Source organism: Anaerolinea thermolimosa (assembly GCF_001050195.2).
GTDB classification, from domain to species: Bacteria; Chloroflexota; Anaerolineae; order Anaerolineales; family Anaerolineaceae; genus Anaerolinea; species Anaerolinea thermolimosa.
On the sequence record NZ_DF967965.1, the window covers coordinates 2085534 to 2143204 of the forward strand.

Here is a 57671-nt window from a genome sequence, read left to right on the forward strand (position 1 = left end):
CGCGTCCAGGATGCACTTTCCCGGCGCCAACGGTTGTTTGGAATTTTACTCATCGAATGGAACGATTACCCCCTCCTCACCACCTGTGGTGAAACCATTACTCACCGATCGGCTGGGTCAGATGTCATAAAAATTTTACGTTCTGTCCTCCGCGAGGAAGACCTGGTTGCCCGCATGGATCAAAATCGCTTTGCAATCTTGCTCGAAGAACTACAGGAGGAGGCCGATGCAGAAATGATCGCTGAAAGGATCCTCCAACGCATTGAAAATCCCATCTCCCTATCCGGGCCATCGATGAATCTCTCTGCCAGTATCGGGGTTGCTCTCCCCAATGGCCATCATCAACCCCCCGAGCTGTTGCTTCAGGAAGCTGGCATCGCACTTCTTCAGGCCCACCAGCTTGGAAGAAATCGTTTCCTCACCTTTACCCAATCCATGAGAGAAGTCCTTGTGCATCGCATTGAACTGGAATGTGACCTGCGGAACTCTCTGGAACGCCAGCAGCTGGTTTTACACTATCAACCGATCACTGAATTAATCTCCGGACGGTTAATCGGCTTTGAAGCCCTCCTCCGCTGGAATCATCCCACGCGCGGGCTGATCTGGCCTGCCGATTTTATTCGCCTTTCTGAGGAGACCGGACTCATCGTTCCACTTGGCACCTGGGCACTTCATGAGGCTTGCCGGCAAATGCGAATCTGGCAAGCGGAATACCCTCTTGACCCCCCTCTGACCATCAGTGTGAATATCAGCCCCCGACAACTGGAACAGTCGAATTTTAGCGAACAGGTAGCGCATATCTTGAACGAAACCGGCCTTCCCCCGGCCAGCCTGCGCCTGGAAATTACCGAGAGCACCCTTTTTAACAAGACACCAGCCGCCATGAATACCCTTGAAGCTCTGCGTAAACTGGGAGTGCAGTTATATATTGATGATTTTGGCACCGGATATTCGTCCCTGGGCTACCTTGATAGCCTGCCCATCGATGCGATCAAAATTGATCGCTCCTTCATCACCAATCTTGGACGAGTCAAAAGTAGTGCGGGCGTCATTCAGGCCATTATTCAAATTGCCCGTGAATTGAGCATCGAGGTGGTAGCTGAAGGGGTAGAAACATTTGAACAGCAGAGTGAATTAAAGCGTCTGCAGTGCAAATTCATGCAAGGCTTTCTGGTATCTCACCCTTTAGACCCCGCCAGCGTTGACCACTTTATCAAATCTGGAACAGGAAAGGGGTATTTTACCGGCCAGGAGTAGCTTTTTCCCCTCCGGAGAAGAATCGACCTCCAACCCAACCCCTGCACCTGAAATGCTGGAAAAATTGTAAAATAATTAGGTGCAACAAACTGGACAGATTGAATTCTATCGCGCCAGCCTCGCCGATTGCGACCAGGTCACCGGCCTTGCAGTTGTTATCGATGTGTTACGCGCCTTCACCACCGCAGGCTATCTATTCGAAGCCGGAGTAAGCAAGATCATCCTGGTTTCGGGTGTTGAGGAAGCTTTTGCCCTGCGGAATCGCCTGCCAGGGAGCCTCATCCTGGGTGAAATCGATGGCATTCCTGTTGAGGGCTTTGACCTTGGCAACAGTCCCTCCCAACTCCTCTACCACAATTTGTCTGGGAAAGTTATCATCCAGCGCACTACCGCCGGTACCCAGGGTGTCGTGAGAGCCGTACAGGCCCATCCCATTCTTACTGCCGCTCTTACCAATGCAAGCGCCACCTGCCGTTACATTCAATCCCTTTCTATCCGAAAGGTCACTTTCATCCAGACTGGATATTTCCCGGAAGAAGGCTGGGGCGACGAAGATGTAGCCTGTGCCGATTTGCTGGAAGCCCGGTTGCGCGGAAACGAAGTAGACCTTGATACCATCTCTGCCCGCGTGAGAGCTTCCCGCTCTGGCAGGCATTATGACGGCACCCGTTCTGCCTTTCCACCCAGCGACCTGGAGTATGCCCTGCAGTATGATCGCTTCTCCTTTGCCATGCTTGTGACCCAAAAGGACGGCCTGCACATCATGCAAGCCGTCCCGGTCTAATCCTTCAAGGTTATCGCTGCGGGGGGTTTAATCCGCCGGAGCAGGGGCTTTTTCGGCAAAGGGATCGAATGCCTCTTCCATCTGAGTGCGGAACTGGCGGGTATACAGGGCATAATACTTACCCCGCTTTCGCAGCAATTCTGTGTGAGTGCCCATCTCTTCGATCTTTCCTCCTTCGATAACAAGGATACGATCCGCCCGCTTAATGGTTGACAGACGATGGGCAATGATGAAGCTGGTCGATTCTCTCATCAACCTCTCCATTCCACGCTGAATGAGTGCCTCGGTCAAGGTGTCCACAGAGCTGGTGGCCTCATCCATAATAAAGATCTCCGGCTTGGCCAGGATCGCCCTGGTGAGACTGATTAATTGTTTCTGTCCTACCGAAAGGTTATTCCCACCTTCACCAACCGGTTCATCGTAGCCCTTATCGAAACGCATGATGAAATCGTGGGCACCAGCCAGTTTTGCCGCTTCTTCAATTTCAGCATCGGTGGCATCCAGACGCCCGTAGCGCAAATTCTCGCGAATCGTCCCCGAGAACAGGTGTGGGGTCTGTAACACCACACCGATGCGCGACTGGATCGCATGCAGCGAATAGCGGGTATAGTCAACCCCACCGATGCGAATGACCCCTTCCTTGGGTTCATAGAAACGGCATAAAAGGTTGACAATGGTTGATTTTCCTCCACCCGTTGGGCCAACCAGGGCGATTGTTTCTCCACGTTTTACCTTGAGGTTGAAATCGGTGAGAACAGGAACGTTTTCCTCATAATAGAAGGTGACGTGGTCAAATTCGATATCTCCCTTAATCGTACCAGGGTCAAAGGCCCCCTCGCGGTTGGCCACATCAGGCACGGCATCCACCAGAGAAAAAATGCGCTCCGCTGAGGCAATGGCATGTTGCATTTCGGCAAAGATGCGCGCCATATCCTGAATGGGCCACATCATAAAAGTCACATAAGAGACGAAAGCCTGAATGCCGCCAATAGTCAACAATCCCACCTGAGCCTGCAAACCACCGTACCAGGCAATGGCGCTGATAGCAAAGGCAGCGATCAGTTGCACCGTAGGGAGGAACAACGCGCTGAGCCATGCCGCACGGTAGGCCGCCTTGTACATATCGCCGGTCAGGACCCCAAACTCACGGGCGTTTTCATCCTCACGTACCAGTGCCTTGACTACCCGCACCCCGGTGATATTCTCATTGAACTGGCCAGTGATCTTCGAGTTAATTTTTCGTACATTGCGAAACTCTTTCAGGATCCGCTTGCGGAACTCAACCGCAACCACCACCAGCACCGGCACCATCACCAGGACGATCAATGCCAGCTTCCAGTTAATGAACAGCATGAAGATCAGAGAGCTGATCACGCTGGTCGCCGCCCAGGTAATATCTAACAATCCCCAGGTAATCAGGTCGGCTACCCGGTCAGAATCAGAGGTCACCCGCGACATGATCCAGCCGACAGGGGTGCGGCTGTAATAGGAAAGAGAGAGTTCCTGCAGATGGTTGAACATCATCTGCCGCAAGTCATAACGTACTCGTTCGCCTAAAACCCCAACCGAGTAGATAAACCCGAACACCCAGAATGATTGCATCACCGTCATCCCGGCATAAATGGCCAGCAAGCGGTAAAGCGCCGGCAGGTTTTTGGCCATAATCCCGTCGTCGATGATGTGCTTGGTCACAAAAGTGAACAGCGAGTCCATCCCGGCAGTGATGGCAATCATGATCAGAAACGCCACCACGATCTTCCAGTGCGGGCGGAGAAGCCCTAAAATACGCCGGAAGGTCGTACCGGTAAATTTAGTCTCGAATTCCTCTTCTTCAAAAATATCAGGAGGCATTCTCGATTTCCTTTTCCAACTCCGCTTCAATACGGGTTTGAATCTCGTAAATCTGACGGTAGATTCCTTCCTGCTCCACCAGCTCAGCGTGTGTACCACGCTGGACGATTCTTCCTTTATCCATGACCAGAATCAGGTCAGCATCCATGATGCTCTGGATGCGGTGAGCAATGATAAAGGTTGTCCGATTCTCCATGAGCCGTTGAAGCGCTTCGCGAATCTCCGCTTCAGTTTCAGTATCCACCGACGAGGTAGAATCATCGAGGATTAAAATGCGTGGGTTTTTTAGCAAGGTTCGGGCAATAGCCACACGTTGCTTTTGACCACCGGAGAGGGTCACCCCTTTTTCTCCCACCAGGGTATGATACCCGTTCGGGAAGGTTATGATGCTGTCATGGATAGCGGCAGCCTTGGCAGCGGCTTCGATCTCTTCCTGCGGCACATCTCGCCCTACTCCATAAGTGATATTCTCCGCGATTGTCCGCGAAAAGAGGAATGGTTCCTGTTCTACAATGCCGATCTGTTTTCGTAGATAACGGCGTGGGTAGCGGCGCAGATCAATTCCATCCAGCAAAATGCGGCCCTCAGTACAATCATAAAACCGCGGCAATAAATTGACCAGCGTGGTCTTCCCGGAACCTGTCGATCCGAGGAGGGCAACAACCTGGCCTGGCGAGCAGGAGAATGTGATATCTTCCAGCACTTTACCCCCATCTTCGTACTGGAAACCCACATGTTCAAAAACCAGTTCTCCGCGCAGGTTCCCATCGGGGATGACATCTCCTTCATCCAGCGGTTCACGATCTTGCCGAATGATCTCCAGTACCCGCCCAAAAGACACCAGGCCGGTGGAAGTCTGAACGATCAGCCGCCCAAGGTTACGCATGGGCCAGATGATCCAGACCACCAGTCCCATATATGCCAGGAACGTTCCAATGGTAATCTCATCGCGGATCACCATCATGGCACCCACATAATAGCCCACCAGAATTTGTGCACCGCAGAGAATATCTGACGCTGGCCAGAACAGAGAATGCATCCGCACCAGATGCTTGCCACGCTTGAATTTCTCCTGGTTGTCCCGTTCAAATTTTTCAATCTCGTATTGCTGGCGGGCAAAGGCTTTTACCACGCGCACCCCGGTGAGGTTTTCCTGTAAAGTGGTGGTCAGAACTGCATCCTGCTCTTGGAAAGCTTCATACGCTTTTGAGACCCGTCGAAAGAAAATAGCCGATGTGGCTACAACCAGAGGAACAACCACAATCGAGATCCATCCCAGGGTAGCATTTAATCGCAGGATGGCCACGAAGTTAATCACAAACAGCAGGATAATCCGCCCTACCCCAATCGCCTGATCCGCAAAAAAACGCCTCACCGCGTCCACATCCGAGGTACAGCGTTGAATTAATTCCCCGGTCTGTGTTTTACGATGGTACGAAAAGGGTAAATGTTGAATATGATCAAAAAGGTAATTGCGCAGTCGGCGGGTGATTCCTTCAGCCGTCTGGGCAGAAAGCCGCCCACTGAGAAAACTAAAACCTCCTTCAAAAGCAGCCAGAACAATGAAACCCAGAGCAACGACGGGAAGAGGTACCGGTTTAGGCCCGGGCGTGAAATAATTATCCACGAAGAACCTCAACAGGATGTAGGTGAGGGTCTTCGCAGTCGCAGAAACACCCAGGCTGAGGGTTGCCCCCAGATAATGCCAGCGGAAACCGCTCATCATCCGCCACAAACCGGTCAGCCGGTTGGGTGTGACCACATTCTTCAAGTCATAATTCAAGACTTTAGCAGAGACAGTCAATGAAACTCTCCTTTAATACTGAAAACAACTCTCAACCCAATTCCCCGATGAGGCGCGCAATTTTGGATTATACACCTTTTCGAAAACTTATTCTAGTATTTTAGCTCATTTTAATCTTCTGCCTTCCCGGTGTTGATGATCCTGCCCCGCCTTTTTCCATCATCCCGCACTATAAATAACCGATCTCCATCCAATGTACTCTGCCTTGCCAGTTCAATTCCTTTGGTCTAAAATAAAGACACACGCTAAGGAACAAACATCCAGCTTTTTGGATGAATACAGTATTCAGGAGTCTGGCATGATAAAACTCGTATTACTCAGACATGGACAAAGTACCTGGAACCTTGAAAACCGCTTCACCGGTTGGACCGATGTAGACCTCTCGGAGCAGGGCATCCAGGAAGCTCACGAAGCCGGAAAATTGCTCCGTGAAGAGGGGTACACATTCGACATGGCCATCACCTCGGTGTTAAAACGAGCCATCCGCACGCTCTGGATTGCTCTGGATGAACTCGACCAGATGTACATCCCCATCGAGAACGCCTGGCAACTCAACGAACGCCATTACGGTGCCCTTCAGGGGCTTAATAAAGCCGAAATGGCCGAGAAATATGGGAAAGAACAGGTGCTCCTGTGGCGCCGGAGTTACAATGTGCCCCCCCCGCCGCTCGATTATGACGATCCCCGTCATCCCCGGTTCGACCCCCGCTATGCGAAAGTAGACCCATCCCTTCTGCCAGCCTGCGAATCGCTGGAGCTGACTCTCAAACGAGTGCTCCCTTACTGGGAATCAAACATTGTGCCCCGGCTGAAACGTGGTGAAAAATTGCTGATCACGGCGCATGGTAACAGCCTGCGCGCTTTGGTAAAACACCTCGACCATATTTCTGATGAAGAGATTGTCGAGCTGAATATTCCCACCGGCATTCCACTGGTCTATGAACTGGATGAGAACCTGCACCCCATCACCCACTACTACCTGGGTGATCCGGAGAAAGCCAAAGCCGCCGCCGAAGCCGTCGCCAGGCAGATTGAAAAGAAGTAATTCTATTCAACCGCGAAGGGCTGGAAAAGACCCATTCCAGCCCTTTTTTGTTTTTAAGACCTCCTGCTGCCTGTCATTTCTACCAGGAATTCACGCACACGCGCCATACTTTCCTGCCAGCGCGGGAAGGTCTGAAAGCGTCTGCGAGCAGAAAGGCTCATCTGCAAAAGCCCAGGGGAATCATCCAGCAACTCCATAATTTTCCCGCTCAAAGCCTGCCAGTTTCCCGGTGGGATAAGAAAGCCCTCCACTCCATCCCGGATGATCTCCCTTGCTGCGCCACTCGTGGTCGCCAGGCAGGGTAACCCAAAAGACATTCCCTCCAGATAGACAATCCCAAAGCCTTCGTATTGCGAAGGCACAGCCAATACATCCGCTGTTTGTAACTCACTGCGAAGCGCCTCATCACTTAACTTGCCCAGAAAAGTTACGCGTTCGGCTATTCCCAGTTTCTGCGCCAGATGAACCATTTGCTGTGCGTAGTGCCCATCTACGTCCGTGCGCCCAACCACTCGCAATCTCCATCCCCCTTGCCTGAGCCCTCCCAGTGCCCGGAGAAGAACATGCAACCCCTTGCGGCGCATTAAATTTCCGATGAAAAGAAGGTTTAATCCCTCTCGTCTGGCCCACCGTGCCTCGATTTGCTGTTCATTCATCCCCGGGCCAAATCGATCCCCTGCCGGGGTAGCCACCACAGAAGGAATTGCCGGCCTTAGGAGGAGGGTTTCTACCGTTTGCCGGGTCGTAACACTGTTGAAGACAAACCCATCTACTCCCTCCAGATAGGCCTTCTCAACCCGGCTGGACAGCTCCTTCTGCACCGGTTGCTGCTCTTCACTGCTTAATAGATGATGTACTATCGTCACAATCGGGAAATGGCGCAATTTACGTATTTGGTGGTTGAGCTGAAAAAGGGAGGGATGGTTTAACTCATCTTCCAGTAAAATATCCAGCTCATGATGCGTTACCTCTCTAATCCATTTGCGATTAAAGTTCTGCGCCAGACGAAGGAAATAAGCTGATCTCCAGGGTTGCGAAAAGACAGACACCCTCTCGTCTGGCCCACCGTGCCTCGATTTGCTGTTCATTCATCCCCGGGCCAAATCGATCCCCTGCCGGGGTAGCCACCACAGAAGGAATTGCCGGCCTTAGGAGGAGGGTTTCTACCGTTTGCCGGGTCGTAACACTGTTGAAGACAAACCCATCTACTCCCTCCAGATAGGCCTTCTCAACCCGGCTGGACAGCTCCTTCTGCACCGGTTGCTGCTCTTCACTGCTTAATAGATGATGTACTATCGTCACAATCGGGAAATGGCGCAATTTACGTATTTGGTGGTTGAGCTGAAAAAGGGAGGGATGGTTTAACTCATCTTCCAGTAAAATATCCAGCTCATGATGCGTTACCTCTCTAATCCATTTGCGATTAAAGTTCTGCGCCAGACGAAGGAAATAAGCTGATCTCCAGGGTTGCGAAAAGACAGACACCCTGTCGCCCATCTCTCGCAGGTACGCTACCAACCGACGATCATAGAGATATCCGCCGGAGAGGGTTTCAAGAGTACCGTAAATAACCAGCCCAATCCGCAATCAACGCTCCACGGTATACCCGGCGCGGGCGTACTCATTCTCCCACAGGCGAACCGTCACTGCAGTGATGTTCTTCTCCTGAAAAGCGCGGTCAAAAGACTGACATAAAACACGGGCAAACGTTTCCAGTGAAGGATTGACCCCTGAAAACTCAGGCAGTTCATTCAGCACCCGATCGCGATAATAGCTTAACAGAGTCGCAAGGTGATCTTCAACGGCAATAATATCTACCAGATACTGGTGTTCATTGAGTTCTTTGCCCCACAACTCAACTTCTATACGGTAATGATGGGTGTGTTCCTGGTTTTCAGGCCCCCAGTCCCCGCCTATGAGATAATGCCGGGCCATAAAATCTCGCATAACCGCTACATGGTACACGTTTCACTCTTTTCTGCCGGTACGCCCGGCTATAACAGGATTAAGCATAGCGAAAAACCACCTGAAGCGTGTCTTCAGGATGTTCTGCCAGGCACCGATAAGCCTGCCCGGCCTGTTCCAGGCAAAACTGGTGGGTGATCCAGTGGGCCGGCTTCAGCTGGCGAAGCACCTCCCATGCCACTCCGAGCCGTCGTGACTTTGTCCAGCGCCCCAACAACTGTGGATCCAGCGAGCTCACCTGACTGCTGATCAACCGAATTCGACTGCGATGGAATCGCCCGCCGAGATTTAACGCAACGGGTTTCTTCCCATACCATGAACCAATCACCACCCGCCCGGCAAATCCCGTCAGCCCAATAGCCTGATCAAGCGCCGCCGGTACCCCCGATAACTCATACACCAGGTCAAATCCATCCGCCATTCCCAGTTGCCTGAGCATCTCACGGCTCTGCATCCACCCCTCACGATCTTCAGGGTGGAGTGCTTCTCTTGCCCCCAGACTGAGGGCCTGTTCTCGCCGTTTTTTATACCGGTCAAAACAGATCACTCCTGCCAGCGGGTGCTTCACAAGCAGTGAGGTCGTGAGCAATCCCACAATTCCCAGCCCAAAAACCGCTGCAAACTCTCCGATCATCGGCCTGCCGTCCATGAGAAAATTTACCGCGGTTTCCATGTTTGGCAAAAATACTGCATCTTCAGGTGAAAGATCAGTTGGTACGGGGATTAAATCGGTCAGATTGGCCACAAAGTGAGACTCATGCGGATGGAACGAGAACACCAACCGCCCATGCCAGGCAGGATCAACGCGCGAACCCGTCTCAACAATCCGACCAACACAGGAATATCCGTACTTAAGCGGGTACCGAAAGGAACCCGTCAGAGAAGCGATTGTCTCATCCACGGTTAACTCTTCAGGGAATTGCCCGCGGTAAACGAGCATCTCTGTTCCGATAACTCATACACCAGGTCAAATCCATCCGCCATTCCCAGTTGCCTGAGCATCTCACGGCTCTGCATCCACCCCTCACGATCTTCAGGGTGGAGTGCTTCTCTTGCCCCCAGACTGAGGGCCTGTTCTCGCCGTTTTTTATACCGGTCAAAACAGATCACTCCTGCCAGCGGGTGCTTCACAAGCAGTGAGGTCGTGAGCAATCCCACAATTCCCAGCCCAAAAACCGCTGCAAACTCTCCGATCATCGGCCTGCCGTCCATGAGAAAATTTACCGCGGTTTCCATGTTTGGCAAAAATACTGCATCTTCAGGTGAAAGATCAGTTGGTACGGGGATTAAATCGGTCAGATTGGCCACAAAGTGAGACTCATGCGGATGGAACGAGAACACCAACCGCCCATGCCAGGCAGGATCAACGCGCGAACCCGTCTCAACAATCCGACCAACACAGGAATATCCGTACTTAAGCGGGTACCGAAAGGAACCCGTCAGAGAAGCGATTGTCTCATCCACGGTTAACTCTTCAGGGAATTGCCCGCGGTAAACGAGCATCTCTGTTCCCGGGCTAATCGCCGAAAGCAGTGTCTCAACCAGAACCTGCTCCGGCTTTACCGGTTCGAGCAACTCTTCCCGCACCTCAATTTCTTCTGGCGCCGTGAAATACAGCGTCCTGCGCTTCATGGTTCCCCTCCCCAAGTAAACCCCAGATGACCATGTCTCTGCCAAGCTGCATCATCTGCGGATCAATGATCTCAGGCAATTGACCTTCCCGCAAAAAATTCCCCCGAACCTGAACACCACCTGCCCAGAAAGGAGCGATCGTAATCACCACCTGATCAACCAGCCGGGACAAGAGAAAACTGGCAATGACCTCAGCCCCCCCTTCTACCATCACGCTGGACATTCCATGCTTTTTAAGGGAACGTAAAATCTCACCAAGGCTCAATCGCCCGTCCTCTTCTTCACTTTTCACACGAAATATCCGCGCCCCCTTTTCAGCGAGAATTTGCTCCCTCTCAACCGGAACATCTTCTCTACAAAAAATCCATGGTTTGAGGTCTTCCCGTTGCATCAATGCACAATCTGAAGGTGTTCGTAAAGAGCCATCCAGAATCACCGGTTGGGGATGCGGCCCTCCGGCCAATCGTGCCGTCAACCGGGGGTTATCTGTAAGTAAGGTACCAATACCAATTAAGATACCCTGATGCACCGCACGGAGCTGGTGAGTTAAAAGCTTGCTCTCCGCTCCGCTGATCATGAGCCGCATATTCGCTTGTGTGGTCAGGCTTCCATCCAGGCTCTGGGCGTAACTGAGTGTTACAACCGGGCGCCCCAGCCTGTCACTTCGGTGATATATATCCTGAGTCAATCCATGCAATACATCCATTCAAATCCTTGAGATGAGAATCTGCATGAGCAATTGCTTATTCAGAAGGTGATTCATTCGATTGACTTTGGTGAGAAGATACGCGGCATTATCGGGATACACCGTAGCTTCGATGGGAATCCGCTGACGTACTTCAATCCCCAGCCGTTGCAACTCATGTATTTTATCGGGATTATTGGTCATTAACCGAACCGATCGAACCTCCAGATCTTTAAGAATGGCTGCTGCGGGAGAGTAATCTCGTGCATCCGCAACATGCCCCAGCGCCAGATTAGCATCTACAGTATCCAGACCATCATCCTGTAAATTATACGCGCGAAGCTTCTCTTTCAACCCGATTCCTCGCCCCTCCTGACGTAAATAAATTAACACTCCCTCCCCTTCCGATGCAATCCACTCCATGGCTCGCCGTAACTGTTCTCCGCAATCGCAGCGGCGTGAACCAAGTACATCACCGGTAAAACATTCAGAATGGATGCGCACCAGCACGTTCTCTTTCTCAGCCACATCTCCCATAATCATGGCCAGATGCTCTTTATCGTCCTGATTATTCTCATACACGCACAGTTGAAAGGCCCCCTCCGCTGTGGGAATACGAGCACAGGCTGCACGATGAATCTTATATCGGTTATTTATTTTCATGTTCACCCACCTTTCAGGATTTTTTCCGTTCCACCCACAACAGAATAATCAGTAAAAATTCGGCGGATTTTGCCGTAATTCCGGGAGCATCGAGGGTGCCATTAATGATCGCCCATAAAACAATCGTCAATGCACTGTAGGCAATCAGAATCCAGCGAATCCACTCCCGAAAAGGCACCAGGAATTTCAAAGGGATTAAGAAAAGGCCTGTTAACCCCACGTATCCCAGAGCATTGAGCAAGAAAAGAACATCCCCAAAGCGCAATCCAAGAAAGAAATGAATCACCGTGGTTACCATCGCTGCCAGAATGATGGCCACATGAATGGCTCGAAATGAATATGAATACCGTTCCATGTTCACACCTCCTTGATGTGACTGCTCCAGGTAAAAACCGATCCGCCCAGGATAAGTCCAGTGAGGCCCAGGGCCATATCTCTGCTGCGGATTAATAAACTGGCAGCCAGCGCACAGGTTGGATCAATCCCCACTGCCCGCATGGCCAGGAAAAGGCTCAATTCCAGGGTTCCTATCCCTGCAGGTGAAGGCAAAAGAAAGGCTATCCGAACTGCCGTTAGAACACCTGCCATCTGCAAAAGGGTAACTGGCACCCCCAGGTACCGCAACATGAAAAAGAACTCACCGCCCATGACCAGCCAGGCAAACGTCGAAATTCCAAGCCCAGTTAGAAAAACCTGTGGCCTCTGGAGAAAAACAGCTCCCAGGGATTCTTCAACTTCTTTAACCTTTCCCAGCGTATGCGCAAAGAACGGAGTCTTTCTTCTTTCAAGATCATCTCAAGAACCCTGGTGAGCGGTCGCTTTCCTCTGCTAAGCGCCATCAGATGAACAAAGACCATTCCAGCCAATCCAATCCATCCTCCAACCAGCCAGCCGGTACCTTCAGGGCTCAAAACTCCACCAGCAGACAGGCCAATCAAACCAGGTATCAGAAATACCCAATTGGTCAGCCCCTCTACTGCTTTATCTAAATACACACTGGCGACCGCAAGTGAAACTTTGACATTGTGGCGGGAGCTAAGCAGGTAAACCTGGTACGGCTCCCCTCCAAATTGCGGCCCCGGGGAGAAATAACTGACTCCAAAACCTGCCAGGCGATAAGCCAGCAAAGGGAGAAAAGAAAAGCGCACCCCCAGAGAGGATAGAAGAAATTGCCAGCGCCAGGTCCACAACCCCAATATCCAAAGATTGAGAGCCAACAGCACCCCAATCTTGCCAGAACTTAGACGCTTAAGGGCATCCCACACCGGATCGAGTGGAAAAGAGCGAAAAACAACCACCGCTAACAATACCAGCGTCAGCCAGAACACCACCCCCCAGACAGAAAAGGAGAAGAATCTTAGCCTTGCGGTCTGGTTTCGCCCGCGCGGTGGTAAATCATCCACTCGTCCGCTTTCCATAAAGAGTACCTTCCTGTTCCCGTTAACATCAGGGCCACGCCCAGCAGAAGTACCCCCCAGAACCACCCGTTCATGGCATTGCCTTTCAAAGCCAGTCCGCTCAACAGGATCAAACCCAACGCAGAGGTACGTCCCAGTACCCCGAGAACAACCAAAACCAACCCCAGTCCTGTCCCGCCAACCATCCACCAGAGCGGGACCGGAGACCTGATCTCCTGACAGAGGACAACCACCAGGTTTAAGGCCAGAGCCACCCGTAACAGATACGGGATCCACTTCCACACCATATTCAAGGTAGTCTGAATCCAGCCTTGAACACCCGTATTCCAATTCCATCTCAGCCCACAGACGGCCAGCCAGTCTCTGATAAAACTTCCCATGAGAGGGAACATCAACAACGTAGCCGCACCCTGTGTAACCGGTGGAGAATAAATCGGTAGCAGAACCACGGCAATAAAGCCCATTTGCATACCGGCCAGAGCACGGCGCGTCATAGAGGGTGGCATCGGATAATTCACCAGCCCAATACGGTTGCGAACCCACATACCCAACAAAAAGAGATATCTGGCCAGACCAACCAGCAAATACCATACTGGCACTACACCATATTGAACCAGTAGGCAACTGCCAACAAGCACTCCAATCCATCCCAGTGCATATCCAGGGTTTCACCGAGCAGACTGGTACGCCGGGTTGCCCTGGCCACCCATCCATCGAGATAATCAAGCAACGCCGCTCCAAAGTAGAGCAGGCCGGGAATCCACTCTGCAATCCCTGCCGGACGTGGAAGCCAGAGGAACCCGGCAAGCATGGCCAACCCTCCGGCCCGCACCAGCGTAATCCAATTGGCCAGCCCAAGCGTTGAATACAACCCTCCATCTCCAGAGGTATAGTTTTTCTCTAAATTCTTCCAGAGGTGAGCGAGAATGTAACCCATGAGTCCTCCGGCGACCACCCCCCACTGAAGAACATGCCTCTCGCTCACCCAGCCAGCTCTCAGAAGGGCAGATCCCCCGGCCAGAAAACCTCCAAAGGCCATTCCAACAAGAATCCACTCTCGCCTTAATCTATCCATCTGTTTCTTTCTTGTGTTGTCAGAATCCCTTACTTTTTATGATCATACAAGATAATTAAGGTTATTTTACTCTTGTTTATATCTTTTGATACAAAAAAAATTCCCCCCATGGATTGCAAAAATCCGCAGGCTGCCCGGGATTGGTACAGCCTGCGGATTCATGGCGTTCCAGGAATTGTTTAAATCATCAGGGAGTGTATCGCTTTAAGCCGATTTTCACCTTCTCCCCATCGAATTGATCTTCCACCACCACCATTTCAGCATCCGGCTCTCCCGTTGCCAGATCAACAGTGAGGGTCTCATTCATAATGTAATCCCGGAATTTTTCCACCGCGTCTGCAAGCAAGCCAGTGGCCACAAACCGCAGCCGAATGCGATCAGAAATTTCCAGTCCGGCCGTTTTTCGTAAATCCTGCACCCGGCGGACAAATTCACGCGCCAGCCCTTCAGCCCGGAGCTCTGGAGTGATGACCGCATCAATGGCAACTGTGAAGCCCTTATCAGAGGCAACCGCCAGCCCTTCCACCGGCATGGTCTGCACGATGATCTCAGCAGGGGCCAGCTCGATCTCCTGGCCATCAACGTTCAACTTCACTCCCTGCCCGGCCTGCACCAGGGCCGCTACCGAGGACGGGTCAAGAGCCGCCAGGGCCGCGCGCACCTTTGGGAAAAGAGCGCCAAAACGAGGTCCGAGAGTTTTATTATCCGGCAGTACCCTGAAATTCACTAACCGGCTGGCCTCTTCAACAAACTCAAAATCCTTAACATTCAATTCATCGGTGATTATTTCCACCAGATCCGGCGGTAGTGACCGGTTATTCCCTGCGAAAGCCATCGCTCTGGCCAGAGGTTGCCGAACCTTCAGGTTTGCTCCACTCCGTGCCGCCAGTCCCAAACTGGCCACCATCCGCGCCAGATTCATCTGCTCCAGGAACACTCCATCAATCGCCGTTTCATCAGTAACTGGCCATCGGGTATGATGCACACTCTCATACGCTCCCTCCCGAACATTCCGCACCAGATTCTGGTACATTGCCTCAGTAACGAAAGGTGTGAGAGGGGCAAGCAGGCGGGTTAACTTCACCAGAACGTGGTACAGTGTGGCATAGGCTGCCTGTTTATCATCATCCGATTGGCTCTTCCAGAATCGCCGTCTTGACCGCCGAATGTACCAGTTGGTGAGGTCATCGATGAAAACGCCAATCGATGTCGAAGCGGTATAAAAGTCAGAGTCGTCCAGGCTGGCAGTCACCCGCGCGGTAAGCTGGTTCAAACGCACCAGAATCCATCGGTCAAGAATATTCTCGCTCTGCGGCGTGGCACCTTCCGGAAAATCCCGATCGAAAGTCCCCTGGGGTAGCCATCCATCCAGTCGAGCGTAGGTCACGAAGAAGCTATACGCATTCCAGAGCGGGATAAGGAATTGCCGTCTCGCCTCATCACCCCGGTTGTACCCGAAGAGCAAATCATTCTCCGGTCGCTGAGTCACATAGAGCCAGCGCATCACATCCACCCCCATCCTGTCAGCGGCTTCATTAAACTCAATGGCATTCCCCCAGCTCTTATGCATGGGGCGACCATCTTCAGCCACCAGCGTGGCGAAACCAAAATTCTGCAGGAAGGGCGGACTCTGATCGATCACCGTGGCCATAGCCAGCAGACTGTAAAACCAGTTTCGGAACTGACCGGGGAATGATTCTGTGATCCATTGTGCCGGATACCACTTTCGCCAGTAGTCCGGATCGGAACGATATCTCAAAGTGCTAAACGGCACAATTCCCGCATCTAGCCAGGGATTGCCAACGTCCAGAACCCGTTCCATCTTCCCACCGCAGTGCGGGCATTGAATCTTGACCGCATCAATGAAGGGGCGATGCGGCGTGTGTCCTTCGAAAATCTCCCACCCCTCCACAGCGCGCGCCTGTAACTCTTTTTCGTCCCCGATAACCTCATAATGATCGCATTCCTTGCACACCCAGATGGGCAAAGCCAGACCCCAGTAGCGCTTCTTGCTGATCATCCAGTCGTGCATATTGCGCAACCAGTCCATCTCTCGGGCATAACCAAATTCAGGAATCCAGCGAATCTGGTCAACCACATCCATAATCTGATAACGCAGACTGCGTGCCTTTTCTTCCGGGGTCAATTCACTGCGGGGTTTATCATAGACCTCGCCCATACTGATGAACCACTCATCTACCAGCCGGAACACCAGCTCACTATGGCAACGCCAGCAAGTGGGGTAGCGATGTGTGTATGGGGCGACACGGTAAAGTAAGTCTTTTTCTTTTAGATTGGCAAAGATGGGGTCTGCTACCTCTGAGACATGCATCCCGCTTAACCATAAAAAGCCATCCACAAAGACCCCTTCTTCGTCCAGCGGAGCGATCATCGGCAGGCCATATTTGCGGCCAAGCTGAAAGTCCTCCGCTCCACACCCCGGCGCAATATGGACAATCCCCGTTCCTTCCGTCTCCCCCACCTCTTCCCAGAGGATCACCCGATGGGCCTGAGCCGCGCTCTGAGATACCCCCGCCGATACTTCTTTAATCTTTGAAAATCCTCCGGCGATCTGAGCCGCGGGTAAATCATCAAATGGCCCGGCATACTTCCAGCCTTCCAATTCTGTGCCCTTTAACTCTCCCAGTACCTGATAGTCTCCACGCAACATCGAAAGTGTACCTTTTGCCAGGTAGTAGACCCGATCGCCATTCCGCACTTTGACATAGGTAAGGTCTGGCCCTACCGCTGCTGCCACATTGCTGGTCAACGTCCACGGGGTAGTCGTCCAGACCAACAACGCTTCGGGCAAACCGGTTTGGGCATCCAGCCTGGGTTGGCCATTTTCATCGAGCAACGGGAAGCGCACGGTAACGCTATTGTGAGTTAATTCAGCATACCCATCGGTGACAATTTCATGCTGGCTGATCCCTGTAGCACAGCGCGGACACCAGGGCATCACATCCACACCACGGTAGACCCAGCCCTTTTCCCAGCAGCGCTTCAGGAAAGTCCAGATCATATAATTGTTTTCAGTGGAGAAAGTAAAATAACTTCCTCCCAGTTCAGGCATTCCCAACCGCCCGATGAGTTCTTCCACCGTTCCGGTTACCGGCCCCTCCACCCCTTCCAGGGTAATGATCTGCCGGGGGTTTTCGAGAAGCTTTTCTCCCAGCCAGCGCAGGGTATCCGGTTCATTCCAATCCATCCAGTATCCCAGGCGAATCGACTGCTCGGTCTGAACCGCTGCATACTTTAATACACGTGCCTTGCAAAGGCGCACAAACTCTTCGAGCCCAAAGGATTCGATGTCCTTTTTAGTCTTGAAGCCTTTTTCTTTCTCCACTTCCACTTCAACCCACAGGCCCTGACAGTCAAAGCCGTTCTGATAGCGCAATTCGTGCCCTTGCATCGTGCGAAAACGCTGCATGGCATCCTTATAGGTACGGCCCCATCCATGGTGCACCCCCATGGGATTGTTGGCTGTAATCGGCCCATCAATAAACGACCAGTGGGGTTCTCCTCTATGCAATGTGCGCAGAGTATCGAAAGCCCGGCTCTCCTTCCAGAATCGTAAGATTTCTCGCTCCTGGGCAGGAAAATCCACTCGGTTGGGTACTTCTTGAAAGCCCATGCTTTTGAACCTCCAGCTAAAGAATTTAAATAAAACATCTCGACCCCACAGGGACGAGATGGAACTCGCGGTACCACCCTGCTTCCCACCTGAATGGCGGGCGCTCTTTCGGGTACGTCCTCCTCGAAGATACCCGCGCCTGCGATAACGGCTGGCGAGACCGGCTCACCTACTGACAGCTTACCCTGCGTTCAGATTGCAGCTCCGGAAGGATTTTCCATTCATTGTGCCGCCCCGGCTCTCACCCTTCCCGGGTTCGCTGACAGCACTTCATGAATGTACTCGTTTCCATCATCGCTTTATTGGAAGGTATTATACTCACTCCTCAAGAAGGCGTCAACGTGCCCGTGTTATAATATTGCGCCACTCTACCGCCCGCGATAACTATGCTGATACTACCCGCCGCCCTTACCCTTACATTATTTTCTCTGTTTACCGCTTCCATCCTGGTTATCCGCACTCGGGTAGGGTTCCTGCTGGCGGTATATCTGATCGCCTGTGCAAATGTGGTTCTTTCATTTGAACTGCTCGGGTTATTTCACCAGCTCAACAACCCGACAGCTTTCCTGGGTGTCCAGACCCTTTTCCTGGCCATAACCATCCTTCTTTGGTGGAAAGAGAATCGACCACCTTTATTGGAACCATTTACGGATGATCTCAGGCATCTCAACTGGGGGAACCTTGGCTCAACTCTGCGGCGGCATCCCATCCTCTGGTTACTCGCCCTTGCACTTGACCTGACTTACGCCATCAATGCCTACCTTATCCTGGTAGTACCCCCGAATAATAATGACAGTTTATACCTGCACATGGCACGAGTCGTGAAATGGTTGCAAACTGGCACTTATTTGCCATTCGATACGCACATTTCGCTCCAGGTTTTCTACCCATTTAACGTCCAGAGCCTCTTTTTCTGGACGGTTCTATTTTCGTCGTCCGATCAGTTCGTGGGGTTTGTGCAATTTTCAGCCGCCTGGGTCACGGTAATATGCATCTACGGCCTGGCACGCCAGTTGAACTTCTCGAAACCTCAGGCGGTCTTCGCCGCGCTCATGTGGGCCACCTTCCCGCAGGTGTTCTTTCAATCAACCACTACCCAGAACGATCTTGTTCCGGCCGCCTTTGTAGCCAGCGGGGTTTACTTTATGGTCATTGCTCTTCACAATCCCACCGATCATCCCAGCCGAATTCTCTCCTTACTCGGTATCGCCCTCGCTCTTGGCGCCAAACAGACGGTCTTTTTCCTCCTTCCAGGACTGGCCGGAATGTTCTTCCTTTTACTCTCGAAAGTAAAACCCCCCATTCACATCCTCTTGAGAAACTGGGTGGCGACCGCCAGTTTGTTTTGCCTTTTCTTTGCTGCGCCGATCTACATTCAAAACCTGATGACCTACTCTCATCCGTTCGGAGATCCTGCGTTCATACAAACCGAGGCCGGCCCACAGGATAATACTCCCGTCCTGCAATCACTCTGGATCAACCTCAACCGGTTAGGGTATCAGTTTATCGATACCAGTGGCCTGCCGCCCTTGATCGAAGGCTACCTCTTTCGCGGTAAAGCCCACCTGGCCAGTTTCATTTACCAGAGACTGAACCTGCCTCTCGAATCTCCCATTGCTACCAACCCTAAAACGATCATTCCGTTTCAGTTTTTTCGACGCCCACCCCTTCAGGAAGATGAGACCTGGTTTGGTATTTTTGCCCCCTTCCTTATTATCCCCTCAGCCATCTATGGGGTAATCCGATCCTTTCATTCAAAGAATCCTTTACCTGCCGGTTTATGGATGCTGAGCCTTTCTTTTACCCTGCTTGAAATACTCGTCCGCCCTGGTTGGGATACCTATCTGGGCCGGAATTTCATTCTGGCGCTTCTTTTCCTGACCCCTTTTCTGGGATATGTTTACCCCCGGCAGAACGGCTTCCACATCCCCATTATGGTTGTGGTTGCCCTTTCGGCGTATATGGTCTTTAATTTTGCGCTCAACAACACTTCTAAACCGCTCATCGGCCAGAAGGCTATCTGGGTTTTAGATCGGGCCGACAAACTCACTCTTCAGAACTTTAACCTTCGCGAACCCGCCCGGCTCGTAGAGCAATCTGTCCCGGAAAATGCTTCACTGGCATTGCCTGGAGGCCTGTGGGAATATCCATTTTATGATCCGCATTTTCATCGCCACCTTCTTCCTATCGATAATTCCCCGTCCAGGCTCGATGTCAGCTGGCTTCGTGATCACAATGTGCACTACATACTGCTTCCCAGGGAAACCTCTGAATCGGCCCTTCCTCCTGACGGGCAGGTAATTTCCACCAGCCAGCATTGGAGGCTCGTATTCCTGCCATAAACGCCGATCACCTGCTCTTTTACATCACCGAACCCCTCTCTTAAAAGATACTTTTTACGGGCTGCTCTGATCCTGAACATAGCGAAAGAGCGCTGTATCAAAGACTGCCCCAACATACACCAGCCTATCCTTCAGGCTTTTGTAATATGGATAACTTGAGGTAACAATATATGCGTTGCTGTACACATAATCTAAACCCATCCGGTCAATAAAGGCTCGTGCAGTTTCCGCTTTCATGCTCTGAAAATACTCGTAACTGTTAATCAATCCATCCAGGTTAACCACCGTGCGCCCCTGAAGGAAGTACGCCACTGCACCCCCACCCGTCATACCAATCTTTGCTCCCGGTTCCGTTAAGGCCATCAATTTCTGAGCTTCCAGACGATACATCGAACCTTCTCCCTCCGCTGTACGAGGATAATACACACTGCCCACTTGAAATACAAAGATCATCACCACCGTCAGCCCCGCCGCCGAGAGCAACCCGATTCTGATTGTCCTGAAGAGATTTCCTATCTTCTCTTCCATAAATCGGAAAACCACGTCCAGTCCAAAACCTCCCAGAGCGACAATCGCCAGGGAATGATTTACCCAATACCAGGTGCGTGTGTTGGCATAAAGCGTGCCACCATAATAGAGCGTTTGTAATAAACTTCCACTGAAAAGTACCAGCCACCCTGAGTCCCCAAGCCGACGGAGCAATCGGGAACGGCCAGCCCAAAACAACAGCCCGGCCACTCCGAGAAGGATCAAAAAGGCGATCCCATCCACAGCTTCGGGCATGGAAGAGATACCCGGTATCAACCTCTTCACGAATCCTGAAAATGGTGAGAGAGCCAGCCACCAACTCCCCACATTGGGGTTGCTCGATATTCCCAGTAAACGCAAAAAGGAATCCGCCGGTTGCCCATAAACTGTATCGGGAACACTACCCCACCAGTGCTTAACCTGGCCACTAACCGGCATGGGGGTGCCAAAGGCCGCCCAATTCCAGATCATATATCCCCCAAGCAGGATTGAAAGAGGCAAAAAATAACCCAACCCCCTTCGCAACCATTGGTTAACAGAAGTTTTTAACAAATCCTGGGGCGGCTGAGAAAGTCCCGATATCGCGCCTGAATACAACAAGCCAGCGTATACCCATCCTCCCAGAACCAGAGTTATCCCCAGATCATACACGATCACCAACCGTGGGAAAGTCGGAACCACCCCGACCAGATTAAGAAAAACCATGATTCCACCGGTCAACAGGGAAGATAAGACCACAGCCCCTGAAAAGCGCATCCATATCTGGCTCTTCCTCAAACCGCCCGCACCCTGAACCACTCCCATCCAGAAAAAGGTTACCAATTTTACCCCCAGGCCTATCACCAGCATCCCGTATATGGATCCAAGGAAAGGTGCGATATGCCGTCCAAAGCCGAGGCGCAGGTAAAAACTTGAGAAAATCGAAATAGCCCCCACCAGAATCAAACTAAGGGCCGGGATACCCAGCCGTTGTTTGTAAAGGGTGTACCATATTCCCACACAGAAAACCACGAACACATTGTCAAGTCGGCTAAAGAGAGCCAGTGCCGCGATTAACCCAACCTTCAGAGAACCGTCAACGCCATCATTAGCAGTATCGCTGGTTGCAACCACCAGAAGAAGCACCACAAAGAAAGCATTGATCCCGGCTTCCAGTCCTTTTTGCGTCGTCACGCCATGAATAGCCGGCCAGAACACCCAGAACGCCGCTGCCAGGCCCGCAATCGGACGATCTATCCACCTCCCAAGCCAGCGGTACAGAAGCAACCCTGTTCCAGTATTCAAGGCTATCAAGACCACCACTAACAACCGCAAGGGCAAAATCAGGTCATAACGCGCCAGGGCAAATATTGGAATACAAATCAGCATCCATAATGGATGAAAGCCATTCGTCTGGTTAATACCGTCAAAAGTGATTCCCCTTCCCTCAGTAATATTCTGGGCTACTTTGTAATAATAAAAGGCATCATCGGTGGAATACCAGTTCAAGAGAACATCTGGCTGGCTGAATGGGATGTGCCCCTGGAGCAAGACAGCCAGTAAAAGTAGCACCCATTCGTATCGCATTCGGGAAACCCGGCGAATCAACCCGCTCACTATTCCATCACTCCATAAAAAAGTGGAAGAGGGGCAACCGGGGTTTTCGACCATTGCAGCGCCCCAGAAAGCCTCTCTGCAGCTGCTTCAGCCTCTTCCACTGAACGAGCATGGATGGTAAATAGCGGTTCTCCCTGTTCCACATACTCACCCACTTTCCTGTGCACCATGATCCCTACCGAATGATCAATGGGATCCCCTTTCTTTTCACGTCCTGCACCCAGGGTCACCGAGACCTCTCCAATCGTCCGGGCATTCACCTGAGACAGCCAACCCGATCGATCCGCAGGAAGTGTCTGGATTACCGGTGCGCGTGGTAACTTTTCTACGTCATCCACGAAACTTACATCTCCTCCCTGAGCAATCACCAGCTGGCGGAATTTCTCCCAGGCCTGCCCCTCAGCAAGGGCTTTTTCAAGCATCACACGCGCCTGGTTAAGATCCTTTGCCTTTCGCCCGGCCACCAGCAGGTGGCTTCCCACCACCAGACAATGTTCCCGAAAGTCTGCCGGGCCACCCCCATGGAGGGTTTCAACGGCTTCCCGTACTTCCAGTGCGTTCCCTACTGCCTCCCCAAGGGGTTGATTCATATCCGAAAGCAAAGCAATCACCTTCCGCTCACTCAGACGGCCAATGGCTACCATCAAGCGCGCCAGCTCACGGGCATCCTGGAGCGTCTCCATAAAAGCACCCGAGCCCACCTTAACGTCCAGCACAATCACCTGGGCCCCACCGGCAATTTTCTTGCTCATAATCGAAGAGGCGATCAGGGGTTTTGAGGGTACTGTGCCGGTAACATCCCGTAAAGCGTATAGTTTACCATCCGCAGGTGCCAGATCAGCGCTCTGACCGGTAAGCACCAGGCCGATGCTTTTTAACTGGCTCATAAATTCAGCGGTACTCAGATCAGTGCGATAACCGGGGATCGATTCCATTTTATCGAGCGTGCCCCCGCTGAAACCCAGCCCTCGCCCCGACATCTTCCCCACCTTCAATCCACATGCCGCCACGGCGGGTTCTACGACCAGGGTAGTTTTATCACCCACCCCCCCAGTGGAATGTTTATCGACCACGATATCCACGGTTCCGCTCAGGTCAAGCACCTCCCCGGAATAAGCCATTGAAAGGGTAAGATCGGTGGTTTCCTGATCGCTCATTCCGTTGAGTAAAACGGCCATCGCCCAGGCAGCTACCTGATAATCTGGAATTTCACCCCGGGTGAAACCCTGCACAAAGAAGTCTATTTCTTCACGAGAGAGCGCCAGTTTATCCCTTTTCTTTATAATGACGTCTACTGCACGCATCATCATCCGTCCTTTCTGAGAATCAGAGCCTTTACATTTTCCTGAATGGCCCACCAGAACGATCCAAATTAACCATGATCACCAGTCCCTGGAAAGCCGGGTGTTCCAGAAATAACGGCTGGAAACCGTAATCGGGTAAGGAATCGCCTAAACGCCCCCCAGGACTCAGATGGGCCCATTCCAGGTCAACGCGCAGAAACAAAAAGACCCCTCCAGAAGAATCATGCTTATGACCACCAGAAGTCTTCTCAAGAGGATTCTTCCCAGTAGTCACAAAAGCGGAAATACCAACCCATTATACCCAAAGGTAGAAGTTTAATTTTTTCTGAACCCTCCCATACCTGAAGGAAAAAGATGCCCATAAGTTAAGGATGTTCGAACATCATGTCCGAACATCCTTAATGATTTTCAACGCGCCATGTTACAGGATTATTTTTTCAAGAAGATCGTTACTTTTCGGTTAGGATCTTCACCAATGCTCTCCGTTGCCACCTGAGGATGATCACGCAATTCGAGATGGATAACCCGGCGCTCATTGGCGGGCATCGGTTCAAGCACCTGTCGCCGCCCGGTATGAATAGCCTGCTCAGCCATGCGCCTGGCCAGCACACGCAACTGACGTTCACGGCGAGCCCGGTAACCCTGAACATCGATCATCAGAGGGATCCAGCGGTTGAGACGTTTTCCCACAATCAGGCTGGTAATATACTGTAAAGCGCTCAAAGTCTCAGCCCGGCGACCAATCAAAATGCTTAAATCATCACCCTCAATGTTGACCAGTACCGTGTCTTCATCGTCTTTCTCTTCCGCAGGCTTGATCGTGGCGGTCACCTGGGCTTTGATTTTCATCTTTTCCAGCAATTCCATCACCGTCTGGCGGGCGGTAGAAAGGATGTCTTCCTGAGGAATACCATCTCTCGCATCCAGGGCGACCTGTTCTTCCTCAAAGAGGGCACTGGTCTGCCGTAAAGATGATTCCATAACCTTCTCAGGCTCGCTCCGCACCGTTAAGCGAACCCGCGCCTGACGGCTTCCCAGACCAAACAACCCCCGGGTTCCCGGGTCCAGCACCTCAACATCCACGGCCTCTTCCGAAAGATTCAGCTCGTTCAGCCCTTTTTGAATCGCTTCTTCAACCGTTGGGGCAATTACTTCCAGTGTGGTTTTCTCAGCGCTCATTTCTTACCTCGAACAGGTTTACCTGTTTTTTTTACTTCCGGTTCTTCCACAGCTTTAGGTTTGGGTAGCAAATTTCTCCAATTCGCCTTACCCAGCAGTGCATACTGGCCAATGCTGAACAGGTTCGACACGATGAAATACAATGAAAGCCCCGATGCCAGGGTCAACCCCATATATCCCATGAGAAAAGGCATATACAGGTTCATCATATTCGACATCATCGCCGTCTGGTCTTTGGGATTCGTTGATGGCGGAGTCAGTAATTTGGATTGAATATACGTAGTAGCCATCACAATGATCGCCATCACCGGAATTCCAAAAGGAAGGAAGGGGAGAACCAGGCGTTCCGGCTGGCTCAAATCCATCCAGAGAAACTGGTTATTGATTGGCAGAATACGCGAAATATCCAGGAATGGATACAGATGCCGCGTTAAAACCAGCATGTCATAGGGAGTATGCGGCATAGCCTTATACAGGCTCTGGTACAACCCAATAATGATCGGAAACTGGATCAGAAGTGGCAAACACGAACCAAAGGGGTTGATGCCCAATTCCTTAAGCAATGCCGCCTGTTCCTGCGCCAGTTTCTCACGATCATTCTTGTACTTTTCCTGAATTTCTTTATATCGCGGGTGATTCTGCAACTCCTGCATGGCCTGCCCACCTTTGATCTGTGAGACCATTAAAGGATGGGTAATCAGGCGCACAAGCAAGGTAAACAGAATAATCGCGACCCCAAAGTTTTGCCCCATCAAGGTATAGATAAAAAGCAAAACGTTGGTGAAAGGGGTAATGATGATAGTATCCCACATAATTCACGCTCACTAATTCCCGGGTGGATTGTATGTCCAGTCTTGCTTCCCCTGGGCATCAAAGGTGACCAGCAGGTGTTCAAGTTCCATACCACCCACAGCGGCCAGATTTTCGGAAAGCGAAAGGCTGGAATAAATTTTTCCCTTTAAAGTGCGTGTCCACCCACGCGCGCCTTCTCGGGTTACGATGAACACTTCACCATTCTCAGCACCAAGCAGGTAACCATCGCCCAGTTTGACCGGCGACGCAATGATCGACCCGGTCGTACTCACCGTCCAAAGCGTTGCTCCGCTCTGAGCATCCAGGGCATACACTTTGTTCTTATCGGTGCCAAATACGAGGCGTCCATCATCCAGCAGCGGCGGGTTCCACACTTTCCCTTCGATGGTTTCGCGCCAGACCACCTTTTGTTGTGCCGCATCTACCGCGATCATCTCTTGAACAATCGTTGATAGGTAAAGCATCCCATCAGGTGCGAGCACCGGTGCATGTAACATCGATCCACCCAGGTCCATTTCCCAGGCCAGCTTTCCGGAAGCCAAATCGATGACATAAAGGTAATGATCTGTACCGGGCAAATAAACCCATTTTCCATCGCTGGCAACACCGGCCCATAACGCATCGCGCGCCTTGAAGCGCCAGAGAAGCTGCCCTGTATTGGCATCCAGGCTATACAGATAACGATCCGTAGAAGGGATCAAAACGGTATCGTTTACCACCAGCGGAGAAGCAATGAAACGGCCTTTTCCCTGCTCATCGCGGAAGGCCCAGAGTTCTTGGCCGCTCTCATCGTCGATGGCAATGACCTCATTGTTCATATTACCGGCGATCACTTGCCTGCCATTCACTGCTGGCGCCGCAATGAATGAATTTTTCGCATCTGGCTTCTCCGGATAACGCCAGATCTGCGTGCCGTTGGTGGCGTCGATTTTGATCAACTGAAGCTGAGCATAATAGACTGCATTTCCGGCGTGGCTTAAACCGGGCCAGTTGTTCACCGCCACTCCGCTGCAGGCAGCCAGCATCAGTGACGCCAGCGCAAGCAGAAAGATCACTTTCCAGATAGATTTTGGAGAAGAGAAAGTATGCAACCGATGTCTCCGTCTACAATACAAAAACCGGTCTGGATTTCTCCCGGCCATCAAGGCACAGGGTCGTATCCACCCGGGTTGAAAGGGTTACAACGGATAACGCGCTTTACCGCCAGCCACGCGCCTTTAACCGCCCCGTGTTTATAAATGGCCTGATAACCGTAATGCGAACAGCTCGGATAGAACCGGCATGTATCGGGTGGCAGTGTCGGAGAAACCACCGCCTGATAGGTTCGAATCAGGGCAAGCAAAACCAGGCGTGGTAAATTCCACACCGTAAGGGGCAAATCGCGCAGGCGAGGCTCATTCGCGTAATCGTGATTCATTCGTAGAACGCATCAAAAGGTGCGCCTTTTCCAGTAACATTTCCAGCACAGCTCGCACTTTCCAGTAACCGGCTTCGGGTAGAGGCTTTCGTGCCAGCAAAAGAAGATCCCATCCGGGCTTCAGGTCAGGCAAAAAAGATTGCATGGCGGCCCGCAACAATCGTTTGGCACGGTTTCGCACTACCGCCGGGCCCACTGACCTCCCGGCCGCAACGCCTACCCGTATTTCCTCCGATTGATTGGGAGCAACCAGCATAACAACAAGTGGGTGCGGGAAAGACCTGCCGGTACGCCGCACCCTTTCGAAATCGGTGGATCGTTTCAGGCGATACCTGCGATTCACCCATTTACCTGTTCCCTGAATGCCTGGTGATCCGTATCTTTAGCGAGTCATTCTCTGCGCCGGGTTACCAGCGGATGCGCTTGGTGTGATTATTCATTGAAACGGTCAGGCGCTGGCGCCCTTTGAGCCGTCGGCGCTTGAGAACCTCGCGCCCATCTCGGGTTTCCATCCGAGAGCGAAAACCATGTACTCGCAGGCGGCGGCGAATCTTGGGTTGGTACGTTCGTTTCGTCGACATGCACGTTCCTTTCTTAATTCTCTAAAGTCGATTCACTCCGCGCCGAGCGAAACGAAGCGTCAGGAAAGAACTGTTGTCAGACCCTTCGTTTCGTCCAGGCCAGAGATTTTCACTGTGTAACAGGGCAACAAGGCTACCCGCGAGGGGCAATTATACCATGATTTCACCGCTTACCGCCGAATGATCCGCCCCAACCCCTTCTCGCCGTTCTGACCAGAAGATGGCCTGGATGAATATTCGGGGGCGCTGAACAACTCGGCCAGCTCGCGGGCTCCTTCGAGGTCAGCCACCGCAAGAATCTCATCCCCTTCTTCGATGGCAGTCACCCCACGAGGGATCATCACCTCACCCTTGCGAATAATAGCAGCAATCACCACATGTTCAGGCAGCGGTAAATCTTTAATCGCCTTCCCCACCGCCCGCGCACCTGCCGGGATCTTTTCCTCTACCAGTGAGTAATTCCCCCGGCGTAACTTGACCAGGGTAATCATATCGCCAAGAGACATTTCCTCTTGAATTAAACTAGCCAGAATTTCAGCCTGGTTAACAGCCACATCTACATAAAATTTCGAGTCGAACAGCCAGGCATTGCGCGGATTATTCACTCGGGCAATCGTCCTGCGGGTGTGATAAAGAGTACGCGCCAGATAGCAAAGGGTCAGGTTGTTTTCATCGGAGGTGGTGGTAGCCGCCAGTACATCAGCATCCCGAATACCTGCCTGCTCCAGTACTTTCAGATCCATCACATCCCCTTCGACAATCACCTCGGTGGGCAACTCAAGGTGAATGCGGCTTAAAACGTCAGGGCGATTCTCTACCACACGCACATCGTGATCCATGGCAATTAAGAGCGAGGCCAGTTGAGCGCCGGTTCGGCCACCACTGCAAATTAGAACAAACATATCAGGCCTCCTTCCCATGCATCCCGCGAATGTGGGCACGCAACAATTCCGCCCCCTCAAGCGTTGCGCTCACATGCAGAATATCCCCTGCTTGCAGTACCATTTTCAGGTCAGGAAGCATGGCTCTTCCGGCCCGCGTCACGGCCACCGGGGCACATTCTTCTTCATTTACAATTTCTCCCAGTTTTTTCCCGGCGCAATTTTCAGGGATAGCTACTTCGTAAACCTCTACTTCACCATTCCCTGCCGAGAAGACAGCCCGTATATCTGCATGGTACATCATCTCTTCCATCCGCTGGGCTCCCCAGCTGGCTGCACTGACCATCTGAAGACCATAGGCTTCCAAAATTGGGCGGTAGCGCGGGTCATAGTTACGCACCACCACATTCGGGACATGATACACGGTTAAAGCCACATGTCCAACCACCCCGTTGAGAACATCCGAATTGGTCACCGCCGCCAGCGATTCGGCGTTTTCAATCCCTGCTCGACGGAGAACATCCCGGTTTAAAGCATCCCCTTCATTAAACTTCCCGTGAAAGTCTGACGGCAGGGTGGCAAAGGCTTTTTCATCAATATCCACGACGGAGACTTCATGACCAGCCTGAAACAGCCGGTAAGCCAGCTCAGCTCCAAGTCGACCACATCCAACTACGATAGCTTTCATAGATCCTTTCCTGTTCCCTTCAATCAACCAGATAGGGAACGTTAGTAACCACAATGTCAGGATAATACATCAATTCATGCTGTAACGCTTCTGCAGTTTTGGTGTGCAACAGATTCGTCCAGCGCTTCTTTGAAACAAATTGAGGAACAATAATGGTGATCACCTCGTTGGGTTGCCGCCTCCGATAAATATCTTCAATGTAATCCAAAAGCGGCTCCATAAACCGGCGGTACGACGATTCAATGATGACCAGTCGCACGCCATCGCCCCATTGCTCCCATTTTTTTCGAATGCGTTCGGTTTCTTCTGGATTGATCGAAACATGCACTGCAGTAATATCATCGGTCAGTGTACGTGCGTAACGCAGAGCTGCCAGGCTCCCCCGATGCACCCCGCCAATCGGCAGCAACACCCGGTTACGGGGTACACGCGGCACCGGACTGCCATAATGCTCCAGCGAAAGCTTGGCCGCTACACTCTGATAATGGCTCTGAATCACCGTGAAAAGGATCACCACCAGTGGAATGATGATTAACACCACCCAGGCCCCGTCGGTGAACTTGGTTACCGCAAAAATGATCATTACAAAGAAGGTCATCAGAGCACCCAGGCCATTTAAAACCATCTTCACCTGCCACCCGGGCTGGTAGCGGAGCACTGAACCGCGCTCCTTGAGTTCCTCTTTTTCCTTTAAGTGCCCGATTTTCCACCAGCGCCGCGCCATGCCGGATTGAGAAAGTGTGAAGGAGATAAAAACCCCAATGGCATAAAGCGGAATCAACCGGGTAACACTCGCCTGGAACACGACAATGAGGAGGGAAGCCAGTAAAGCAAGTACAGCAATCCCTCTGGAAAAGACCAGCCGGCTCCCCCGATAAGTCAACTGACGGGGTAACAATCCATCTGCCGCAGTAATAGCACTCAACCGGGGAAAATCAGCAAACGAAGTGTTCGCCGCCATAATGAGAATGATTGTTGTCGCCGAAATGACCATCAGGTAGAGCACGCCGCGTCCATCAAAGACGGTTCGAGCGATCTGAGAAATAACAGTCTCTACTTCAGAAGGCACTGCCTGAATATGTCCCGCCAGGAAAGAGACAGACAGGACCATAGACCCAAGGATGGACGACATCCAGATCAGTGTTATCCCGGCGTTTCGGCTTCGCGGTTCCTTAAAAGCGGGAATTCCATCAGAGATGGCCTCAATACCAGTAAGGGCTGTGGTTCCATTGGAGAAGGCACGCAACAGCAGGAAGAGCGTCAGCGCCTGCGGGGCATAGAGCAGCTCCAAAGCCGGGGGATCAACCACCATTCCCAGGTTCCCGGTAAAGTAGCGCACCAACCCCACAATAATAGTGATGAACATCATCACCACAAAGAAATACGTCGGAATGGCAAACACCACACCCGACTCTCTCACCCCCCGAAGGTTAACCATCATAATAAAGAACACCAGCCCAACCGCCAGAAAAACCCGGTAAGGATAAAACTGCGGGTAAGCTGAAATGATCTGTGCCACACCGGAGGAAATCGATACGGCTACCGTAAGAATATAGTCCGTTAAAATGGCCGCGGCTGCGATCTTTGCCGGCAGAAGACCAAGGTTATCTCGAGAGACAATATAAGCCCCACCACCGTTCGGGTAGGCATGGATGGTCTGCTCATAAGACAGGGTTACAATGGCTAACAGGCCTACAATTACAAGGGAGATCGGGAAAACCAGCCCGTAGGCCGCCGGGCCGATGACAATGAGGATAGCAAGAATTTCCTGCGTGGCATAGGCTGTCGAAGAAAGCGCATCCGAGGCAAAAACCGCCAGCCCGATCAATTTTCCAATCGTTTGATGAGGAGCATCTGCCGTAGCTAATGGCCTGCCAATCAGAAGAGTCCAGAGATTGCGCGGAGGTTCTTCGCGGTTAGGCCGGTGTAAAACGGTAGTGCCATTGTGATCTTCGATATTCATAGATTAATCTCGCATTAATCCTCACCACACAGAAATGGGATTATATATCCCGATCATCGGGGCGTCAAGAAAAATTAAACCCGCCCCCCTTTCATAATTACTTCCTTTATATCACCTCCCCGCCAGAGGTCAATCCTTCTGGCTCCCTCTGATATGAAACTGTAAATTCCTCACTCACCCTGGTAGTTTTATCGTAACTTTTTCAGGAAAAATGGGTTTTAACGCATGGATTTAACCCGGATTATCCACATTTTTCAAATTTCAATCGCCTGGCTCAGGAGGAATGCATGTCCAGAGTTGCCGTTGTGACTGATAGCACGGCCTATCTACCCCGCGAATTAATGGAACGACTTCACATCCACTTTGTCCCCCTTCAACTCATCTGGGGCGATGAAACCTATCGGGATGGCATTGACATTACCCCCGAAGCGTTTTATACCCGTCTGCCCCATTCGAAAACGATGCCGACCACTTCTCAGCCTTCACCGGCGGCTTTCCGGGTGGTATACGAAGACCTTCTCCACAAAGGGAATGACATTCTGAGCATTCATATTTCCTCAAAACTGTCCGGCACTATCGATTCGGCCACTCAGGCACGTCAGGCGTTTCCTGACGCTGCCATTGAAGTGATCGACTCGCTTTCCACCTCCATGGGGATGGGTTTTGCCGTTCTGGAAGCCGCTCGTGCCGCAGAACAGGGCGCTACTCTCGCCGAGTGTAAAACCATTGCTGAAAAAGCTCTTGCCAACAGCCGGGTGTTTTTCCTGGTCAGAACTCTCGAATTCCTGCATCGGGGTGGGCGTATCGGAGGCGCTCAGGCCTTCGTAGGTACAGCCTTAAACCTCAAACCCATCCTCGAATTACGTGATGGACGCATTGAGGCACTCGACCGGGTGCGAACCTGGAATAAAGCACTTGACCGTCTGGTGGAGATTTATGCTGAAGCCGTTGCCGGGCGAAAACCCTTGCGCATTGCCGTGTTACATGCCAATGCCGAAGAAGAGGCGCAGCGCCTGATGGAACGGGTGAAATCCATCTTTAACGTAAACGACATTCGTGAAACCACGATCGTCCCCGTAAGCCCGGTAATTGGTGCGCACACTGGGCCAGGTTGTGTAGGGCTTACCTTTACTGCAGGGATGTAATCTTTTCTTCTGGCAAGTGATGACCCTTTCGGGCTGGTCAATCCGGCCCGATAATGTTTTAATCAACAAGAACAGGAGGTTTATGCGCACCTATTCGGATATTGCACTTCAGGTGGACGAGATTCTCATCCCCCGGAAAGATATTGACCTGAAAAAATGGGCGGTCATCGCTTGTGACCAGTTTACCTCTCAGCCAGATTACTGGGATCAGGTACGAGCCTTTGTTGGAAACGCTCCCTCCACTTTCCATCTCATTCTGCCAGAGGTTTACCTGGGGAGTCCGGATGAGCCAGAAAGGGTGGCCGCCATTCAGGCTACCATGCGGGCCTATCTCGACCAAAACCTTCTCGTTCCGCATGAGGGAATGATCCTGGTGGAGCGCGTCGTAGACGGAAAAACTCGCCATGGCGTCATGGTAGCGCTGGATTTGGAGCAATACGACTTTCATAAAGGCGCTCAGACCTTGATTCGCGCCACCGAAGGCACCATCATCGAACGTCTCCCCCCGCGGATCCGCATTCGCGAAGGAGCCTCCTTGGAATTGCCCCACATTCTGGTCTTGATCGATGATCCAGCCCGTACTGTGATCGAACCTCTCGTGGCCCGTAAAGACCGTCTTCCTTTACTTTATGAGACGGAACTTATGCTCGGAAGTGGCACCGTGCGTGGTTTTTCATTGACCTCGCCAGAAGTTGAAACAGAAATTGTGACCGCTCTGCGGAAACTGGCAGATCCTCAGGCTTTCAACGCTCGATACGGACTGAAATCCAATCTGCCTGTCCTCCTTTTTGCTGTTGGCGATGGCAACCATTCCCTTGCCACTGCCAGGGCCATCTGGGAGAAAATAAAAGACAAGGTCGGCATGCACCACCCGGCCCGATATGCGCTGGTCGAAATTGAGAATATCCACGATCCCGGCCTGGCATTTGAACCCATCCACCGGGTTCTCTTTGGCGTTCGGGATTCGATTTTCTCAGCCATGGAACGTTTCTTCGGAGAACCTATTGCCACACAGCCCATGGCAACCCCCAGCGATATGATCGCTGCTGTGAAAACCGGCTCGCCTGAAAAGCAACGAATAGGCCTGGTAAGCGCCAGTGGGATAAGCGTTCTCGATCTACCTCCGTTGACCAATCTGCCTGTCGGAAGTCTGCAGACTTTTCTGGATACCTTTCTCAGAGATGGTGGTGCTGAACGTATCGATTATGTACACGGAGACGAGGTGGTCTTCGACCTCGGAAGACAACCCGGAAATCTGGGGTTTTATCTCCCGGCCATGGCGAAAACTGATTTATTCAAAACCGTGATCCTCGATGGGGCACTTCCAAGAAAAACTTTCTCGATGGGCGAAGCCCACGAAAAGCGCTTTTACCTGGAAGCCCGGCGGATTGGGTAACCTCTCTGGAGAAAAGAATATGCGCCATTTCAATCCCCTCTCCATACCTGATGACGCCCTGCCGCCTGCCGGGGTACGAATTACCCAATTACAGGTAGAACCTCTTGCCGATGGACGGCGTGTCAGGGTACTGGTCTCGGTTACTCCTTTTCAAAAGCGCCCCAACCTGGATGCCGTCATCATCGATGCCCTGGGAAATGAGGTCTCCAGCACATGCATCGTTGAGAGCGTGGATTTTGACATGGCTTTTACCATGCACCTTCGAACCTCCGAAGTAGGGGGCGCCTACACTCTGGTTGCCAGCCTTTCTTACCCTGAGGAAGGAGAGATCCATCAGTCTCGTCAGGAATTTCAGATCGCCCCGCCCGACCTGTAAACCGCCCTACCCGGAGAACAAAACTCCGGGTAGAGTTCTGAGTGAGTCTATGGGAGAGAAAACAAGTTCACTCAAGGTTCAGTCTCAAAACAGACTGCGAAGGACGAGTAAAAACCCGAAGATGATTAACGGGATACCCACAATCAGGCCAACGATGGTCAGGCTTACAATAACCCCCGCAATCATCAAAACCAGGCCTACAATGGCCCCCACAATTCGGCCTGTAAACAGGATGATCCCTGCCACCAGCTTCCAGATCAACCAGAACGGCCATAAATACCAGGGAACTTGCTTTGAATCAGCCATGACTTACCTCCATGCTTTGTATACGATGAACCCCGGAAAAAGTTTCATTGACGCGTCATATTTTTTGTGCTATGCTATTCATAGCTTTCGTGAACGATAACGGATATTTCACCAACCAGAGCCTGCTCGATGAAACCCAAAAAGAGTGTGACGATCAAGGATGTGGCCCGGGTGGCCGGCGTTTCAGCTCAGACCGTCTCCCGCGTCCTCAATGACCGGCCAGACGTTTCAGATGAGACACGCCAGCGCATTCGCGGCATTATCCACGAACTGGGTTATGCACCTAACATCATCGCCCGCAGTCTTATTCAGGGACGGAGCAACACCATAGGGGTTGTTGGGTACGGCCTCGGATATTACGGCCCCTCTCGCACCCTTACCGGCATTGAACGGCAGGCGAATCAGCTCGGTTACTCGCTTTTGCTCAGTTTACTGCGCGACCCCGATACCTCCACCGGCGAATCTCTTCTGCCAAACCTGCTCATGCGTAAAGTAGATGGCATCATCTGGGCAGTGCCCGAAATTGGGGAACACCGCGCAGCCCTGCTGGAAACAGTTCGAAATATCCCCGTTCCCATTGTTTTCATTAATATGGAGCCCCGACCCGATTTGAACGTTGTCGCCATCGACAACTTCAACGCTGCCCGTAAAGCGGTGTTTCACCTGCTGGAACAGGGTTACCGAAAAATCGGCGTCATCACCGGTCCACCGACGTGGTGGGAATCCCGGCAGAGAGAGGCCGGATGGCGAAGTGCCATGCAAGAAGCCGGTTTCCTCTCCGCTCACGAGCTGGAGCAGCTGTGTGTGGCCGGTGACTGGTACCCTGAAAGCGGGAGCCGTGGTCTGGAAGAACTTCTCACCCGCAACCCTTCCCTCGAAGCCGTGTTTGCATTCAACGACCCCATGGCGCTTGGGGTGCTCAAAACCGCTCAACGCCTCGGCAGGCGCGTCCCTGATGACCTGGCCGTGGTCGGTTTCGATGACACCCCCGAAGCCGACTACTTCTCTCCGCCCCTCACCACCCTGCGCCAGCCCCTGATCGAGCTGGGGGGGCAGGCTGTCCAGCTTCTTCACCGCCTGCTCACCACTCCAGAATCACCATCCACGCCTGAACAAATCTGGCTACAATCCGAATTGGTGGTACGTTCCAGCTCCATTTCGTCTCGCTAACCCTTATCCCATCGGGCTGAGGGATTTTCAATCCATTTATTTTTCAGAAGGAGTGTTGACCATGAAACCTGTAACCCTTGGTGTAATCCTTGGAAACCGCGGCTTCTTTCCCGATCACCTCTGTGTCACCGGCCGCAAGACCATTCTTAAGGTGCTCGAAGCGGAAGGGTTCCGCACCGTCATCCTCGATGAAAATGCCACCAAAGCTGCCGGTTCTATCGTCACTATCCAGGATGCCCAACAGTGCGCAGATTTGTTCAAACAGCATCGTGATGAGATTGATGGCGTGCTGATCACCCTTCCCAACTTCGGTGAGGAGCGCGCCATTGCCAACGCCCTGCGCTGGTCTGGTCTGGACGTACCCGTGCTGGTTCATGCATTCCCCGACGATATCACCCGCATGACAATCGCTGACCGCCGGGATTCATTCTGCGGGAAGATGTCTACCTGTAACAATTTGACCCAATACGGTATCAAATTCAGCCTCACCACTCTGCACACCGTCGATCCCGAAAGCGAAAGCTTCCGCAACGATCTGCGCCGTTTCGCCGCTGTTTGCCGGGTCGTTCGCGGCCTGCGAGGTGCACGCCTGGGAGCCATCGGCGCACGGCCAGCCGCCTTCAACACCGTGCGCTACAGTGAAAAACTGTTGGAACGCGCCGGGATCAGTGTAGACACCCTGGATTTGTCCGAAGTGTTTGGCCGCGCTTCTCGCATTAAATCGGATTCTCCAAAACTGAAAGCCAAACTGGAAGCCATGCAGGCATACGTGCCCGCCGGTAACACCCCTTCAGAAGCACTGGTACGCATGGCCAAACTGGGTGTGGTCATTGATGACTGGATGGCTGAAAATCAACTCGTCGCCTCTGCCCTCCAATGCTGGACGGCCATGGAAGAATTTTACGGTGTAGTGCCCTGCACCCTGATGTCGATGATGAGCAATAACCTGGTGCCCTCAGCCTGTGAGACAGACATCGCCGGCGTGGTGGGCATGCTTGCCCTGGCACTTGCCTCCGGGAAACCCTCCGCCATTGTGGACTGGAACAACAATTACGGGGATGATCCTGACAAAGGTGTTATTTTCCACTGCTCCAATTTGCCCAAAGATCTCTTCCTTGAATCGAGCGTATCGGTTGAAGATGCCCCTCGTATGGATTATCAGGCCATTATTGCCGGTACAGTGGGTAAAGAGAGCACCTTCGGCACCATCGTTGGAAGACTTAAAGCCGTGCCTTTCACCTATTGCCGGGTCTCTACGGACGACTACAACGGGCGCATTCTCGCCTACCTCGGCGAAGGCCACCTTACCGATGACACTCTGAAAACTTTCGGCGGTTACGGCGTAGTTCAAATTCCGAACTTCCAGAAACTTCTGGCATACATCTGCGAAAACGGGTTCGAGCACCATGTGGCGGTAAACCCGGCACTTGTTGCTGACGCCGTTAATGAAGCCTTCACCAAGTATCTTGGATGGAGTGTTTATCATCATAAAGGGTAAGCCGGTCTCCGGGTAATCTATTGGGAGGATGATCTTTTCATCCTCCCAATTCGAAATTATGAGGTAACAGGTGTCATGCCAGGGAGAAAATTCACCATAGGTATTGACTTCGGCACAGAATTGGGACGCGCCGTTCTAGTGGATGTTTCAGATGGAACCGAGATTGCCACAGCGGTGCACCCTTATGCCAACGGGGTCATCGATGAACAACTCCCTGGCATGAATTTTCGGCTCGAACCTGACTGGGCACTTCAAGATCCCGGGGATTATATCCAGACCCTGAAACAAACCATCCCCGCCCTTCTTAAAGAAAGCGGTGTCAAACCTGAAGATGTCATCGGGATAGGGATTGACTTTACCGCCTGTACCATGCTCCCCACGCTTAAAGATGGTACGCCGCTTTGCTTCTTACCGGCCTTCCGCAATCGACCTCACGCCTGGGTGAAACTCTGGAAACACCATGCGGCTCAACCTGAAGCCAATATCCTCACTCAAATCGCCCGGGATCAAGGATATTCCTTTCTCGACCGTTACGGCGGTAAGATCAGCTCCGAGTGGTTTTTCCCAAAAGCCTGGCAAATCCTTAACGAAGATCCGGAAGTGTATGTTGCCGCCGAACGGCTCATCGAGGCAGCTGACTGGATCGTCTGGCAACTGACAGGCGTAGAAAAACGCAACTCCTGCGCCGCGGGTTATAAAGCCCTCTGGTCAAAGCGCCAGGGTTTCCCTCCTGATGAATTTTTTAAAGCACTTGACCCACGGCTGGAACCTGTTTTGGAGCAGAAAATGAGCCGCGAAGTGGCCCCTCTGGGTCAATGTGCCGGTTTCCTTACCCCGCAGGCTGCTTCCTGGACCGGCCTCAAACCTGGAACGGCCGTCGCGGTTGGCAATGTGGATGCCCACGTCTCTGTACCGGCGTCAACGGTGATCGAACCCGGAAGAATGGTGATGATCATGGGAACTTCCATTTGCCACATGGTGCTGAGTAAAAAAGAAAAGGCCATTCCGGGCATTTGTGGTTATGTGGAAGACGGTATCATCCCCGGGTTTATCGGGTATGAAGCGGGCCAGTCCTGTGTGGGCGATCTTTTCGCATGGTTTGTGAAACATTGCGTTCCCGAAGCGTACCACCAGGAAGCCCGCAATCGCGGTATCGATATTCACGCTCTGCTTGAAGAAAAAGCAGCCCGCCAGAAACCCGGTGAGAGCGGCCTGCTTGCCCTTGACTGGTGGAACGGCAACCGTTCCGTATTGGTCGATGTAGACCTCACCGGTTTCATTCTCGGTATGACGCTCCACACCCGGCCAGAGGAAATCTATCGCGCTTTGATTGAAGCAACCGCTTACGGCACCCGCCTGATTATCGAGACATTCGTTCAACACGGAGTAACAGTCCATGAACTGATCGCCACAGGTGGCCTGCCCGACCGCAATCCCCTCCTGATGCAAATTTATTCCGATATCACCGGCAAGGAAATCCGAATAGCAGCCGCCAAACAGACCCCGGCCCTTGGCTCAGCGATGTTTGGGGCGGTTGCCGCCGGTAAAGCGGTCGGAGGGTATGACTCAATCTACGAGGCCAGCCAGAGAATGGCTCACCTGCGCGATGAGGTGTACCGTCCAATTCCAGAAAATACTACCCTCTACAATCGTCTTTACAAAGAGTACCTTACCCTGCATGATTATTTCGGTAGAGGCGCCAATGAGGTCATGAAACGATTGAAAGCCCTCAAAATGGAAGTACGCGCTCAAGAATAAACCCTTGATTCATATCCTTCTGCCGTGTCCCCTCCAGACCGCAGGCGCTGCAGAAGCATCTTTTACCCGGGAGTTTAAACCATGCTCGAATCCATTCGAAACGAATTACTCAAGCTTCATCTCATTCTCCCTGCCAGTCATCTGGTCACCTGGACAAGCGGCAATGTCAGCATCCGCGATCGAGAGACCGGCCTGGTGGTGATCAAACCTTCGGGCATCATGTATGAAGATCTGCGACCTGAGCACTTCATCGTCCTCGATGTAAATGGTAAGGTCATCGAAGGTGATCTCAAACCTTCTTCCGACACCGCCAGCCACCTCTACATCTACCGCCACCGGCCCGATGTCTTCGGCGTTGTTCACACCCATTCTCCCTATGCCACGGCTTTTGCCGCCATTGGGGAGCCGATCCCTGTCTACCTGACTGCCCAGGCCGACGAGTTTGGCGGACCCATCCCTTGTGCGGGCTTCGGGTTGATTGGCGGTGAAGACATTGGAAAGCTCGTGGTAGAAAATATCGGCCAGTCGGTAGCCTGCCTGCTCAAAAACCATGGCGTATTCACCATCGGTTCGAGTGGAAAAGCTGCCGTCAAGGCTGCAGTCATGGTGGAAGATGTGGCTCGAACCATCTGGCTGGCCAGGCAACTTGGACAACCGGCTGAGATTCCCCCAGAAATGGTGGAAAAACTTCATTATCGGTACACCCACGAATACGGCCAATAAACAGATGAAGCAGGGCCTGGTGTTGAACTCTCCGCCAGGCCCTCTTTCCTCAGGATGGTTTTGGCATGGTCATTCTCTCTTCCTGGCGTGGGCAAACCCTCACTCTGTCCACCAAGCCCAATTGTCTTACCCTTTCCCTTCAGAGAGCGGGTACTTCAACAGTTTTCTCGTTCGACGGAGAGGGTCGTCTCTGGACGGCGATGCTTGCAGGCATCTCTTACCGCCGCGGGCTGAATGGAAAAATCGTTGCTAAATGGCAAACAGGGCACGATCAGCGTGAACGCCGTTGGCTATCACCATCCGAAACTGAATCCGTCCAGGAAAACGCCCGGAAGACTGCATCAGAGTTACTGGCCGATCTGAAAAGCGGAGCGCTCTGCCTTCATCCCGGGCTCGATTCCCCCGGCTGGAGCATTCTTGAAAAGGCCACCGATTTCGATTCATCTCGATATGCTGCCGACGTACAGCGATACCATCAGGTGTACCAGCCAGTGGGTATTCTTCCCCCGGACCAGTATATGGCCGTCGTGCTGCAGGTCGCTGAGGGTTGTTCATTCAACACCTGCACGTTTTGTACGTTTTATAAAGATCGCCGTTTCCGCATCAAATCACCGGATGAATTTCGCGCCCACATCCAGGCGGTGAAAGATTTCCTCGGCCGGGGACTTTCTCTCCGACGAACTCTCTTTCTGGGAGATGCCAACGCTCTGGTCATTCCCACCCCACGCCTTTTTCCCCTGCTCGAGATTGTGCACCAACATTTCGATGTTGAGCTGCTGGGCGGTCTATACGCCTTTCTCGATGGATTTTCAGGCGATAAAAAGTCAGCCAGAGAGTACGCAGCTTTATCACAATTTGGGCTGAAACGCGTCTATATCGGTCTCGAATCCGGACACGATCCCCTGTTACAGTTTTTAAGGAAACCCGGTAAAGCCGCTGATGCGATTCAAGCCGTCCACGCGATGAAAGAAGCCGGCGTTTCTGTGGGTGTGATTGTCCTGCTGGGCGCAGGCGGGCATCGTTTTTCCGCTGATCATGTCTCAGATACTATTGCTGTGCTCAATCGAATGAACTTAGACGCAGACGACCTGCTCTATTTCTCAGAACTGATTGAAAGCGAAGGGCTGGAGTATACCCGCGATGCTCACGCCGCCGCTCTCCAACCCCTTTCGCCAGAAGAACGGCTGACTCAAGGGCAACAAATCGAACAGGGGCTTCAGTTCGACCCTGTGCGTGGTGTGCCTCATATCAGCCGTTATGATATTCGCGAATTCGTGTATTAACCCGCGCTGTGCTTCTCACCCATGTGTTTAAAAGTGAAATAATCTTCGTAATTGCCCTTCCACCCTTCGGGGAAGAACTCACCGGTTGCCGGGTCCTGGATATACCGCCCGCGGTATTCTCCCCGGCGGATACGATGGAGAGATTCCACCAGCCAGTCCACATCCTCACGGGTGTTCATCAATCCGAAAGAAGCTCGCACCATGCCAGGCATGGACTCGCGCCTGCCTGAGAGAATTTCTTCACGCACCCTGCGTGCCTGCATCTCGTCTACCCTTAAGAGATGAAGCAAATAAGGATGCGCACAGAAACATCCGGCTCGAACCCCGATGCCAAATTCATACCCAAGAATGGCGGCCACCAGAAAATGAGAAACGCCCTCAACCTGCATAGGGATCACCCCTACCCGTTCCGAGGCGCGAGTGGGATCGGTATCGCCAAACAGACGTAACCCGGGTACCCTGCCTAATTGCTCCAATGCATACGCGGTCAGTTCAGCCTCATGGGCCGCCACAGCCTCCATGCCAATTTCCTCCAGTTGAGTGATCGCCGCCGCCAAAGCCACAGCTCCCACCGTGTTAGGGCTACCTGCTTCGTCTCTCTCCGGGGCGCCCGTCCACGCCACCTCATCCACCGTAACAAATTCCACCTGACCCCCACCCCGATGATCTGGCTCACCCTGCTCGAAAAGATCTCTTCTGCCGATCAGCGCTCCCGTGCCAAAAGGAGCATACATTTTGTGCGCTGAGAGCACCACATAGTCCAGATGTTGAGCATCCTGAAGATCACCCATCCGAACCCGTCGGTGGGGTGCCAGCTGGGCACAATCCACCATGATCTGCGCTCCCACGGCGTGGGCTTTCTCAGCCAGGCGGTGCACCGGATTGATGTAGCCGGTGACATTGCTCGCTCCGCTGATTGCCACAAGCGCCAGACGGTCTCCATAATGATCGAGAAGCCTGTCAAATTGCGCCTCATCCAGGCGTCCATCGGGCAACAAGCCACAATGAATCACTCTGGCAACCCCTCTCCAGGGCAGGTCATTGGAATGATGTTCCATCAGGCTGACCAGAACCACATCGCGTTCTGGCTGGAACGGAAACCGAAGCGCCAGGCGATTGATCATCTCGGTGGTGTTTTTCCCAAAGATACAGGTGTGAGTAGATGCATGCGCGCCCACAAAATCCATCACCGTATGCCGCGCGGATTCAAAAGCATGGGTTGAAAGTTGACTCTTGAACCCTGTTCCTCGATGAACGCTCGCATAATACTGCAAAAAACGAGAAACCACCGCCTCCACCGCCTTCAAAGCCGGGGTGGAAGCGGCATTATCGAGATTGGTATACACCCGTTCACTCCCATCTAAAAGTGGGACACGCGTATCAGAACCAACGAAAAGATCCCGATAGTTAATCATTGAATAGCTCCTTGTTCCTTGCAAATTCGTTAAAAGTGTCAAAAATGCTTGCATCTGCTTTATTTTTCGTATATACTGTGGGCATAAGTGGATGGAAGTGGGAGATTGTGGTACGAGCGCCGGGGTTGCCCGGCGTTCGCCCTATCCACGAAAGGTAGAACGGATGTTCCTTGGGCGTTTTGAGCACACTCTGGATGAGAAAGGGCGTCTGACTGTTCCCTCCCGTTACCGGGAATTTTTGAGGGAAGGTTTTTACCTCACCCAGGGTTTCGATCGCAACCTCATGGTGCTCACCCCGGCGCTGTTTGAGCACGTTTACTCCTACATCAATAAAATGAGTCTGACCGATCCTGATGCCCGTTCGCTTAAACGCCTGATCCTCTCCAGCGCTGAACGCTTTGAACTGGATAAACAGGGGCGAATACTGATCCCGCAATATCAACGGGAATATGCCCAACTCACCGTTCAAATCGTGGTAGTCGGCAACGGCGATTACTTCGAAATCTGGTCTCGTGACGAATGGCAGAAGCAAAAAGAGGTGCTCCAGAATCCCGAAATCAATGAGCATCGCTTTGCGGCCTTCAGCCTGCCCATTGGTTAATCTCGATGGATAAGCCTCAAAGTGGAACCAACCCACCCCATCGATCAGTACTTTACCAGGAAATTATACTCGCTTTGAATCCGCACCCTGCGGGGCATTACGTCGATGCCACCCTGGGGGCAGGGGGGCATGCAGAGGGCATCCTCGAGGCCTCCAACCCGGATGGTAAACTGCTGGGTTTTGACCTTGACCCCCACGCTCTGGAAATCGCCCGGAATCGCCTCGCCCGCTTTGGCGGGCGGGTTTTTCTCAGGCAAAGCTCCTATCTTCACCTGAAAGAAGAGCTGGACAGGCTGGGCTGGCCCTCTGTGGATGGCATCGTCTTCGACCTCGGAGTCTCATCCATGCAACTGGACACCCCCCAACGAGGTTTCTCCTTTCAGGCTGAAGGCCCACTGGACATGCGCTTTGGGCCAGAGGGGAGCATTACAGCGGCATTACTGGTGAATGAGCTACCCGAGCGAGAGCTTGCAGCGTTGATCTGGAAGTACGGTGAAGAGCACCTCGCCAGACGCATTGCACACGCCATTGTTCAGGCACGTCCTCTTCGTACAACGCAGGAACTGGCTGAAGTGATCGTTCGTGCCTGCAAAGGACAGAGAAGCCATATTCATCCTGCCACCCGCACCTTTCAAGCCTTACGTATTGCCGTCAACGAAGAGCTCCAAACCCTCGAAGCCGCCCTGCCTCAGGCAGTGAGTGTGCTGGCCCCGGGTGGTAGACTGGCCGTGATCAGCTTTCATTCCCTGGAGGATCGTCTGGTCAAGCAGTTCTTCCGACGGGAAAGCCGGGATTGCATTTGCCCACCCGATCAACCGGTTTGCACCTGCGAGCATCAAGCGAGTATCCGTGAAATTACCCGTCACCCCATCGAACCGGGGGAGGAAGAAATCGCGCAAAACCCACGGGCACGCAGCGCAAAATTACGGGTAGCCGAAAAATTACCGACTGGCATGAGTGTTGCACAGGATTGAAAAGAAAACTGCTTTCTTGAAGGAGATATCGTGACTATCAGGAACCCCATTCATCAGGCCTACCGGCAAGCCCCCTGGAGACGAGCCACCCAGGTAGGCGTGCTTTTCCTGATACTGGCGCTCCTCACCGCCTCCATCCTGTGGGTCATGCTTACCGTGACCGTCCAGGCAGCCTCAGCCGGCCTTGAGATCCAGAGCCTTGAGAATGAAAAAGAAAAACTGGTGCGAGAAATCGCCAGTCTCCGGACCAACATTGCCATCCAGACATCTGCCGAAGCCATGCTGGAACGTGCACGTAACCTGGGATTCAGGCAGGCCAACCCGGACGAAATCACTTATGTGGTGATCCCGGGGTACACCGGGAAACAACCCCAGATCATCGCTCCACCCCCCAGCCCACCTTCTCAGCGGGTTCTGATCAAACCCAGCTACACCCAATCTCTCTCCGAATGGCTCTTCCAGGGAATCATCCGTATGAGTGAGCAAACCGGAGGATTTACCCAATGAGGCAGGCTTCCTTCTTTCGATTCTGGTTCGTTGGAGGCCTGCTGAGCGCGGTAGGCCTGTTCATTTTCTTCTGGATGATCCGCATCAACCTCAGTCCGCAGGCTGAGGTCTTCCGAAAAATCGGATCAACCTACGAAACCTACCGGAAAACCATCTACCCGGAGCGTGGAAACATCTACGATCGCTGGGGCCACCTGCTGGCCGGTAACGTAGAAACGTATGAGATCGGGGTTGACCTGCGCTTCGTCAGCGATCCCCAGACCATTGCAGCTACCCTTGCCCAGGTGGTGGGTCTGGATTACAACACCGTTTACGACAGCGTGAGCGAACCCTGGGATTCCGACCTTCCACGGTATGTCAAACTGGCCGATTTTATCGACCCTGAAAAGATTGACCAGCTGGACAGCATCGAGAAACAGCTTAATCGCCAGCGAGAAGAGGCTTCCTCTCGCCGGCGCAACACGGTCATGCCCAATCTCGACGGTTTGATCTGGACACCCATGCTCAAACGCAGCTATCCCGAGCATACGCTTGGGTCAAACGTCATTGGTTTTTATGCTTATCGCGAGCGTGAAACGGCCCGCGGCTACTTTGGGGTAGAAGAAAAGTACAATCAACTGCTGGCCGGCACCCCGGTTGAGGTAGAGGTAGCCCTGGATCCATATAAGATGAACGAGATTCCTTCTGTTCCCCCCGGTGCCAGCCTGATGCTCACCCTCGACCGCGATATCCAGGCCATGAGCGAACGGATTCTGGATAAACACATCGAATCGAGTGGGGCCAAATCAGGAGTGGTTGTGGTGATGGATCCGGAAACGGGTGAAATTCTTGCCATGGCCGTCACGCCACGCCTTGACCCCAACGAATACTGGAAATATTCTGAGGTCTTCCCGGGGATCACCGCCTATAACCGCGCCATCGGCACCACTTACGAACCTGGTTCTGTTTTCAAGGTACTCACCATGGCGGCAGCCCTGGATGCCGGTGTAGTGCAACCATCCACACCGTTTCTGGATACCGGGGTCATCATGGTAGGGGGTGTACCTATCCGCAACTGGGACCGAGGAGCATGGGGTCCTCAGGATATGATCGGCTGTATGCAGCACTCCCTCAACGTCTGCCTGGCATGGGTGGCCACCCAGCTCGGACCGAGTAAATTCTACAATTACCTGAACAATTTCGGGATCGGCCATCTCACCGGTGTCGACCTGGGCGGTGAAGCCTCGCAACCCTTCCTCGTACCTGGAGATAATGGCTGGTACGAGGTTAACCTGGGCACCAATTCCTTCGGGCAGGGAATTGCTGCCACCCCCATTCAGATGATCACGGCCATTTCAGCTGTTGCCAACCACGGAAAGATGATGGCTCCACATGTGTTGAAAGCTGTGATCGAAAACGGTGAACAATACAGTAACCCACCCCAGATCATCGGCAAGCCCATTTCAGCCGAAACCGCTGAAACTCTCACCAACATGCTGGCTACCTCTCTGGAGGAAGAATCTTCGGCAGCCCTGGTGGATGGGTACCGCGTGGCCGGTAAAACGGGTACTGCCGAAATTCCCGGCCCCGGCGGCTACCTTGACAGCGCTACCAACGCCTCATTCGTGGGCTGGGGGCCGGTTGACGACCCGCGCTTTATCGTGTATGTTTGGCTCGAACAGCCCCAAACCTCCCCCTGGGGATCGGTGGTTGCCGCACCTCTTTTTAAGGAAATTGTGGAGAACCTGGTTATCTTAATGGACCTCCCCCCCGATTCGGTGCGTCAGGGGATGGCAGGCCAGTAATGGAGAAGGAATGCTGACACTGACCGATATTCTGGAAGCCCTTACCGGCCAACGGGTGCACCTGGCTGACCTGGTCATCAGCGAGGCCGTGGTGGATTCACGCCAGGTCATTCCGGGAGCTCTGTTTGTGGCCCTCCCCGGTGAACGCACTGACGGACATCTCTTCGTGGGCGAGGCTTTCCAGAATGGGGCAGTGCTGGCGCTGGTTCAACGCGAAATGCCCTCCCAGTTTGTCACCCTTGATCTGAGTGTCGGTACCCTCTCACCCGAAACCACCCTGCCAGACGCTCTCCGCCTGGGTCAACCTCTCTGTTTGCGGGTAAAAGATACCCTGGCCGCCCTTCAGCAGATCGCGCGTTTCTGGCGTTCCAGGCATCAGGTTCGTGTCATCGGTGTAACCGGTAGTGTTGGAAAATCCACCACCAAGGAACTCATTGCCGAGGTACTCAGCCAGCGTTACCGAACCCTGAAAAATACCGGTAATCTCAATAATGAAATTGGGCTTCCTCTCACCCTCACCCGGCTGGGATCAGGATATCAACGGGTGGTGCTGGAAATGGGATTTTACGTTCCCGGGGAGATCGCACATCTGTGTGAAATCGCCCGGCCTCAGGTTGGGGTCGTTACCCTGGTGGGAACCGTCCACGCCGAACGGGCTGGTTCGCAGGAAGCCATCGCCCGCGGAAAGGCCGAACTTGTGCAGGCGCTCCCCCCTGCGCCTGAAGGTACAGCCATCCTCAACTTTGACGACCCCTGGGTTCGCGCGATGGCCGATCAAACTCGCGCACGGGTGCTCTTTTACGGGCTCGATCCTGCGGCCGATCTATGGGCCGACCGGGTCGAAAGCCTCGGCCTGGAAGGAATTCATTTCCGAATGCATTACCAGGGTGAAAGCCTGCACGTACGCGTTCCCCTGATCGGTTTTCATTCCGTGCAAACCGTGCTACGCGCCACGGCGGTTGGGCTGGTAGAAGGTCTCTCGTGGGGCGAGATTATCCGCGGCTTAACCATGAGCCAGACTCAACTTCGTCTGGTAGCGGTGCGTACCGCCAGCGGTGCGCTCATCCTCGATGACACGTACAATGCCTCCCCTGAATCCACGCTTTCTTCATTGAACTTACTCAGGGAAATCCCCGGCAGGCACATCGCCGTGCTGGGTGACATGCTTGAACTTGGGCCCTACGAACGTGAAGGCCACGAGAAAGTAGGTGTGCTGGCAGCTGAAGTAGCCGACGAATTGATCGCCGTGGGAGAATTGAGCAAAATGATCGCCCGGGCTGCACGCCAGGCAGGCATGCCCCCCGAACGTATTCACTGGGTGCCCGAAACCATGCAGGCCGCCAAATTGCTCACCACCATGCTCCGGGAAGGGGACGTAGCCCTCATTAAAGGTTCGCATGGCCTACGCATGGATCGCCTGGTGGCCGCCCTGGAGGTAATGGAATGAACGACTCAACCCTCGCCATCGCCCTTTCCATGCTCAGCTTCATGCTCTCTGTGATCTGGGGAGGACCGCTCGTGCGCGTGCTACGCCATTTCCGCATCGGTAAAATCGTCCGTGTCGAGGGGCCGGAAAGCCACATCACAAAAATGGGCACACCCACCATGGGCGGGGTAATGTTCATTCTACCCATCGTTTTACTGACCGGGTTGCTGAACGCTGCTTCTCTGATCGGACTCAATGTGCTGGGGCGTTCGGTGCTTGTCCCCTTATTGGTTATGCTTTCCTACGCCCTTCTGGGGGCCATTGATGACTGGGAAGGCATTCGCGGCCCACGGCGTGGCCTGGGAATGCGCGCCCGCACGAAATTTCTTTTCCAGGTTCTCCTGGCTGTCGGCGTGGCCTTTGCTCTGAAGTATATCCTCGACGTCCCAGAACTTTACTGGCCTCCCGTCGAAGGTTCCATTGAGCTTGGGCCGCTCTATCTTCCTATCGCCGTCTTCATCATCGTCGGGCTTTCCAACGCCGTGAATTTCACGGATGGGCTGGATGGCCTGGCAGGTCTCATCTCTGCCACGGCTTTCGCTGCATATGGCGCCATTGCCCTCATGCAAGGGCAGGTCTTCCTGGCACGATTTTGTTTCACGGTGGTAGGCGCCCTGTTTGGCTTCCTCTGGTTTAATGTCCACCCGGCCCAGCTGATCATGGGAGATGCCGGTTCATTGCCCCTCGGCGCTACCCTGGCTGTGGTCGCCCTGATGACCGGCCAGTGGTTGCTCTTGCCGCTCATCGCCATCATTCCCATCAGCGAAGCGGTCAGCGTGGTGATACAAATTCTGTATTTTCGTATCACGAAAGGAAAACGTTTCTTCAAAATGGCACCACTCCACCATCATTTCGAGCTTCTCGGTTGGAGTGAAACCCAGGTAGTGCAACGCTTCTGGCTGGTCGGCCTGCTTTTCGCCTTACTTGGAATTGCCTTCGCGCTGGTATAAAACGATGATGAGAAACTGGTCGAACCAACGAGTACTCATTCTCGGCGCAGCCCGCCAGGGCCTTTCTATGGCGCGTTTTCTCGCAACGCACCATGCGCATGTCATCCTCAACGACCAGCGCCCGGCCGAAGCCCTTGAGAAAGAACGCCAGTTACTTTCGCCATGGCCGATCCGTTGGGTCACCGGCGGGCACCCGTTGGAACTCCTGGATGAGGTGGATTGGGTCTGCATCTCCGGGGGTGTGCCACTGACTCTTCCCCTGGTTGTAGAAGCGAAAAAGCGTGGTCTTCCGTTGACGAACGATTCGCAAATTTTCATGGAAGAGGTACCCTGCCCGGTAATCGGCATCACCGGCTCAGCCGGAAAAACCACCACCACCACCCTCGTTGGACGCATGGCACAGGCGGCTCTTCAGCCCCCCCGCCGTGCCTGGGTTGGCGGCAACATCGGCACCCCCCTCATTGACCGCGTAACCGAAATTCAACCCCACGACCTGGTAGTGCTGGAGCTTTCCAGCTTCCAGCTGGAGCTCATGACCCGTTCACCTCAGGTTGCTGCAGTGTTAAATATCACCCCTAACCATCTCGATCGCCACCAAACCATGGAAGCCTATACCGCCGCCAAGGCGAACATCCTCCATTTCCAATCCAAAGAAGATGTGGCCATACTCAACCGTGAGGACGCCGGGGCCTGGGGACTTCATACACACATTAAGGGACGGCTGATCACTTTCGGTATCCGGCCTCCATCGGCAGGTATGGCAGGAACCTTTATTCGAGAGGACACTTTTTATGCCACTGACGGGTACCGGGAGAGACCACTCTTTCCTGTTACCGTCAATCAATTGCGCGGGGAGCATAACCTGCTCAATGCGCTGGCCGCCTGTGCCATCGGGCTGGCAGCGGAATTTCCCGATGGAGCTCTTCGCGCCGGGATCGAAGGTTTTCGGGGCGTAGCACACCGACTGGAACTGGTGCGCGAGTGGAAAGGGGTGCGCTGGTATAACGATTCCATTGCCACCGCGCCAGAACGCACACTGGCGGCCCTGCGGTCATTCCACGAACCAGTGGTATTAATGCTGGGTGGGCGCGACAAAGCCCTTCCATGGGATGATCTGGCCAGGATGATCCACGAACGTGTTGACCATGTGATCGTGTTTGGTGAAGCCGCAGAGAAAATTCGCCGGGCCATTGGGCCTCTGAAGGAAGGCACCCGGCCTTACAGCCTCCAGGTATGTAGCGGCGTCGAAGACGCCGTCAGAGCGGCAGCACAGGTGGCTTCGCCCGGTAGCGTGGTGCTGTTTTCGCCGGGTGGTACCAGTTTCGACGAGTTTAAAGATTTCGAAGAACGCGGGGAGCGGTTCAGACAATGGGTGAAAGCACTTTCGTAAACCAGTCGAACTTGCGCGGAGCCTCTTCACAGCTTCGTAATGTACGCCAGGGCATCGATTTCGTCCTGCTCGGGGTAGCCGTCGCTTTAACGCTCTTCGGTCTGCTGATGGTATACTCCGCAGGCCCAAAGTTCGCCGTCTTCGCAGAAAAACCCCCCGACTACTTTCTTATTCGACAACTCCTCTGGGCCGGGGTCGGGATGGTTGCCGTTGGTATCACTGCTTTCTTTGATTACCATTTTTACCGGAAGTTAAGTGTTTGGATGATGCTGGCGACCATTGGTTCATTATTCGTCGTGATGCTCCTCGGTGAAAGCACCCTTGGATCTACCCGTTCCATCCTCGGAAGTTCGGTGCGCCCCTCCGAGCTGGCCAAACTGGTCACGATTATTTATGTGTCGGTCTGGCTCAATTCAAAACGAGAGGTATTGAACAGCATCTCTCTTGGTTTGCTGCCCCTTGGTCTCATTCTGGGGATCACCGCCATTCTGATTCTGGCGCAACCAGATCTTTCGGCTGCCATTACGATCATGATCATCGGTGGCCTGCTTTTCTTCCTGGCAGGGGGGGCCTGGCGGCAGATCGTTCTGGTGGTTGCGGTGGCTGTGCTGGTGGGCTGGCTGGTGATAAATATCTATCCTACCGGCCGCACCCGCGTGACCGATTATATGGCCGGGTTGCAAAACCCGTTGAATGCCTCCTACCACGTCCGACGGTCTTTGGAAGCTATCATCAATGGCGGGGTCTTTGGAGTGGGGATTGGGCACTCCAGTACCAAGTTCACCGGTCTGCCAGTGGCTCACACCGACTCTATCTTCGCCATCGTAACCGAAGAGACCGGATTGTTGGGCAGTGGGTTGTTGTTGATAGCCTATCTGGTGATCCTCTGGCGCGGCCTGAGTATTGCCCGCAAGGCCCCAGACCTTCTGGGGCAACTCCTGGCCGCCGGGATCAGCATCTGGATCACGCTGGAGGCTTTTATCAATATGGCCGTTATGGTCAATCTCTTACCTCATGCGGGCAATGCGTTGCCATTTATCAGTTACGGCGGCTCCAGCCTGGTGGTTACGCTGGCCGGGGTGGGAATCTTGCTCAACATTGGACGACTCTCTGAGAAAAGTAATACCCAAGGAGGAAATACCTTTGCTTCGGTTGTTGATTTGCGCTGGCGGAACGGGTGGCGGCGTGTATCCCGCCCTGGCCGTTCTCCGCGCTCTTGAGAAGGATGTAGAAGCGGTGCTCTGGGTAGGCAGCGAGGGTGGTATGGAAGCAGACCTCGTTCAACGCGCTGGAGTACCCTTCACTGCCGTGCCTGCTGCCGGAGTGCACGGAGTGGGTTTGCGCGCCCTGCCCGGTAATCTCCTTCGCCTGTCACGGGGTGTGATTGCCTCTCGCCGCATTCTCCATCAATTCCGCCCTCAGGTGCTTCTCTTCACAGGCGGGTATGTAGCCGTCCCCATGGCATTGGCCGCCGCTCGGAGGGTTCCAAGCCTCCTGTTTGTTCCAGACATTGAACCTGGCCTGGCGTTAAAAACCCTTGCCCGTTTCGCCCATACCATCGCCCTGGTTGCGTCACCTTCCCGGGCTTACTTCTCCAAAACGAAGGCCCACCTCCAGGTAACCGGATACCCCACTCGCCCTGACCTGATCGGATGGAATCGTGAACAGGGCCGAAACCACCTGGGGCTCTCACTCGATTCAAAGGTGCTCCTGGTTGCCGGGGGAAGTAAGGGTGCTCTCTCAATCAACCGGGCTGTATGGAACACACTCCCCCGCCTGCTCCAGCTCGCCGAAGTTGTTCACCTTACTGGCCAGGCTCACTGGGAAGAGACCCGCCAGGTCATGGCTCAGCTACCCGAGGACCTGGTCTCACGATATCACCCCCTCCCCTATCTTCATGAAATGGGCGCTGCCCTCACTGCCGCCGATCTGGTTATTTCCAGAGCAGGCGCCTCAACCCTTGGTGAATACCCCCTGTTTGGTCTACCGGCCATCCTTGTTCCCTATCCTTTTGCCTGGCGGTATCAAAAAGTCAATGCCGACTATCTTGTCAACCAGGGCGCTGCAGTGATGGTTAAGGATCAGGCTCTGCCAGAGCAGTTGCTGCCCCGAGTCGCTGAACTCTTCAAGGACGATGTCCGGCTGCAACAGATGCGCGATCGGATGTCTGCACTGGCCAGGCCCCGGGCAGCCGATGAAATTGCCGAACTGGTGAAGCAAATGGTTCGGCATCGTTCAACCACCGGAGACGTCCCATGATCGGTCTCAATGCCCTTTTCTGGATGTTCGTCATTTTGTTTGGCCTGATCGGCGCCATGCGTGGTTGGGCGAAAGAAATTCTCGTTACCTTCAGCGGTATTCTTGCTTTGTTCATCCTGAGCGTTATCGAGACCTATGTGCCGTTTGTTAGCCAGAACCTGCGGCAGAATCCTGAAACTCTCTTCTGGTTGCGGATTATTCTCCTCACCGGGCTGGTTTTCTTTGGCTACCAGTCACCCAACTTACAGCGGTTGGCTTCTACCAACCGCTTCGCCCGCGAGAAGCTCCAGGATTATTTACTGGGTTTCATCCTTGGCATGGTGAATGCTTATATCTTTATTGGAACACTGTGGTGGTTTATGAACGATGCCGGTTACCCGTGGAAATTCATTATCCCGCCCGATCCGAATACCCCTGCTGGAGTGGCAGCATTAGATCTTCTCAAACGTATGCCCCCGGTCTGGCTTAAACCACCCACGGTGTTTTTTGCAGTAGCCCTGGCTTTTGCATTTGTCATCGTGGTATTTCTATGAAGGGAGCGTAACCAGAGAGCAATATGGAGAGGGTTCATTTCATTGGTATCGGCGGTACCGGACTCAGCGCCATCGCCCGCGTCCTTGCGGAGCAAGGTGTGAGTGTCTCGGGTTCTGACCGTGCCCTTTCCCCACTTGCACAGGAGCTCATCGCATCTGGCATTCCGGTAGCCCTGGGACATGCCGCTGAGAATGTCACTGGCGCAGACCTGGTTATTCGCTCCTCAGCCATTCCAGACGATAACCCCGAAGTCCTTGCTGCCCGAGCCAGAGGCATTCCCGTGCTCAAACGTGCCGATTTTCTCCCCCGCCTTCTCAAAGACAAACGCGTTCTGGCTGTGGCCGGCACACACGGGAAAACCACCACCGCCGCCATGCTCGCCTGGGTGCTCACAGCCCTGGGATATGATCCCTCATTCATTGTAGGGAGCGTGGTTCACAACCTGGGGAAAAACGCTCATGCCGGAAAAAGCGACTGGTTTGTCATCGAAGCTGATGAATACGACCGTATGTTCCTCGGTATCAATCCCTGGGTGGCGGTTGTAACATACATGGAACACGATCACCCGGATTGCTTCCCCACTTTTGAAGCGTATCGCGAAGCGTTTGAGCAATTTGTCGGCCAAATTCGCCAGGGGGGAGCACTCCTGGTCTGCGGCGACCGCCCCGAAACCTTTGAACTGGCATTTTCTGCTCCAGAACAGGTCCAGGCGTACAGTTACGCGTTACACACCCCCGCCCATTACCGCATCGCCGATGCTTCTCCCAATGCACAGGGCGGGTTTAGCGGCACGATTCTCTTTCGCGGTAGCGTCCTTGCCAGGCTCGACCTGCAAATTCCCGGTGAACATAACCTGGCCAATGCCCTTGCCGCATTCGCAACCACCCATTTTCTGGGAATGAACCCTGAAGAAGCCGCTAAAGCACTGCATGATTTCTCTGGCAGTGACCGGAGGTTTCAAGTCCTGGGCGAAGAGAAGGGTATTCTGGTGATCAACGATTACGCCCACCATCCCACTGAAATTCGTTCCACCCTTGCTGCGGCCCGGGCTCGCTACCCCCGGCGGCGCATCTGGGCCGTGTGGCAGCCCCATACCTACTCTCGTACCCGCGCGCTCTTTAACGAGTTCTGCCGCGCCTTCTCCGACGCAGACCGTGTGATTGTTACCGAGGTTTATGCCGCCCGCGAGGCTCAGGAAGATTTCTCAGCCAGTCAGGTGGTAAGCCAGATGCTTCATTCCGGGGCAATCTTTCTCCCCACCCTCGATAAAGTTACCGAATACCTTTTCCAAGAGCTTCAGCCCGGCGATGTACTTATGGTGCTCTCCGCCGGAGATGCTGACCGTGTCTGTGCCGAGGTTTTACACCATTACCAGAATGGTTCGGCTTTTGTTTCAGGAGAAAAAACGCATGACTAACCCTAAGAACCTCGAACGAACCTACCAGAGCCAGCTTCAGGCATTGCCGGTGCAGCTGGTCCCTCCCGACCCCAGGCCAGCCCAACCGATGGTAAACCAAAACACGCCAGCCCGGGCCGTGGAACACCCCCCGGAAAACCAGCGCGAGTTGTTAAGCCGGATTATTTCGAAGATTCAGAGCATTTAACCCGATTGGATCATGATGAACCAGGTACCGCCTCGATACCTCTCCAGACTTCGTGACGCCTTTGGCGAGAAATTACAGGAAAATGTAGTCCTTGCCAACTACACAACCGCGCGTGTAGGCGGGCCAGCGGCCGCCTTGCTGCCGGTGCATACCACCGCGGAGCTGGAACTGGCTGTACGTATGCTGTGGGAAATGGAAATTCCCTTTTTCATTCTCGGCAGCGGCTCAAACGTCCTGGTGAGTGACGAAGGCTACCCTGGTGTGGTGGTGATTAACCGTGCCCGGAATGTCAAAATTGATCTGCACCATGAACCCCCAACCCTCTGGGCTGAGTCAGGCGCAAACCTGGGCGCAGTTGCCCGGCAGGCCGCCCTGCGCGGACTCAGTGGACTGGAATGGGCTTCCACCATCCCCGGCACAGTGGGAGGAGCCGTGGTTGGCAATGCCGGAGCTCACGGGGGCGATATGGCGGGGAATCTTTTACTGGCAGAAATCTTGCACCCACACGGGAAAGAGGTCTGGCCGGTCGAACGCATGGCCTATGGCTACCGCAGCAGTGCTCTGAAATCAGCCACCGGGAAAGCAGTTATCCTCTCCGCCACACTGAAATTAAGCCATGGAGACCCGGTTGAGATTCAGGCCCGCATGGATGAATTTTCCAGACGACGGCGCAGTACCCAGCCCCCGGGAGCAAGCATGGGGTCGATGTTTAAGAACCCTCCCGGAGACTATGCCGGGCGATTAATTGAAGCGGCGGGATTGAAAGGATATCGAAGCGGAGATGCTGAAATCAGCCCGGTGCACGCGAATTTCTTTATCAACCATGGCCACGCTACCGCCGCACAGATCGGAGAATTAATTACTACGGCTTATCGGAAAGTAAAAGAACAGTTTGGAATTGCTCTGGAGCTGGAAGTAATCTTGGTCGGGCACTGGCCGGCCCTGACAGGCCAGGAACAACATTGATGGAGACAACGATGCAAAAGAAACTGCGAGTGGGAGTAATCTTCGGTGGACGTTCTGGAGAACACGACGTCTCTCTCATGTCATCCCATTCTGTCCTGAAAGTACTCGATCCGGAAAAATATGAGGTCTTTCAGGTCGGGATTACCCGTCAGGGAGCATGGGTGACTGGAGAGGATGTATGGTCGGCTTTAAAATCAGGCCAAACGGAGCACCTCACCCCCGCAGTCTTGATTCCCCAGCCAGGACAGGCTGTCCTCTATGCCCTTAAACAACAAACCTTAGAAGCTGTCACCGAACTGGATGTTATCTTCCCCGTTTTACACGGTACTTTTGGTGAAGATGGTACCCTCCAGGGGTTACTTGAAATGGCCGATGTTGCTTATGTGGGGGCCGGGGTGCTTGGCTCTGCTGTGGGGATGGATAAAGCGCTTTTTAAAGATGTGATGCGCGCCAATAACCTGCCAGTGGTCGATTCGATCCTGGTGCTTCGACGGGACATTGAGGAGAACATTCAGGACGTCATCACCCGCGTTGAAGCCATGGGATATCCCCTGTTCACCAAACCTGCCAATCTGGGATCGTCGGTCGGGATCACTCGTTGCAGAGGACGGGCTGACCTCCACGAAGGGTTACTGGAGGCCGCCCGGTTCGATCGGCGCGTGATTGTTGAGCGTGGGGTCAACCACGCACGTGAAATTGAGGTTGCCGTCCTTGGGAACGACACACCGGTCGCCTCTGTCCCGGGAGAAATTCGCCCGGGCGATGAGTTTTACAGTTATGAAGCCAAATACCTGATGGAGACCTCTGAATTGCTCATCCCGGCCCCTCTTCCTGAAGAGACCACCTCTCATGTGCAAGAACTGGCCGTGCGTGCGTACCAGGCCATTGACTGTGCTGGTCTGGCTCGCGTAGATTTCCTCATGGACGGGCAAACCGGAGAAATTTGGATCAGTGAGATTAATACCATCCCTGGTTTCACGCAAATCAGTATGTATCCCAAGTTATGGGAAGCCAGCGGCCTTCCTTACGGTACGCTGGTCGATCGGCTGATCGCCCTTGCTCTTGAACGGAAAGCCGAACGTGACCGCACAGAGCGGGTGTTCAGGAGGGGATCATGACGCGCAATACCAACACAACCACCAGTCGTGCTGAAGAACTACGGCGGCGGCGTCTCGAACAGGAGCAAAAGCGCATTCCCGCCACACCGGGCGTTTCTGGACGAACCCGCAGAGCAACCGCGACCACCCCATTACCCTCTCGCCCGGTGGTGGTTCGAAATACCACTTTCGGCACACCCATTCACCGCCAGGTGGCCACATCCAATCCACGGCGCACGTACTACGTTGCCCTGAACACAACCGGGGCAGAGCTTCGGCTTCCAGCAATGCCAGTCTTTCATCCCGGATGGAGATTGCTTTCAGCAGCCATTGCCATCCTGGCAGGCATTGGCTTTCTTTCTCTGGCCTTCTCGCCTTTCTTCCGCCTGGGAGCCGTCAACATCGTGGGATTAGAGCGCCTGGCGCCTACCGAAATTCAGGCAGTGACCCATCTCGAAAATCTGTCCATTATTGAAGTCAACCCTGGCGAAGTCAGAGAAGCGATCAGCTCGCACTTCCCCGGGCTGGAAATGGTCGAGGTGAAAGTTGCCCTGCCTGCTACGGTTACCATCCAGCTCAAAGAACGCCAGCCCATCCTGGCCTGGCGTCAGGGCGATAAGGTGCAATGGATCGATGCCAGTGGCGTGGTCTTTCCTGCCTCTGGATCTATAGACGGCCTGGTAACGATCAGTTCCCCGGAGCCTCCTCCTGTGAACCTTCCCCAGGCTGAGAATCAACCTGGAGCTGAAGATGCAACAGCTGAAACCAGGCAAACCAACGGCAGTGGAACGCTTGCCAAACCCGTGGCTGTTGGCCCGGCACGGCTCGATCCATCCATCCTCGAAACTGCCCAGAGACTGGCCGCGCACCTTCCGGCTGGCACTCCCCTCGTTTACCTTCCCTCAGAAGGACTCGGCTGGGAGGCTCCCTCCGGCTGTGACATTTTCATCGGCAGTGATCTTTCGCGCTTCGAAGTGAAACTGGCCGCGGTTCAGGCCATTGAAGCCGAGCTCAACAAACAGGGGATTGTTGCCGAGTTAATCAACGCCCGCAACCTGGACGCACCTTATTATCGAGCGGAGAAATAAACGTATGGCGGATGAAACGATTGTGGTTGGAATTGACATCGGTACCACCAAGGTTTGTACCCTGGTAGCCCGTGTAGAGGGGGGGAACAACCTGCGCATCCTGGGCGTGGGCATTGAACCATCTCAGGGCATCCGCAAAGGCACCATCGTGGATCTCCAGGCGGCTTCACAGGCCATCGCCCGCTCCATTGAGAAAGCCGAACGCACCTCAGGGATGGAAATCACCTCGGCACTCGTCAGCCTGGCCGGTTCGCAT

Annotated in this window: 56 protein-coding genes and 1 other annotated feature (2 of these 57 cut by a window edge); of the genes, 28 read left to right on the forward strand and 28 right to left on the reverse strand. The window is 53.4% G+C overall.

Going from position 1 to position 57671, the window contains the following annotated elements:
• Together ATHL_RS09450 and ATHL_RS09455 are read left to right on the forward strand one after the other, a co-directional pair.
• Positions 1 to 1257, forward strand: the 3' portion of a protein-coding gene (locus tag ATHL_RS09450; RefSeq protein WP_062192682.1) for a putative bifunctional diguanylate cyclase/phosphodiesterase. It extends 561 nt beyond the left edge of the window; 1257 of the gene's 1818 nt are visible here — the last part of the coding sequence; the start codon falls outside the window, past its left edge; the stop codon is at positions 1255 to 1257.
• Positions 1258 to 1336: 79 nt separating this feature from the next.
• Positions 1337 to 2041 carry a 2-phosphosulfolactate phosphatase gene (locus tag ATHL_RS09455; protein ID WP_084001321.1) on the forward strand — a complete coding sequence of 235 codons (705 nt, stop codon included), beginning with the start codon at positions 1337 to 1339 and terminating at the stop codon, positions 2039 to 2041.
• A 27-nt stretch (positions 2042 to 2068) separates the two neighbouring features.
• Here the strand turns inward: ATHL_RS09455 and ATHL_RS09460 are convergent, their stop codons facing one another.
• Entirely contained in the window at positions 2069 to 3892 is a 1824-nt protein-coding gene (locus ATHL_RS09460) for an ABC transporter ATP-binding protein (protein WP_062192684.1), read from the reverse strand.
• Complete coding sequence (locus ATHL_RS09465; RefSeq protein WP_062192687.1) at positions 3882 to 5696, reverse strand: ABC transporter ATP-binding protein; 1815 nt, start codon at positions 5694 to 5696, stop codon at positions 3882 to 3884. Before ATHL_RS09465 ends, ATHL_RS09460 begins: the two co-directional genes overlap by 11 nt.
• 298 nt (positions 5697 to 5994) lie before the next feature.
• Here ATHL_RS09465 and gpmA point away from each other — a divergent pair, with 298 nt between their 5' ends.
• On the forward strand, positions 5995 to 6741 hold the full coding sequence (gpmA, locus tag ATHL_RS09470) for a 2,3-diphosphoglycerate-dependent phosphoglycerate mutase (protein WP_062192690.1): 747 nt from the start codon (positions 5995 to 5997) through the stop codon (positions 6739 to 6741).
• A gap of 53 nt (positions 6742 to 6794) precedes the next feature.
• Here the strand turns inward: gpmA and ATHL_RS09475 are convergent, their stop codons facing one another.
• The 13 genes from ATHL_RS09475 to ATHL_RS09530 all read right to left on the reverse strand — a co-directional run bounded on the left by ATHL_RS09475 (position 6795) and on the right by ATHL_RS09530 (position 17813).
• Positions 6795 to 7790, reverse strand: a complete 996-nt coding sequence (locus ATHL_RS09475) for a glycosyltransferase (RefSeq protein ID WP_162787662.1) — start codon at positions 7788 to 7790, stop codon at positions 6795 to 6797.
• Positions 7729 to 8328, reverse strand: a complete 600-nt coding sequence (locus ATHL_RS09480) for a glycosyltransferase family protein (RefSeq protein ID WP_062192695.1) — start codon at positions 8326 to 8328, stop codon at positions 7729 to 7731. The genes ATHL_RS09475 and ATHL_RS09480 overlap by 62 nt, the downstream gene beginning before the upstream one ends.
• On the reverse strand, positions 8329 to 8688 hold the full coding sequence (locus tag ATHL_RS09485) for a 6-pyruvoyl trahydropterin synthase family protein (protein ID WP_062192698.1): 360 nt from the start codon (positions 8686 to 8688) through the stop codon (positions 8329 to 8331). It abuts the gene before it with no gap.
• Positions 8689 to 8746: 58 nt separating this feature from the next.
• The gene (locus ATHL_RS09490; protein ID WP_062192701.1) at positions 8747 to 9646 is read right to left on the reverse strand and encodes a zinc-dependent alcohol dehydrogenase; all 900 of its coding nucleotides are present in this window, start codon (positions 9644 to 9646) and stop codon (positions 8747 to 8749) included.
• On the reverse strand, positions 9610 to 10338 hold the full coding sequence (locus ATHL_RS09495) for a zinc-dependent alcohol dehydrogenase (protein WP_062192704.1): 729 nt from the start codon (positions 10336 to 10338) through the stop codon (positions 9610 to 9612). Before ATHL_RS09495 ends, ATHL_RS09490 begins: the two co-directional genes overlap by 37 nt.
• Positions 10295 to 11044: a RibD family protein gene (locus tag ATHL_RS09500; protein ID WP_062192706.1), complete on the reverse strand. Its 750-nt coding sequence runs from the start codon at positions 11042 to 11044 to the stop codon at positions 10295 to 10297. Before ATHL_RS09500 ends, ATHL_RS09495 begins: the two co-directional genes overlap by 44 nt.
• Complete coding sequence (gene ribA, locus ATHL_RS09505) at positions 11045 to 11686, reverse strand: GTP cyclohydrolase II (protein ID WP_062192709.1); 642 nt, start codon at positions 11684 to 11686, stop codon at positions 11045 to 11047.
• A 13-nt stretch (positions 11687 to 11699) separates the two neighbouring features.
• Positions 11700 to 12041 (reverse strand): DUF7475 family protein, encoded by a 342-nt coding sequence (locus ATHL_RS09510; protein WP_062192712.1) that lies wholly within the window; start codon positions 12039 to 12041, stop codon positions 11700 to 11702.
• Positions 12042 to 12043: 2 nt separating this feature from the next.
• Positions 12044 to 12334 (reverse strand): lysylphosphatidylglycerol synthase domain-containing protein, encoded by a 291-nt coding sequence (locus tag ATHL_RS09515; protein ID WP_062192715.1) that lies wholly within the window; start codon positions 12332 to 12334, stop codon positions 12044 to 12046.
• 35 nt (positions 12335 to 12369) lie between these two features.
• Positions 12370 to 13104 carry a lysylphosphatidylglycerol synthase transmembrane domain-containing protein gene (locus ATHL_RS18870; RefSeq protein WP_062192717.1) on the reverse strand — a complete coding sequence of 245 codons (735 nt, stop codon included), beginning with the start codon at positions 13102 to 13104 and terminating at the stop codon, positions 12370 to 12372.
• On the reverse strand, positions 13044 to 13703 hold the full coding sequence (locus tag ATHL_RS18875) for a hypothetical protein (protein WP_062192720.1): 660 nt from the start codon (positions 13701 to 13703) through the stop codon (positions 13044 to 13046). Before ATHL_RS18875 ends, ATHL_RS18870 begins: the two co-directional genes overlap by 61 nt.
• Entirely contained in the window at positions 13703 to 14179 is a 477-nt protein-coding gene (locus tag ATHL_RS09525; RefSeq protein WP_084001326.1) for a CDP-alcohol phosphatidyltransferase family protein, read from the reverse strand. Before ATHL_RS09525 ends, ATHL_RS18875 begins: the two co-directional genes overlap by 1 nt.
• A gap of 187 nt (positions 14180 to 14366) precedes the next feature.
• On the reverse strand, positions 14367 to 17813 hold the full coding sequence (locus tag ATHL_RS09530; protein ID WP_062192725.1) for an isoleucine--tRNA ligase: 3447 nt from the start codon (positions 17811 to 17813) through the stop codon (positions 14367 to 14369).
• A gap of 46 nt (positions 17814 to 17859) precedes the next feature.
• Positions 17860 to 18117: a binding site (T-box leader), on the reverse strand.
• Positions 18118 to 18199: 82 nt separating this feature from the next.
• On the opposite strand from ATHL_RS09530, the gene ATHL_RS09535 reads away from it, so the two are divergent.
• Positions 18200 to 20155 carry an ArnT family glycosyltransferase gene (locus tag ATHL_RS09535; RefSeq protein WP_062192728.1) on the forward strand — a complete coding sequence of 652 codons (1956 nt, stop codon included), beginning with the start codon at positions 18200 to 18202 and terminating at the stop codon, positions 20153 to 20155.
• Positions 20156 to 20209: 54 nt separating this feature from the next.
• On the opposite strand, the gene ATHL_RS09540 is transcribed toward ATHL_RS09535, so the two are convergent.
• From ATHL_RS09540 to ATHL_RS09590, 11 genes are all read right to left on the reverse strand, one after another.
• On the reverse strand, positions 20210 to 22333 hold the full coding sequence (locus ATHL_RS09540; RefSeq protein ID WP_162787663.1) for a hypothetical protein: 2124 nt from the start codon (positions 22331 to 22333) through the stop codon (positions 20210 to 20212).
• Positions 22279 to 23583: a thymidine phosphorylase gene (locus tag ATHL_RS09545; protein ID WP_062193017.1), complete on the reverse strand. Its 1305-nt coding sequence runs from the start codon at positions 23581 to 23583 to the stop codon at positions 22279 to 22281. The genes ATHL_RS09540 and ATHL_RS09545 overlap by 55 nt, the downstream gene beginning before the upstream one ends.
• A gap of 429 nt (positions 23584 to 24012) precedes the next feature.
• Entirely contained in the window at positions 24013 to 24762 is a 750-nt protein-coding gene (gene jag, locus ATHL_RS09550) for an RNA-binding cell elongation regulator Jag/EloR (protein WP_062192733.1), read from the reverse strand.
• Complete coding sequence (locus ATHL_RS09555) at positions 24759 to 25574, reverse strand: YidC/Oxa1 family membrane protein insertase (protein ID WP_062192736.1); 816 nt, start codon at positions 25572 to 25574, stop codon at positions 24759 to 24761. Before ATHL_RS09555 ends, jag begins: the two co-directional genes overlap by 4 nt.
• A 12-nt stretch (positions 25575 to 25586) precedes the next feature.
• A complete protein-coding gene (locus tag ATHL_RS09560) occupies positions 25587 to 26666 on the reverse strand; it encodes an outer membrane protein assembly factor BamB family protein (RefSeq protein WP_062192739.1) in 1080 nt (359 codons plus the stop codon).
• A 50-nt stretch (positions 26667 to 26716) separates the two neighbouring features.
• Positions 26717 to 26923 carry a membrane protein insertion efficiency factor YidD gene (gene yidD, locus ATHL_RS09565; protein ID WP_420807574.1) on the reverse strand — a complete coding sequence of 69 codons (207 nt, stop codon included), beginning with the start codon at positions 26921 to 26923 and terminating at the stop codon, positions 26717 to 26719.
• A gap of 46 nt (positions 26924 to 26969) precedes the next feature.
• Positions 26970 to 27335, reverse strand: a complete 366-nt coding sequence (gene rnpA / locus ATHL_RS09570) for a ribonuclease P protein component (protein ID WP_062192741.1) — start codon at positions 27333 to 27335, stop codon at positions 26970 to 26972.
• 64 nt (positions 27336 to 27399) lie between these two features.
• On the reverse strand, positions 27400 to 27573 hold the full coding sequence (gene rpmH / locus ATHL_RS09575; RefSeq protein ID WP_062192744.1) for a 50S ribosomal protein L34: 174 nt from the start codon (positions 27571 to 27573) through the stop codon (positions 27400 to 27402).
• A gap of 170 nt (positions 27574 to 27743) precedes the next feature.
• Positions 27744 to 28475: a potassium channel family protein gene (locus tag ATHL_RS09580; protein WP_062192746.1), complete on the reverse strand. Its 732-nt coding sequence runs from the start codon at positions 28473 to 28475 to the stop codon at positions 27744 to 27746.
• A gap of 1 nt (position 28476) precedes the next feature.
• Positions 28477 to 29142, reverse strand: coding sequence for a potassium channel family protein (locus ATHL_RS09585; RefSeq protein WP_062192749.1), 666 nt, complete (start codon positions 29140 to 29142; stop codon positions 28477 to 28479).
• Between the two features lie 19 nt (positions 29143 to 29161).
• Positions 29162 to 31105: an APC family permease gene (locus tag ATHL_RS09590; RefSeq protein WP_062192752.1), complete on the reverse strand. Its 1944-nt coding sequence runs from the start codon at positions 31103 to 31105 to the stop codon at positions 29162 to 29164.
• A 287-nt stretch (positions 31106 to 31392) separates the two neighbouring features.
• Here ATHL_RS09590 and ATHL_RS09595 point away from each other — a divergent pair, with 287 nt between their 5' ends.
• The 3 genes from ATHL_RS09595 (at position 31393) to ATHL_RS09605 (ending at position 34022) form a co-directional block, all read left to right on the forward strand.
• On the forward strand, positions 31393 to 32250 hold the full coding sequence (locus ATHL_RS09595; RefSeq protein WP_062192755.1) for a DegV family protein: 858 nt from the start codon (positions 31393 to 31395) through the stop codon (positions 32248 to 32250).
• A gap of 82 nt (positions 32251 to 32332) precedes the next feature.
• Positions 32333 to 33646, forward strand: coding sequence for a DUF1015 domain-containing protein (locus ATHL_RS09600; RefSeq protein WP_062192757.1), 1314 nt, complete (start codon positions 32333 to 32335; stop codon positions 33644 to 33646).
• Positions 33647 to 33665: 19 nt separating this feature from the next.
• Positions 33666 to 34022 carry a hypothetical protein gene (locus tag ATHL_RS09605; protein ID WP_062192760.1) on the forward strand — a complete coding sequence of 119 codons (357 nt, stop codon included), beginning with the start codon at positions 33666 to 33668 and terminating at the stop codon, positions 34020 to 34022.
• An 84-nt stretch (positions 34023 to 34106) separates the two neighbouring features.
• On the opposite strand, the gene ATHL_RS09610 is transcribed toward ATHL_RS09605, so the two are convergent.
• Complete coding sequence (locus tag ATHL_RS09610; protein WP_062192762.1) at positions 34107 to 34328, reverse strand: hypothetical protein; 222 nt, start codon at positions 34326 to 34328, stop codon at positions 34107 to 34109.
• A 129-nt stretch (positions 34329 to 34457) separates the two neighbouring features.
• Between ATHL_RS09610 and ATHL_RS09615 the strand changes: the two genes are divergently transcribed.
• From ATHL_RS09615 to ATHL_RS09635, 5 genes are all read left to right on the forward strand, one after another.
• A complete protein-coding gene (locus ATHL_RS09615; protein WP_062192765.1) occupies positions 34458 to 35498 on the forward strand; it encodes a LacI family DNA-binding transcriptional regulator in 1041 nt (346 codons plus the stop codon).
• Positions 35499 to 35559: 61 nt separating this feature from the next.
• Entirely contained in the window at positions 35560 to 36996 is a 1437-nt protein-coding gene (locus ATHL_RS09620; protein WP_062192768.1) for an L-fucose/L-arabinose isomerase family protein, read from the forward strand.
• Between the two features lie 75 nt (positions 36997 to 37071).
• The gene (locus ATHL_RS09625; protein ID WP_062192771.1) at positions 37072 to 38754 is read left to right on the forward strand and encodes a ribulokinase; all 1683 of its coding nucleotides are present in this window, start codon (positions 37072 to 37074) and stop codon (positions 38752 to 38754) included.
• A gap of 81 nt (positions 38755 to 38835) precedes the next feature.
• Positions 38836 to 39477, forward strand: coding sequence for an L-ribulose-5-phosphate 4-epimerase (locus tag ATHL_RS09630; protein WP_062192773.1), 642 nt, complete (start codon positions 38836 to 38838; stop codon positions 39475 to 39477).
• 65 nt (positions 39478 to 39542) lie between these two features.
• A complete protein-coding gene (locus ATHL_RS09635; RefSeq protein WP_062192776.1) occupies positions 39543 to 40760 on the forward strand; it encodes a radical SAM protein in 1218 nt (405 codons plus the stop codon).
• Here the strand turns inward: ATHL_RS09635 and ATHL_RS09640 are convergent.
• The gene (locus ATHL_RS09640; RefSeq protein ID WP_062192779.1) at positions 40757 to 42175 is read right to left on the reverse strand and encodes an aminotransferase class V-fold PLP-dependent enzyme; all 1419 of its coding nucleotides are present in this window, start codon (positions 42173 to 42175) and stop codon (positions 40757 to 40759) included. The genes ATHL_RS09635 and ATHL_RS09640 overlap by 4 nt on opposite strands.
• A 91-nt stretch (positions 42176 to 42266) precedes the next feature.
• Between ATHL_RS09640 and mraZ the strand changes: the two genes are divergently transcribed.
• The 16 genes in view from mraZ to ftsA are tightly spaced (at most 30 nt apart) and all read left to right on the forward strand, a layout consistent with a single transcriptional unit that may run on beyond the window.
• The gene (gene mraZ / locus ATHL_RS09645; RefSeq protein WP_084001330.1) at positions 42267 to 42776 is read left to right on the forward strand and encodes a division/cell wall cluster transcriptional repressor MraZ; all 510 of its coding nucleotides are present in this window, start codon (positions 42267 to 42269) and stop codon (positions 42774 to 42776) included.
• Positions 42777 to 42781: 5 nt separating this feature from the next.
• Positions 42782 to 43750: a 16S rRNA (cytosine(1402)-N(4))-methyltransferase RsmH gene (gene rsmH, locus ATHL_RS09650; protein WP_062192784.1), complete on the forward strand. Its 969-nt coding sequence runs from the start codon at positions 42782 to 42784 to the stop codon at positions 43748 to 43750.
• Between the two features lie 30 nt (positions 43751 to 43780).
• Positions 43781 to 44257, forward strand: coding sequence for a hypothetical protein (locus ATHL_RS09655; protein ID WP_062192787.1), 477 nt, complete (start codon positions 43781 to 43783; stop codon positions 44255 to 44257).
• On the forward strand, positions 44254 to 46041 hold the full coding sequence (locus tag ATHL_RS09660; protein WP_062192790.1) for a peptidoglycan D,D-transpeptidase FtsI family protein: 1788 nt from the start codon (positions 44254 to 44256) through the stop codon (positions 46039 to 46041). Before ATHL_RS09655 ends, ATHL_RS09660 begins: the two co-directional genes overlap by 4 nt.
• 10 nt (positions 46042 to 46051) lie before the next feature.
• The gene (locus ATHL_RS09665; RefSeq protein WP_062192793.1) at positions 46052 to 47488 is read left to right on the forward strand and encodes a UDP-N-acetylmuramoyl-tripeptide--D-alanyl-D-alanine ligase; all 1437 of its coding nucleotides are present in this window, start codon (positions 46052 to 46054) and stop codon (positions 47486 to 47488) included.
• Positions 47485 to 48477 (forward strand): phospho-N-acetylmuramoyl-pentapeptide-transferase, encoded by a 993-nt coding sequence (gene mraY / locus ATHL_RS09670; protein ID WP_062192795.1) that lies wholly within the window; start codon positions 47485 to 47487, stop codon positions 48475 to 48477. The genes ATHL_RS09665 and mraY overlap by 4 nt, the downstream gene beginning before the upstream one ends.
• Positions 48478 to 48481: 4 nt before the next feature.
• A complete protein-coding gene (gene murD, locus ATHL_RS09675) occupies positions 48482 to 49867 on the forward strand; it encodes a UDP-N-acetylmuramoyl-L-alanine--D-glutamate ligase (protein WP_062192798.1) in 1386 nt (461 codons plus the stop codon).
• Entirely contained in the window at positions 49846 to 51087 is a 1242-nt protein-coding gene (locus ATHL_RS09680) for an FtsW/RodA/SpoVE family cell cycle protein (protein ID WP_062192801.1), read from the forward strand. The genes murD and ATHL_RS09680 overlap by 22 nt, the downstream gene beginning before the upstream one ends.
• On the forward strand, positions 51011 to 52126 hold the full coding sequence (gene murG, locus ATHL_RS09685) for an undecaprenyldiphospho-muramoylpentapeptide beta-N-acetylglucosaminyltransferase (protein ID WP_162787664.1): 1116 nt from the start codon (positions 51011 to 51013) through the stop codon (positions 52124 to 52126). Before ATHL_RS09680 ends, murG begins: the two co-directional genes overlap by 77 nt.
• Entirely contained in the window at positions 52123 to 52659 is a 537-nt protein-coding gene (locus ATHL_RS09690) for a CvpA family protein (protein ID WP_062192806.1), read from the forward strand. Before murG ends, ATHL_RS09690 begins: the two co-directional genes overlap by 4 nt.
• 23 nt (positions 52660 to 52682) lie before the next feature.
• On the forward strand, positions 52683 to 54077 hold the full coding sequence (murC, locus tag ATHL_RS09695; protein ID WP_062192808.1) for a UDP-N-acetylmuramate--L-alanine ligase: 1395 nt from the start codon (positions 52683 to 52685) through the stop codon (positions 54075 to 54077).
• Positions 54070 to 54264, forward strand: coding sequence for a hypothetical protein (locus ATHL_RS09700; RefSeq protein WP_062192811.1), 195 nt, complete (start codon positions 54070 to 54072; stop codon positions 54262 to 54264). The genes murC and ATHL_RS09700 overlap by 8 nt, the downstream gene beginning before the upstream one ends.
• Positions 54265 to 54276: 12 nt before the next feature.
• Entirely contained in the window at positions 54277 to 55230 is a 954-nt protein-coding gene (gene murB, locus ATHL_RS09705) for a UDP-N-acetylmuramate dehydrogenase (RefSeq protein WP_084001332.1), read from the forward strand.
• A gap of 11 nt (positions 55231 to 55241) precedes the next feature.
• Positions 55242 to 56348: a D-alanine--D-alanine ligase family protein gene (locus ATHL_RS09710; RefSeq protein ID WP_062192816.1), complete on the forward strand. Its 1107-nt coding sequence runs from the start codon at positions 55242 to 55244 to the stop codon at positions 56346 to 56348.
• Positions 56345 to 57415 carry a cell division protein FtsQ/DivIB gene (locus ATHL_RS09715; RefSeq protein ID WP_062192819.1) on the forward strand — a complete coding sequence of 357 codons (1071 nt, stop codon included), beginning with the start codon at positions 56345 to 56347 and terminating at the stop codon, positions 57413 to 57415. The genes ATHL_RS09710 and ATHL_RS09715 overlap by 4 nt, the downstream gene beginning before the upstream one ends.
• Before the next feature lie 4 nt (positions 57416 to 57419).
• Positions 57420 to 57671: the 5' portion of a cell division protein FtsA gene (gene ftsA / locus ATHL_RS09720; protein ID WP_062192822.1), read on the forward strand. Its footprint extends 984 nt past the window's final position; 252 of the gene's 1236 nt are visible here — the first part of the coding sequence; it begins with the start codon at positions 57420 to 57422; the stop codon falls past the right edge of the window.

What these genes read in the sequence shown, in the direction of transcription:
- ATHL_RS09460 (WP_062192684.1), bottom strand. Translation starts at nt 3,892, where the DNA reads ATGCCTCCTGATATTTTTGAAGAAGAGGAATTCGAGACTAAATTTACC.
- gpmA (WP_062192690.1), top strand. Translation starts at nt 5,995, where the DNA reads ATGATAAAACTCGTATTACTCAGACATGGACAAAGTACCTGGAACCTT.
- ATHL_RS09485 (WP_062192698.1), bottom strand. Translation starts at nt 8,688, where the DNA reads ATGCGAGATTTTATGGCCCGGCATTATCTCATAGGCGGGGACTGGGGG.
- ATHL_RS09490 (WP_062192701.1), bottom strand. Translation starts at nt 9,646, where the DNA reads ATGCTCGTTTACCGCGGGCAATTCCCTGAAGAGTTAACCGTGGATGAG.
- ATHL_RS09495 (WP_062192704.1), bottom strand. Translation starts at nt 10,338, where the DNA reads ATGAAGCGCAGGACGCTGTATTTCACGGCGCCAGAAGAAATTGAGGTG.
- ATHL_RS09500 (WP_062192706.1), bottom strand. Translation starts at nt 11,044, where the DNA reads ATGGATGTATTGCATGGATTGACTCAGGATATATATCACCGAAGTGAC.
- ribA (WP_062192709.1), bottom strand. Translation starts at nt 11,686, where the DNA reads ATGAAAATAAATAACCGATATAAGATTCATCGTGCAGCCTGTGCTCGT.
- ATHL_RS09510 (WP_062192712.1), bottom strand. Translation starts at nt 12,041, where the DNA reads ATGGAACGGTATTCATATTCATTTCGAGCCATTCATGTGGCCATCATT.
- ATHL_RS09515 (WP_062192715.1), bottom strand. Translation starts at nt 12,334, where the DNA reads ATGGGCGGTGAGTTCTTTTTCATGTTGCGGTACCTGGGGGTGCCAGTT.
- ATHL_RS18870 (WP_062192717.1), bottom strand. Translation starts at nt 13,104, where the DNA reads ATGGAAAGCGGACGAGTGGATGATTTACCACCGCGCGGGCGAAACCAG.
- ATHL_RS09525 (WP_084001326.1), bottom strand. Translation starts at nt 14,179, where the DNA reads ATGGATAGATTAAGGCGAGAGTGGATTCTTGTTGGAATGGCCTTTGGA.
- ATHL_RS09530 (WP_062192725.1), bottom strand. Translation starts at nt 17,813, where the DNA reads ATGGGCTTTCAAGAAGTACCCAACCGAGTGGATTTTCCTGCCCAGGAG.
- ATHL_RS09535 (WP_062192728.1), top strand. Translation starts at nt 18,200, where the DNA reads ATGCTGATACTACCCGCCGCCCTTACCCTTACATTATTTTCTCTGTTT.
- ATHL_RS09540 (WP_162787663.1), bottom strand. Translation starts at nt 22,333, where the DNA reads ATGGTCGAAAACCCCGGTTGCCCCTCTTCCACTTTTTTATGGAGTGAT.
- ATHL_RS09545 (WP_062193017.1), bottom strand. Translation starts at nt 23,583, where the DNA reads ATGCGTGCAGTAGACGTCATTATAAAGAAAAGGGATAAACTGGCGCTC.
- jag (WP_062192733.1), bottom strand. Translation starts at nt 24,762, where the DNA reads ATGAGCGCTGAGAAAACCACACTGGAAGTAATTGCCCCAACGGTTGAA.
- ATHL_RS09555 (WP_062192736.1), bottom strand. Translation starts at nt 25,574, where the DNA reads ATGTGGGATACTATCATCATTACCCCTTTCACCAACGTTTTGCTTTTT.
- rpmH (WP_062192744.1), bottom strand. Translation starts at nt 27,573, where the DNA reads ATGTCGACGAAACGAACGTACCAACCCAAGATTCGCCGCCGCCTGCGA.
- ATHL_RS09580 (WP_062192746.1), bottom strand. Translation starts at nt 28,475, where the DNA reads ATGTTTGTTCTAATTTGCAGTGGTGGCCGAACCGGCGCTCAACTGGCC.
- ATHL_RS09585 (WP_062192749.1), bottom strand. Translation starts at nt 29,142, where the DNA reads ATGAAAGCTATCGTAGTTGGATGTGGTCGACTTGGAGCTGAGCTGGCT.
- ATHL_RS09590 (WP_062192752.1), bottom strand. Translation starts at nt 31,105, where the DNA reads ATGAATATCGAAGATCACAATGGCACTACCGTTTTACACCGGCCTAAC.
- ATHL_RS09595 (WP_062192755.1), top strand. Translation starts at nt 31,393, where the DNA reads ATGTCCAGAGTTGCCGTTGTGACTGATAGCACGGCCTATCTACCCCGC.
- ATHL_RS09600 (WP_062192757.1), top strand. Translation starts at nt 32,333, where the DNA reads ATGCGCACCTATTCGGATATTGCACTTCAGGTGGACGAGATTCTCATC.
- ATHL_RS09605 (WP_062192760.1), top strand. Translation starts at nt 33,666, where the DNA reads ATGCGCCATTTCAATCCCCTCTCCATACCTGATGACGCCCTGCCGCCT.
- ATHL_RS09610 (WP_062192762.1), bottom strand. Translation starts at nt 34,328, where the DNA reads ATGGCTGATTCAAAGCAAGTTCCCTGGTATTTATGGCCGTTCTGGTTG.
- ATHL_RS09615 (WP_062192765.1), top strand. Translation starts at nt 34,458, where the DNA reads ATGAAACCCAAAAAGAGTGTGACGATCAAGGATGTGGCCCGGGTGGCC.
- ATHL_RS09620 (WP_062192768.1), top strand. Translation starts at nt 35,560, where the DNA reads ATGAAACCTGTAACCCTTGGTGTAATCCTTGGAAACCGCGGCTTCTTT.
- ATHL_RS09625 (WP_062192771.1), top strand. Translation starts at nt 37,072, where the DNA reads ATGCCAGGGAGAAAATTCACCATAGGTATTGACTTCGGCACAGAATTG.
- ATHL_RS09630 (WP_062192773.1), top strand. Translation starts at nt 38,836, where the DNA reads ATGCTCGAATCCATTCGAAACGAATTACTCAAGCTTCATCTCATTCTC.
- ATHL_RS09635 (WP_062192776.1), top strand. Translation starts at nt 39,543, where the DNA reads ATGGTCATTCTCTCTTCCTGGCGTGGGCAAACCCTCACTCTGTCCACC.
- ATHL_RS09640 (WP_062192779.1), bottom strand. Translation starts at nt 42,175, where the DNA reads ATGATTAACTATCGGGATCTTTTCGTTGGTTCTGATACGCGTGTCCCA.
- mraZ (WP_084001330.1), top strand. Translation starts at nt 42,267, where the DNA reads ATGGAAGTGGGAGATTGTGGTACGAGCGCCGGGGTTGCCCGGCGTTCG.
- rsmH (WP_062192784.1), top strand. Translation starts at nt 42,782, where the DNA reads ATGGATAAGCCTCAAAGTGGAACCAACCCACCCCATCGATCAGTACTT.
- ATHL_RS09660 (WP_062192790.1), top strand. Translation starts at nt 44,254, where the DNA reads ATGAGGCAGGCTTCCTTCTTTCGATTCTGGTTCGTTGGAGGCCTGCTG.
- ATHL_RS09665 (WP_062192793.1), top strand. Translation starts at nt 46,052, where the DNA reads ATGCTGACACTGACCGATATTCTGGAAGCCCTTACCGGCCAACGGGTG.
- mraY (WP_062192795.1), top strand. Translation starts at nt 47,485, where the DNA reads ATGAACGACTCAACCCTCGCCATCGCCCTTTCCATGCTCAGCTTCATG.
- murD (WP_062192798.1), top strand. Translation starts at nt 48,482, where the DNA reads ATGATGAGAAACTGGTCGAACCAACGAGTACTCATTCTCGGCGCAGCC.
- ATHL_RS09680 (WP_062192801.1), top strand. Translation starts at nt 49,846, where the DNA reads ATGGGTGAAAGCACTTTCGTAAACCAGTCGAACTTGCGCGGAGCCTCT.
- ATHL_RS09690 (WP_062192806.1), top strand. Translation starts at nt 52,123, where the DNA reads ATGATCGGTCTCAATGCCCTTTTCTGGATGTTCGTCATTTTGTTTGGC.
- murC (WP_062192808.1), top strand. Translation starts at nt 52,683, where the DNA reads ATGGAGAGGGTTCATTTCATTGGTATCGGCGGTACCGGACTCAGCGCC.
- ATHL_RS09700 (WP_062192811.1), top strand. Translation starts at nt 54,070, where the DNA reads ATGACTAACCCTAAGAACCTCGAACGAACCTACCAGAGCCAGCTTCAG.
- murB (WP_084001332.1), top strand. Translation starts at nt 54,277, where the DNA reads ATGATGAACCAGGTACCGCCTCGATACCTCTCCAGACTTCGTGACGCC.
- ATHL_RS09710 (WP_062192816.1), top strand. Translation starts at nt 55,242, where the DNA reads ATGCAAAAGAAACTGCGAGTGGGAGTAATCTTCGGTGGACGTTCTGGA.
- ATHL_RS09715 (WP_062192819.1), top strand. Translation starts at nt 56,345, where the DNA reads ATGACGCGCAATACCAACACAACCACCAGTCGTGCTGAAGAACTACGG.